Origin of the sequence: Burkholderia cepacia (assembly GCF_001039005.1) — a bacterium.
GTDB lineage: Bacteria > Pseudomonadota > Gammaproteobacteria > Burkholderiales > Burkholderiaceae > Burkholderia > Burkholderia theae.
In genome coordinates, this window is sequence record NZ_LDWR01000001.1 from 56,216 (window position 1) to 99,732 (window position 43,517).

A 43,517-nucleotide genomic window follows, 5' to 3' on the forward strand; every position below is an offset into this window, starting at 1 on the left:
GCCCGTGATCGCCGACGGCGTGCACGTGTCGATCCCGCAGGCCGGCATGCTGATCAGCGCCTATGCGATCGGCGTGATGGCCGGCGCGCCGCTGATGACGTTGCTGCTCGCGCGCTGGTCGCGCCGTTCGGCGCTGATCGCGCTGATGTCGATCTTCACGATCGGCAACCTGCTGTCGGCGGTCGCGCCGGACTACACGACGCTGCTGCTCGCGCGCCTCGTGACGAGCCTCAACCACGGCGCATTCTTCGGGCTCGGCTCGGTGGTCGCGGCCAGCCTCGTGCCGCGCGAAAAGCAGGCCAGCGCGGTCGCGACGATGTTCATGGGGCTGACGATCGCGAACGTCGGCGGCGTGCCGGCCGCGACCTGGCTCGGCCAGATCATCGGCTGGCGCATGTCGTTCGTGGCGACCGCGGGCCTCGGCCTGATCGCGATCGCCGGCCTGTTCGCCGCGCTGCCGAAGGGCGAGGCCGGCAAGATGCCCGACCTGCGCGCCGAACTGTCGGTGTTGACGCGGCCTGTCGTGCTCGGCGCGCTCGGAACGACGGTGCTCGGCGCCGGGGCGATGTTCACGCTCTACACGTATGTCGCGCCGACGCTCGAACACCTGACCGGCGCGACGCCCGGTTTCGTGACCGCGATGCTCGTGCTGATCGGCGTCGGCTTCTCGATCGGCAACATCGCGGGCGGCCGCCTCGCCGACCGCTCGCTCGACGGCACGCTGATCGGCTTCCTGTTGCTGCTGATCGCGACGATGGCCGCGTTCCCGCTGCTCGCCAGCACGCATGCCGGCGCCGCCGTCACATTGCTCGTCTGGGGTGTCGCGACGTTCGCGGTCGTGCCGCCGCTGCAGATGCGCGTGATGCGCGCGGCCCACGAAGCGCCGGGGCTCGCATCGGCGGTCAACATCGGCGCGTTCAACCTCGGCAACGCGGTCGGCGCGGCAGCCGGCGGCGCGGCGATCTCGGCCGGCTTCGGCTACGCGGCGGTGCCGCTCGTCGGCGGGCTGATCGCCGCGGCCGGACTCGCGCTCGTCATGCTGCAGATTGCGCAGCGCCGCCGCGCGCCGGCCACCGCGAATTCGTAATCGCGATACGTCGGACCGGCGTCCATTAGCGTCCCCATCCCTACGGCCGCGCAATGCGGCCGTTTTCGTTTTCAGCTGTCAATCCGGAATCCCCGATTCTTCAATCAAAAAAATCCGGAATATCGCTGCACTCCATCACCGCGAAAATCGAATCCATTCGCCGGACTACTGGAATCGGTTCAATCCACTCGAATGATTCGCCGCCAACCCATTCCATCGGGCGCATTGGTTTCCGATTTTTTATTAAATGATTCAATAATCGATGTCATTCATGAAAATAGTGCCACACCCTACATGAGTCACGAACCCATTGCCGTTTCGCAGGAAAAACTTTCGCCCGAATCGCGCAAGACAAAATCGAAAAACGCAATACTTCAAGCCTTTATTCAAATAAAGAAAAAATCGACCGTGACAAAATGAGACAACTCGAACTTTGAGATTGAAAGACTCGCCGATTCGTATCAGGATTAATGAAGTCGTGGCAAACAACGCGCGGCACAAATCCAATGAAAAACAAATCGACGGGGGACCATTGTGAAAGTCGCCATCGCTTCCACGGTATTGTCGCTCGCGCTGTCAATCGGCCTTGCGACGCCCGCCGCCGACGCGGCCACCTATTCGAACGGCACTGCAACCTCCACCTTCAACGTCACGCTGACGCTGCAGCCGAACTGCGCGATCACCGCGAATCCGCTGGCGTTCGGCACCAACGGCGTGCTGTCCGCCGCGATCAACCAGCAGACGACCTTGAGCGTCACCTGCACCAACACGACACCGTACAACGTCGGTCTCGACGCGGGCCAGGTCACGGGGTCGACCGTCTCGAGCCGCCTGATGGCCGGCACGGCGACCGGCAACACGTCGACGACCGTCGGCTTCCAGCTCTACCAGGATGCCGGACACACGACGATCTGGGGCAACACGCAGGGCACCGACACGGTGGCCGGCACCGGCACGGGCACCGCGCAGTCACTCACCGTCTACGGTCAGGTGCCCACGCAGACGACGCCGAAGCCCGACACCTATCAGACGACCGTCACCGCAACCGTTTACTTCTGACCGGCGCCGCCTCGCATGACCGCAATACGTCGAACGCTCGCCGCGCTGCTGTGCGCGGCCGGCGCCGCGCACGCCGCGTCGCTGCAGATTTCCCCCGTCACGATCGAATTCGGCACCGACGACACGGCCACCGGCATCACGCTGCGCAATTCTGGCGAGCGGCCCGTGTACGGGCAGGTGCGCGTGTTCCGCTGGGACCAGGCGGACGGCCAGGACATGCTGACGCCCACGCAGGATCTCGTCGCGAGCCCGCCGCTGATCGAGGTCGGCACGCAGTCCGAGCAGCTGATCCGTGTCGTGCGCGCGTCGCGCACGCCGTCCGGTGTCGAGCAAAGCTACCGGCTGCTGATCGACGAGCTGCCGCAGCCCGGCGAGGCATCGACCAACGGTGTGTCGATCCGGCTGCGCTACTCGATTCCGGTATTCGTCGAGCCCGCGAGCAACGGCGCGCCGCAGCTCGACTGGACGCTGCTGCGCAGCAACGGCGGCTGGGTGCTGCGCGTGCGCAACGGCGGCGCGCGCCGCGCGCAGCTGGCGTCGGTCGAGCTCGTGACCGGCGACGGTCACGCGTACCCGCTCACGCAAGGGCTGCTCGGCTACGCGCTCGCGGGCCGCACCAGCCAGTGGAGCGTGCCGCTGCCGGCCGGCGTCGCGCTCGGCGGCAAGGTCACGGTGCGCGCGGCCGTCAATTCGCAGCCGGCCAGCGCGGTCGTCGCAGTGGAGCCGCCGGGCTAGACCGCCGGTGCGCCGCCCGGCCCCTTCCCCTTCGCCACGCGCCGGCCCGTTCCCGGCCACCGGACGCGGAACGCCGCGACGCGCGGCGCGCGCCGCGCTCGCGACCGTCGTGGCCAGCGGCCTGCTCGCCTTCGGCTACGCGCGGGCGGACGAACCCGCGGCGCTCGTGATGACCGACAGCGCGCACGACGTGATCCTCGAAGTCAGCGTCAACGGCGAAAACACGGCGCTGCTCGCGCACTTCCGCGAACGCGACGGCCACCTGTCGGCGAGCGGCGCCGACCTGCGCACGATCGGTTTCGCGACCGACCGGCTCGGCATCGCCGACGCGGCGACGGTCGACCTCGACGCGATTCCCGGCCTGCGCTACCGCTACGACGTGGCGCGCCAGAGCGTCGACCTGCAGATGCCCGACACGCTGCGCCGCCCGTACGCGGTCGACAGCCGCGCGTTGCCGGCCACGCAGGCGGCCACCGCGTCGCGCGGGATCGCGATCAACTACGAGGCATACGCGCAGACGATCGGCGACTGGCAGTTCTCGCTCTACACCGACGTGCGCTACTTCGATCCGAACGGCGTGTTCAATAGCACCGGCACCGCGACCTTCTACGACGGCCAGCGGCGTTACACGCGCTTCGAGACATCATGGAGCCACTCGGACCCGGCACGACCGAGCACGACCCAGATCGGCGACACGATCTCGGGATCGCTCGCGTGGACGCGCTCGGTGCGCCTCGGCGGCTTCCAGTGGCGCAGCAACTTCGCGCTGCGGCCCGATCTCGTGACGTTCCCGATCCCGTCGCTCGCCGGCTCCGCCGCCGTGCCGTCGGCGGTCGACCTGTACATCAACAACGTGCGCCAGTACACCGGCAACGTCCCGAGCGGCCCGTTCATCATCCACGACGTGCCGGGCATCACGGGCGCCGGCCAGGCGACCGTCATCACGCGCGACGCGCTCGGGCGCACCGTCGCGACCTCGGTGCCGCTCTACGTCGATACGCGCATGCTGTCCCCCGGGCTGTCGAGCTATTCGTTCGAAGCCGGCTTCCTGCGCCGCAACTATGGGCTGCAGTCGTTCGACTACGACGCGCGGCCAGCCGTCAGCGGCTCGATGCGGCGTGGCGTCAGCGACGCGCTGACCGTCGAGGGGCATGCGGAAGCGGCCGGCGGCGTGCTCAACACCGGCGTCGGCGCGCTGATGCGTCTCGGTTATGCGGGCGTCGTGAGCGGCGCGGTCGCGGGCAGTGTCGGCCGTTTTCCGGGCACGCAGGTGAGCGTCGGCTACCAGCTGATCGCACCGCGCTTCTCGATCAACGCGCAGACCATCCGCGCCTTCGGCCGCTACGGCGATCTCGCGTCGCGCGACGGCGCGCTGGTGCCGTCGGCGACCGACCAGGCGACGCTCGCGCTGCCGTTCATGCATCGCCAGACGCTGTCGCTCAGCTATATCGGCTTCCGGCTGCCGCAAGGCCCGAGCGCTCGGATCGGCACGGTGTCGTACACGCTGAGTCTCGGCGATCTCGCGTCGCTGAGCGTGAGCGCCTACCGCGATTTCGCGCAGCAGGGCGCGAACGGCGCGTTCATGTCGCTGAACATCGGGCTCGGCCGCAACACGTCGATCAACGCGACCGTCGGCCGCCAGCGCGGCCAGTCGAACTACACCGTCGACGCGAGCCGCCCGCCCGACTACGACGGCGGCTGGGGCTGGGGCGTGCAGACCGGCGGCACCGGCGCGGTGCCGTACCGGCAGGCGCAGTTGCGCTATCTCGGCCATGCGGGCGAGGTCATCGCGGCCGCGCAGACCATCGACCGCCAGACCGGCGCGTCGCTCGACGTCAGCGGCGCGCTGGTGTTCATGGATAGCAGCCTGCAGTTGTCGCGCCGAATCGACGACGGCTTCGCGCTCGTGTCGACCGACGGCGTCGCGGGCATCCCGGTGCTGCACGAGAACCGCGTGATCGGCACGACCGATCGCGCCGGACACCTGCTCGTGCCCGACCTGAACGCGTACCAGAACAACCAGGTCGCGATCGATTCGATGAAGCTGCCCGCCGATGCGCGGATCGCCCGCACGTCGATGACGGTCGTGCCGCAGGCGCAATCGGGCGTTGTCGCGCATTTCGGCGTGTCGCGCTATCGCGCGGCGTCGGTGATCCTGCGCGACGCGGCCGGCCGCCCGCTGCCGGCCGGCGCGCGCGTGCATCACGCCGAAAGCGGCGCGGACACGATCGTCGGCTACGACGGGCTCACGTTCATCGACGGACTGAAGGAGGACAACCATCTCGTGATCGACTACGGCACGCAACGCTGCGTCGCGGAATTCGCGTTCACGACGCCCGGCAACGGCACGCTGCCGACCGTCGGCCCGCTCACCTGCCGGGCCGCGCCATGAGGCTCGTCCTGCTGCTCGTCATCGCGTTCGCCGCGTGGTGCGGCGTGCCGCGCCACGCGCAGGCCGAATCGTGCACGGCCACCGCGTCGACGGTGAGCTTCGGCTCGGTCAGCCCGATCGCGCTCGCGTCGGTCACCGCGACCGGCACCGTCAGCGTCACCTGCACGTGGTCCGCCGTCACGCTGACGCCGAACGTGCTCGTGTGCCTGAATCTCGGTGGCACGAGCCCGCGCAGTCTCGTCAACGGCAGCAACGCGATGCAGTACGACCTCTATCTCGATGGCGCGCATTCGATCGCGTGGGGTTCCGTGTATTCCGGCACGACGCCCGCGTCGGTGACGCTCACCAAACCCGCGCTCGCGACGAGCGCAAGCGCGACGGTCACGGTGTATGGGCAGATCGCCGCGAACCAGCCGACCGTGCCGACCACCGGCGACAGCACCACGACCTACTCGCAGCTGTTCGGCGGCACCACGACGTCGATCAACACGGGGTTCTACCTGCTCGGCGCGCCGACCTGCGCATCGCTGACGACGTCGAGCGGCACCTTCCCGTTCACGGCGACCGCGAACGTCATCAACAACTGCATCATCAGCGCGACCAACGTCAGCTTCGGCACCGCGAGCCTGCTGTCGGGCGCACTCGCGGCGACCGGCTCGATCACCGCGCAATGCACGAACGGCGACTCATGGAAGATCGCGCTGGACGGCGGCGGCACCGGCAACGTGACGGCGCGCCAGATGCAGCGCAGCGGCGGCGGCGGCACGATCGGTTACGGGCTTTACACGGACGCCGCACGCTCGATCGCGTGGGGCGACGGCACGGGCGGCAGCTCGACGGTCACGGGCGTCGGCACGGGCACGTCGCAGGTCGTGACCGTATACGGCGCGGTACCGGCGCAGACCACGCCCGCGCCCGGCAACTACAGCGACAAGATCACCGCGACGATCAGCTTCTAGCGGGAAGGCGGGCCGTTCAGAACGTGACGGTCCACGCGGGCGGCGCGCCCGCACCGACGCTGCGCGGTGCCGTTCGCACGTCGGGCAGCGGTGCGCGGCTCAGCACGAACGGCGTGCCGTGCACGCAGCTGACGCTCGGCATGTCCGCATCGGCGGCCTGGCGCGCGCCAGCGCCGATCGTGCAGATTTCCGGAATGGTGAGACTGACCCGCAGCGGAATCGACGGCTCGGTACCGCCGGCGAGCGACCATGCGCCCAGCGCCGCGAGCGCGAGCGTGCCGTGTTTGATTCGGCCGGTTGCGTTCATCGTTCGGCCCTCCTTCGTGCATCCGTCCAGAATATGCGCGAATTATCCGCGTGCGCGCGGAAAACGTGAAGCCGCGCGCACCCGATCCGGCCCCGCTGAATCGATCAGCGCGCGACGGCGAACCCGCCGAAGAACGCACGCGCGTTCGCATCGAGGCTTTCGAGGTGATATCCGCCCTCCTGCACGATCACCGTCGGCAGGCCAAGCGCGCCGATCGCGCCGCCGAGCCGCCCGAACCCGTCGGTCGTGACGGCGACCTGCGATTGCGGGTCGTCCTTGTAGATGTCGAAGCCGAGCGCGAGCACGAGCGCGTCGGGCTGGAACCGCGCGAGCGCGCGCAGCGCGTCGTCGAGCCTCGCGAAGAACGCCGATTCCGGCGCGCCGTGCGGCATCGGCAGGTTGAGGTTGAAGCCGTCGCCCGCGCCCGCGCCCGTCTCTTCCTCGTAGCCCGCGACGACCGGGTAGAAGTTGGTCGGGTCGCCGTGGATCGATACGTACAGCACATCGTCGCGGCCGTAGAAGATCTCCTGCACGCCCTGCCCGTGATGCATGTCGGTGTCGAGGATCGCGACCCGGCGATGGCGCCCGAGCAGCGACTGCGCGGCGATCGCCGCATTGTTCAGGTAGCAGAAGCCGCCAGCCGCGTCGCGGCGTGCGTGATGGCCGGGCGGGCGGCACAACGCGTAGGCTTCGCGCGCGCCGTCGTTGACGTCGGCCGCGGCCGCAAGCGCACCCTGCGCGGACCAGTACGCGGCGCGCCACGTGTTCGCGCCGATCGGGCAACTGCCGTCCGCGAGGTAACGCGCGGCTTTCGCGAGCACGCCGCGCAGTGGGTTCGGATCGCGCACGAACACGTTCGACATCACTTCGTCGCCCCAGTCGTCGGGCATCTGCTTCCAGTCGCGGTGCGCGTCCTCGAGAAAGCGCAGGTAGTTCATGTCGTGCACGGCCGCGATCGGCGCGGTGCCACGGTCGGCCGGCTCGCACACGTCGAAATCGAGCGACCGGACGGCCGCGACGAGCCGCGCCGCGCGCTCGGGCACTTCCTGCGGTTCGCGCATCTGGCCGCGCGACAGGTAGCTGCGCGGATGGTGCAGCAGTTGTTCGGGATGGAAGTAGGTTTTCATCGTTCGTCCTCGTCGGTTCACCGCGTCATGCACCCGGCGCGGTGGCTGCCGCTTCGACGCGCGCCGCGACGCCTGCGCGCGCCAGTACCGCGTGGAGCAGCACGTTCGTGCCGCGTGTCACGTCGTCGGGCAACGCATCCTCGGCCTCGTTGTGCGACAGGCCGTCGACGCACGGGATGAACACCATCGCGGTCGGGAAGCGGCGTGCGAGCAGGATCGCGTCGTGACCGGCGCCGCTGACGATCCGTTCGTTCGTGTAGCCGAACGCGGCCGCCGCCTGCGCGACCTGTTCCACGCAGTCGCGATCGAACGGCGTCGCCGGGCTGCGCCAGCAGGTGTCGATCGCGACCTGCACGCCACGCGCTGCAGCGACGCGCGTGCACGCATCGCGCAGGTCGCGCTCCATCGCATCAACTTCGGCATCGTCGTGATGACGCAGGTCGACCGTGAACGTCACGTCGCCGGCAATGGTGTTGCGCGACGCGTTGCGGATACCGACCTGCCCGATCGTCGCAAGGCCGCGCGGCGCATAACCGGCGACGATCCGTTCCAGTTCGAGCGCCATCTGCGCGCTCGCGAAATACGCATCCTTGCGATACGGCATCGGCGTCGTGCCCGCATGCGCGGCCACGCCCGTCACCGTCACGTCGAGCCAGCGGATCGCCTGCCCGCCCGTGACGATGCCGATCGTCGTGCCGTTCGCCTCGAGCACGGGCCCCTGTTCGATATGCGCCTCGAAATACGCATCGACCGCGCCGCCCGTCGCGCGGGTGCCGCGATAGCCGCATGCGTCGAGTGCCGCGCCGAGCGTGACGCCGTCGGCGTCCTGCTTCGCAAGCGCGTCGGCGAGCGGCAACGCGCCCGTGAACACGGCCGAACCGAGCATCGCCGGCGCGAAGCGCGCGCCTTCCTCGTTGGTCCAGGACACGATCTCCAGCGGCTTACCGGTCACGATGCCTGCATCGTCCAGCGTGCGCACGAGCTCCAGCGCGGCGAGCACGCCGTAGACACCGTCGAAGCGGCCGCCTTCGGGCTGCGTGTCGAGATGGCTGCCGATCAGCACCGGCGCGGCGTGCGCATCGGCGCCGTCGCGCCGCGCAAACAGGTTGCCGACTGCGTCGACGCTCACCGTCATCCCCGCGTCGCGGCACCACTGCGCGAACAGGTCGCGCCCGCGCCGGTCGTCGTCGGTGAGCGCGAGGCGCCGCACGCCGCCGCGCGGCGTCGCGCCGACGCGCGCCATGTCCGCCAGGCTCTGCCACAAACGGGCGCCGTCGATTTCCAACAGGTGTTCCATACGTACTCCGGATGAATGCTTTCGTTGATATTCAATGCGAGCCGAGCGCTTCGGCGGCGGCCGGCTGCGCCGCCCGGCGCGCGTCGAGCGCGACGATGCAAAGCAGCGAGATGCCGGCGAGGCACGTGTAGAACACCGCGAGCGGCCACCATTGGCCCGTGAAGCGATGCGCGAGCCACGTGCCGACGAGCGGCGTCAGGCCACCCGCGAGCGCGCCGCAGATCTGGTACGCGAGCGAGATCGCCGAATAACGCACATGTGCGGGAAATACCTCGCTCACGAAACCCGCGATCACCGAATAGAAACCGGCCATGCATACGACCGCGAGCGCGATGCCCGCGACGAGCGACGCGGACGTACCGCCCTGCACGAGCATGAACATCGGATACGGCGACAGCATCGCGAGCAGCGCCGCGAGCTTCAGGAAGCGTGCGCCGCCGATGCGCTCCGCGGTCCATGCGGCGATCGGCTGCGCGACAAACTGGATGATCGCGACCGCGAACAGGCTGTCGAGGATCAGCGAACGCGATACGCCGACGTACTGCGTCGTATACGCGATCATGAACGTGTTCGTGAAATAGACGCCCGCGATCCCGATCGTGTTCGCGCCGATGCAGAGGAACACGAGCCCCGACGCGGAACGGAACACTTCGGCGACCGGCAGTTTCACCGTGCGGTTTGCCTCCTTCACGCGCGCGAATTCCGGCGACTCGTTCACGCCGAGCCGGATCAGGATGCCGACCACGAGCAGCACCGAGCTCGCGAGAAACGGCAGGCGCCAGCCCCACGCGAGGAAGTCGGCCTTGTCCATCGACGTGACCGCGCGGAACGCGATCAGCGACAGGATCAGCCCGGCCGGGCTGCCGAGCTGCGCGAACGATGCGAAGAACGTGCGGCGCCCCTGCGGCGCGTGCTCGCCCGCCATCAGCACCGCGCCGCCCCATTCGCCGCCGACCGCGATCCCCTGCACGACGCGCAACGCGACGAGCAGCACCGGCGCGAGCACGCCCACCTTCGAATAATCGGGCAGCAGCCCGACGCAGACGGTCGCGACGCCCATCATCATCAGTGTCGTCATCAGCGCCTTCTTGCGGCCGATGCGATCGCCGAGATGGCCGAAGATGACGCCGCCGAGCGGGCGCGCGAAGAAGCCGACCGCGAACGTCGCGAACGACGCCATCGTGCTGACGAACGGGTCGTGCGACGGGAAATAGAGTTCGCCGAACACAAGCGCGGCAGCGGTCGCGTAGATGTAGAAGTCGTACCACTCGATCATCGTGCCGATGAACGCGGCCGTCGCGGCGCGTCCCGGCTGGCGGGTGGAAGAAAGGGACTGGGTCATGCGGGCTCCTGACGCGCGCCGCTGCGGCGCGACGCGCAATATCGTGATGGCAGCCGTCTGGCGCGGCCTCGCGCCGCACGCTGCGGCACCCCTCCTTTATCGGCGACCGCAAATCATTAGTCAAATTTCAAGTTATTATTCGCCGTATAAATTTAACTAATATTCGCTTCAACGCCTCACCCGGAGACCCGATGCGCCCCGACCTCGCCCCGTTCCTGAACGACCGCCTCGACTGGAACCTGCTGCGCACCTACCTGGTGATCATGCAGGAGCGCAGCGTGAGCCGCGCGGCCGCGCGCCTGCACGTCACGCAGCCGGCCGTGAGCCAGGCGTTGCGGCGGCTCGAGGACGCGCTCGAGCGCCGGCTGATCGAGCGGCGCGGCGCGCACTTCGCGCCGACGCCGGCCGGCGAAGCCGTGTACCGGATCGCGAGCGACATTTACGGCGGCATCTCGCGCCTCGAAACGGAAATCGACGACAGCACGGCCGACCTGACCGGGTCGATCCGGCTGCTGACGGTGAGCCGCATCGAGTCGCCCGTCTACGACGAGTTCCTCGCGGACTTCCATCGCGCATACCCGCGCATCGACCTGCAGATCGAAGTGATGCGCTCGTCGGACATCCTGTCGTCGCTGTTGCAGAAGACGGCCACGGCCGGGCTCGGCCTGTGCCGCACGCCGCACGACAAGCTGGAGATGCGCTGCTTCCTGCGCCAGCGTTACGCGATCTACTGCGGCCGCCATCACCGGCTGTTCGGGCAGACGCAACTGCGGATGGACGATCTGCTCGCGGAGAATTTCGTGTCGTTCACGAGCGACCAGATCGGCGACAGCCTGTCGCCGCTCACCGTCTTCCGCGACCAGAAGGGCTTCACGGGGCGCATCGTCGCGTCGTCGCCGAGCCTCGAGGAAGTGCGGCGGCTGATCTTCGCGGGCTACGGAGTTGGCTGCCTGCCCGAGCACATCGTGCGCGACGACATCGCGCAACAGCGGCTGTGGCGGTTGCCGCCGGACGACGGGCTCGTCGATGTCGACGTGTTCCTGCTGTGGCATCGCGACCGCAAGATGAATGCGGCCGAGCACGCGTTTCTCGACGCGATGGAGCGCTGCATGCAGCGCTATTCACTCGCGGAGCGGCTGGGGAAGTAAGAGCGCGAACGCGCCCGAGGAAGGCGCCGGGCGCACACGGCCCGGCGCGTCGCCGTCGTCAGAAGCGATGCACGATGCCGAGCTGCACGCCGCGCGCATTCGCGCCCGGATACGCGAGCGGCAGGCCCGGGTTCGCCGCGCCGGCGAGCGTGTAGCCGGCCTGGTTGCGGTTGCGCAGGTAGGACAGCGCGCCGTAGAAGCTCGTGCGCTTCGACAGGTCGTACTCGTACATCAGCCCGAGCTGGTCCGCATTGTTGCCCTGCGACGACTGGTCGTGCAGATATGCGTAACCGAGCGCGACATAGTTGGCCGGGTTGAACTGGTATTTGACCGACAGCCCGTACACGCGCGAATCGATCCCGAGGTCGGCCCACTTCACCGCGGAGAAACCGCCGTACACGGTCGCCTTGCCGATCGCGTACGACGCGCCGGCCATGATCGTGCGATCGGTCGTGGTCGCCGTTGCGTTCTTCAGCCACTGGCCCGCGACGAACGCCGCGAACGGCCCGTGCTCGTAGGTCAGGTCGAACTGCTGGCTGGAGCCGGCCGAGCGCACGCCGCCCGCATCGCCGAACCCGAAATACAGCCCGCCCTGGAAACCGGCGATCTCCGGGCTCTGGTACGACAGCGTGTTGCTGGTGCGGAACGCGAACACGGTCAGGTTGTCCATGCCGGACGCCTGCGTGACGCCGCCGAACGCATCCTGCCCGCCCTGGTCGTTGAACAGCGGCGAATTCTGGCGACCCGCGCGCACCTTGCCCCACTGCCCGGCGACGCCGACCCACGCCTGCCGGTTGAACATGCTGCCCGAACTCGCCAGCGAACCGTCGTTCGGGTTGAAGCCGTTCTCCAGCGCGAACTCGATCTTCTGCCCGCCGCCGATATCCTCGCCGCCCTTCAGCCCGAACCGGCTGCCCCACTGACCGCCCGAGCCGATCGCCGCCGTATAGCCGTTGCCGGTATTCACGTACTGCGCGAATTCGTCGATCACGCCGTACAGCGTGACGCCGTCCTGCGCGAGCGCGGCGCCCGATCCGGCGAGGCACGCGGCCGCCACCGTCATGCGAAGACCGGCGTGCACCGGCCACGCCCGGGAATCGCTGCCGCGGGCTTTCATTTGTTTAGTCATACTATTCAATAGAAAGAGAATGAAACGACGCCGGGCGCGGCAGTTGCGCCGCACCGGCATCGCGGGATGGTGAATGTGGGTGAGAGCCTGGTGCAGGCGGCGCCAGGCTCGGCGCGACGCTCAGGCCGGCAGCGGGCCGGCCCGATGCGCGATGCGCGTGGTCAGTGGTGAACTTCGCTGCGCTCGATCGGCAGGATCAGGCGTTCGGGGATGCTGCGTCGGGACGCACGCGCGGCGACGTAATACAGCACGGCCGGTACGATCAGGCCGAGGATCCACGAGATGTCGGTGCCGCCGAGCGCGTCGACGAGCGGCCCCGTATAGATGTGCGTCGACATGAACGGCAGTTGCACCAGGATGCCGACCACGTAGATCGTGATCGCCATCACGTTCCAGCGGCCGTAGCGGCCATCCGGATCGGACAGCGCCGGCACGTCGTAGCGCGAGCGCGTGAAGCAGTAGTAGTCGACCAGGTTGATCGCGCTCCACGGCGTGAAGAACGCGAGCAGGAACAGGATGAACGCGGTGAATTCCTTCAGGAACGAATGACGGCCCGCGAGGGCGATCAGCGTCGACACGCAGATCATCCCGAAGATGTAGACGAGACGGCTCTTCGACGACACGGCACCCTTGCCGCGGAAACCGCTGACGATGGTCGCCATCGACATGAAGCTGCCGTACGCGTTGAGCGCCGTCACCGTCACCTTGCCGAACGCGATGCTGAAGTACAGCAGCGCGGCCACGGCGCCCGTCGAACCGAGGCCGACGATATACGACACTTCGTGGTGCGCGAACTGGCCGCCGGCCAGCGCGGCCGCGAACACGCCGAACACCATCGCCGCCTGCGCGCCGATCACGGAACCCAGGCCGACCGCGAGGAACGTCGCGACCGACGACGTCGAGCGCGGCAGGTAGCGCGAATAGTCGGCCACGTACGGGCCGAACGCGATCTGCCACGACGCGGACAGCGACATCGCCAGCAGGAAACTCGCGAGCGAGAAGTGCTTGTTCGCAAGCAGCGCGCCGATATCGTGGTTCGCGAACAGCTGCGAGAACATGTAGACGAACGCGACGATGCCGACCACGCTCGCGATCCGGCCGACGAAGTGGATCGCGCGATAGCCGAACACGGTCAGCACGACGATCACGGCCGCGAACAGCAGGATGCCGGCCGCGTCGTCGACGTGCAGCAGCTGCGCGACGGCCTGCCCGGCCAGCACCGAGCCGCTTGCGGAAAAGCCGATGTACATCAGGCACACGAGCACGATCGGGATCATCGCGCCGTACACGCCGAACTGCACGCGGCTCGAGATCATCTGCGGCAGCCCGAGCTGCGGGCCTTGCGCGCCGTGCAGCGCCATCACCGCGCCGCCGACGAGCTGGCCGAGCAGCAGCGCGACCAGCGACCAGAACACGTCGCCGCCGAGCACGACCGCGAGCGCGCCCGTGACGATGGCCGTGATCTGCATGTTGGCCGACAGCCACAGCGTGAACTGGCTCAGCAAGCCGCCGTGGCGCTCGGCGTCGGGAATGAAGTCGATCGAGCGTACCTCGATCAGGCCGCCGGCTTTTCCACTGGGATTCGTTGACACGGGGAAATCTCCAAAATACTCAGGATCGCGAATGGTTTGAACAAGACAGGAATCTGCGAGCCGCCCTTTCGGCTCTTCGGGTGCGGGGCGCCGTGGATCGCCGGCATGCGCCACGCACGCACGGTCTGCACGCTGGCGCGCAAGCGACACGACGTGTGCCGACATTGCCAGCGGATGATCTTGTATATACAACTTGCGAGATATCGGTGATTACCCGGTATCGATCCATTTTGGAAATTGTCCGAACAATCGCGATGCGTCCGGCTGATTTTGCCGCCGATCGGACGTTGGAAAAATGAAAGGTCAGGCGCCGGTGGAAGGCGCCTGATCGGGCGCGGCCGTCATGTCGGCGGCGGGGAGCAGGTTCAGCATGCGCCGCGCGACTTCGATGTCGCGCGCGTGCAGCCATTCGTCGTAGTCGTCGCGGCGCAGGATCACGACGCCCCGCTTCTCGTCGCCGGGCCGATGCATCCGCGAGAACAGCGGATGGTCGTCGGCGTTCACCGTGAGCATCGCCATGCCGACGCATGCGCGGCCGTCGCCGCCTTCGTAGCGTCGCCAGATGCCGGCGACGCAGCACGGTTGCCAGCCGTCGACGCCGATCCGGTGCCACACGTTGCGGCCACTCTCGTAGCACGGCTCGCAGATCCAGCGCACCGGGATCAGGCAGCGCTGGCCGTTGCGCCAGGCGTTGCCGTACAGCCGCGACGAGCCGACCGTTTCAGCCCGCGCGTTCACCGTGTCGAGCTTCCTGCTTTTCCGGCCGTTCTCGTCGATCCGTTCGGGCTGCATGAATTTCGGCCAGAAGCCGAACACGGCTGCAACGACCGCGAGGCCGTCGCCGTTGGCGCGCGCAAGCGGCGCCGCGTAGTCGGGATAGACATCGGGTGCCCACGGGTCGCGACGGTACAGATCGCCGATGCCGATCTTCAGTTCACTGATGCCCGGGTCTTCGCCGGGGGCGCGGTAGTGGGTGCACACGGTTCGGCGAACGATGGAAGCAATGTTTCCATCGTAGGTCAGCGCCGGGGTCGCGATCTCGCTATTGCTTTGTATGACGAAACAGTTTTACGAATCGACGATGTCCGTGATCCGGTCAACGCCCGCCGTCACCGCGCGCCGCGACGGCGCGACGGCGCGACGGCGCGACGGCGCGACGCATATAGACAGATCAGTTCCAGCGCGATCGTCGCGCCGGCCAGCGACGTGATTTCCGCATGATCATATGGCGGCGACACCTCGACCACATCCATGCCGATCAGGTTGATACCTTCCAGGTGCCGCAGGATTTCGAACGCCTGATGGCTCGACAGCCCGCCCGCGACCGGCGTACCGGTGCCCGGCGCGAACGCCGGATCGAGACAGTCGATATCGAACGTCAGGTACACGGGATGATCGCCGACGCGCTCGCGAATGCGCGCGGCGACCGCGGCGGGCGTCGACGCATGCACGCGGCGCGCATCCTGGATGTCGAACCCCATCGGTTCGTCGTTGGTGGTCCGGATACCGACCTGGGCCGACCGCTCGGGCACGACCCACCCTTCGCGTGCCGCGTGATAAAACATCGTCCCGTGATCGATGCGCTTCACGTCGCGGTCGGGCCACGTGTCGGTATGCGCATCGAAATGCACGAGCGACAGCGGTCCGTGCACCTTCGCATGCGCCTTCATCAGCGGATACGTGATGAAGTGATCGCCGCCGAGCGTCAGCATCGCGCAGCCGCGCGCGAGGATCGCATCGGCATGCCGCTCGATCGCGCCCGGCACCGATTCGGGCTGCCCGAGATCGAATGCGCAATCGCCGTAGTCGACCGCGGCCAGCACGTCGAACGGATCGAACGACCACGGCCACGGGCGCTCCCACGCGATGCCGGTCGACGCGATCCGCAACCCGCGCGGGCCGAAGCGCGTGCCGGGCCGGTGCGACGCGGCGGAATCGAACGGCACGCCGGTGATCGCGAGGTCGACACCGTCGAGATCGCGGCTGAAACGTCGGCGCATGAAGCTCGTCGCGCCCGCGAAGGTCGGCTCGGCTTGCGTGCCGTAAAGGCTGTCGCGCGTGAACGCGAGATCGTTCTGGCTCATCGTCGGATTCCTGTCTGAAGGGGGACACGGTCGCGCTGCCAGCGACCGCGTGCCCGATTCTGCCGCTGGCGCATCCGACGAAAAATATGAACTAACATAAGCTGACTTCACGAAACGCGATGTATCACCATGCTGACCCGACTGAGAGACATGGATTTGCAGTTGCTGCGGCTGTTCCTGACGATCGTCGAAAGTGGCGGCTTCAGCGCCGCGCAGGGCACGCTCGGGATGGCGCCGTCGACGATCAGCACGCAGATGGCCAAGCTCGAGACCCGTCTCGGGTTCCGGCTATGCGACCGCGGCAAAAGCGGGTTCCGGCTGACGCCGAAGGGCGAACGCGTGCTGCAGTCGACGCGGCGGCTCCTGCAGGCGATGGACGTGTTCACGCGCGATACGCAGCACGTGTCGGGAACCTTGCTCGGCGAGTTGCGCATCGGCCTGTCCGAGCGACTCGCGCCGGACATCGTCGAATCGATCGCGGCGGCCGTCGGCCGCTTTCGCGAGCTGGCGCCGGACGTGCTGATCGAGATGATCGCGGTGCCGCCCGACGAGCTGGAGCGCAGGTTGCTGAAGAGCGAGCTGCAGCTCGCGATCGGCTACTTTTCGGGCCACCAGGCCGGGCTGCACTATGCACCACTGTTCGTCGAACACCAGTCGCTGCATTGCGGCGCCCGGCATCCGCTGTTTGCGAAAAAGACCGTGTCGGTCAACGACATCGCACGCACGAGCAACGTCGCGCGGCTCTACAAGACGAACACATCGGGTGCGGCGCTGCGTAACGCGCAGCCGACCGCGTTCTCCGAGAACGTCGATGCCGACGTGATCTTCATCCTGTCCGGCGCGCATGTCGGCTTCCTGCCCGACCACGTCGCGGCGCCGTGGGTGGCCGCCGGGAAGATGCGCAGGCTGCTCGCGAGCAAGCTGAGCCATACGGTCGAATTCCAGCTCGCGACACCGAGGAACTGCGACGGCAGCGAAGCGCTGGATGCATTCACCGCAGCGCTCGCCGAACAGTTCGGCGGGCTCGACGGCTTCGCGAGCCAATAGCCGGCGCGCGTCGCCCCCTTCCGCTTCAGACCAGCCGGTCCGATGCGACGACCTGCACGCCCGGCCGCGCGTCGAGTGCCGCGTCAAGCAGCGCGCGGGCGATCTTCCGCGCGGGATTCACGCGCCACTTCGCCGGCAACACGGGTTGCGCGACGTTCAGCGCGGACACCAGCATCCGCTCGCCGAACCTGAATTCGTCACGGCTGCCGCCAATCAGGCCCGGCCGCACATACGTGAGCGACGCGAACCCGACGCCGGCGAGCGCCTGCTCGACCTCGCCCTTGACGCGGTTGTAGAAGATGCGCGACGCCGGATCCGCGCCGAGGGCTGAATTCAGGACGTAAGTCGGCGTGCCGTACCGGTGCGCGAGCCGCGCGACCGCCAGCGGATAGTCGTGATCGACGCGCCGGAACGCCGCCTGCGAGCCGGCGACCCGCATCGTGGTGCCGAGCGTGCAGATCACGGCATCGGCCTGCCACCAGTCGGCCTCGCCGGGCAGATGATCGAAATCGACTTCCAGCGCGCGCATCTTCGGATGCGGCGACAACGGCCGACGCGCGAGGACGATCACGTGATCGACCCGCGCATCGGCGAGCGCGACTTCGAGGACGTGGCGCCCGACGAGTCCGGTCGCGCCGACGAGCAGCAGTTTCATGTCCGGTTCTTCCGTGTGAAGCCTGCGTTGGCGGGCCAGGAGCGGCCCGGTTTCCGGCTTTCCACATGATGGTCGGCCGCCCCGGCGCAGACAACTTTCCCACATCTCGAAAAATTACAAGCCGCACTCGTTGCATATCTCGAAACGGTCTCGTCGTGCTGCCGGCTTCGGACCACTCCACGCGTCAGTTGGTCGCCCATGTGCGCGTCGAATCGCCATGTCGATCGTACCCCATACCGTTGAATGGTTATTGATGTCCGGCCGGCGGTCGAGCCGGAGGACTTCACCGCGTGCCCGATCCTGCGCACGCAACCGGCCGCGGACCGCTGGACGCCGCGGCATCTGAGCGAGCCGTTCCTCGCGCGCATTCGCCCTGTGCCCGTCAAGGTCGCGATGCTGGAGAACGCGGGCCACTATCCGCTTGAACAACCGGGGTTATCTCAGATGGTCGATGCGATCGATGCGTTTTATCGTGATGTGACGGCGCAACACGTTGAACCCCGCGCGCTTCCCTGACAAAAGGCACACGCGCGGGCAGCCGTTTTAGATCCGCTTCCACACCGGCATAGGTGCGGCAACCGGAAGACCGCCGATGCGCGCGTTGCGCATCGGCGTCTCCATGTCAGGTGCCCGCGTCAAACATGCAACGCGTGCCCGAGCGCACGCAGCGCAGCCTCCTGCAACGCTTCGCCGAGCGTCGGGTGCGCGTGGATCGTGCCGCCGATGTCCTCCAGCCGCGCGCCCATCTCCAGCGATTGCGAGAACGCCGCGGCCAACTCCGACACACCGCGCCCGACGGCCTGCCAGCCGACGATCAGGTGGTTGTCGCGCCGTGCGACCACACGCACGAACCCGTCGGTCGCCTGCAGCGTCATCGCGCGCCCGTTCGCCGCGAACGGGAACGACGCGCTCACGCAATCGACGCCGGCCGCATGCGCGTCGTCCGGCGACCAGCCGGCCGTCACGATCTCGGGGTCGGTAAAGCACACGGCCGGAATCGACGCAGGCATGAACTTGCGGCGCCGGCCGGCGATCAGCTCGGCCACCATCTCGCCCTGCGCCATCGCGCGATGCGCGAGCATCGGTTCGCCGGCGACATCGCCGATCGCCCAGACGTTGCGCATCGACGTCCGGCATTCGTCGTCGATCCGCAGCGCGCGGCCGTTGCGATCGAGCAGCAGCGACTCGAGCCCGAAGCCGTCGACGCGCGGCCGGCGGCCGACCGCGACCAGCACGCGATCGGCCGGCAACGTCTGTTCGGCCCCGTCGGCCGCCTGCACGCGCACCGCGCCGTTTTCCGCGAGCCCGAGCACCTTGTGGCCAAGCCACAGCCGGACACCGAGCCGCGCGAGCGAATCGGCAACCGGCCGCGCGAGTTCGGCATCGTAAGCAGGCAACACGCGCTCCGCCGCTTCGACGACGCTGACTTCGACGCCGAGCTTGCGGTAGACGATCCCGAGTTCGAGCCCGATATACCCGGCTCCGACGACGACCAGCCGCTTCGGCAACGTCGCGGGCGACAGTGCTTCGGTGGACGACACGACAGGTCCGCCGAACGGCATCGACGGCAGTTCGACCGGTTCGGAGCCGGTCGCGAGCAACAGGTGCTCGCAACCGATCTGCGTCGTGTGGCCGCCCGAGACGACTTCGACGGTCTTGCCGTCGATCACGCGCGCGTCGCCGTGCAGCACGCGCACGCCGTTCTTTTTCAGCAGCGCGCCGACGCCGCGCGTCAGCCGGTCGACGATGCCGTCCTTCCACGCGACGCTTTGCGCGATGTCGATCTCGGGCGTGCGCACGCGAATCCCGAGCGCCCCTTCGCCGGCCTGGCCGCACGCCTGTTCGAACGCGTCGGCCACGTGGATCAGCGCCTTCGACGGAATGCAGCCGATATTCAGGCACGTGCCGCCGAGCCGGTCGCGCTCGACGAGCACGGTCGGAATGCCGAGCTGGCCGGCACGGATCGCGGCGACGTAGCCGCCCGGGCCGCCGCCGATCACGAGCAGCGTGGTGTGTTCGTTTTTCATCGCGCTCACTCCACGAACAGCAGTGCCGGGCGTTCGAGCACCCCGCGCACGGCCTGGATGAATTCGGCCGCATCCGCGCCATCGACGACACGATGGTCGAACGACGACGACAGATTCATCATCTTGCGTGCGACAACCGCGCCGTCGCGAATCATCGGCCGCTCGACGATCCGGTTCACGCCGACGATGCCGACCTCGGGATGATTGATGACCGGCGTCGACACGATGCCGCCGAGCGCGCCGAGGCTCGAAATCGTGATCGTCGAGCCGCTGAGTTCGTCGCGCTGTGCACGGTTCGCGCGCACCGCATCGGCGAGCCGCGCGATTTCGGCCGAGATCGACCACACGTCGCGCGCTTCGGCATGACGCAACACGGGCACCGTGAGGCCGCCATCCGTCTGCGTCGCGACGCCCATGTGCACCGCACCGTAACGCGTGACGACACCCGCTTCATCGTCGAAGCGCGCATTGATCTGCGGGAAGTCGCGCAACGCGATCACCATCGCGCGAATCAGCAGCGGCAGCGGCGTGAGGCGGCCGCGCGTGTCGCCGTAGCGGCGGTTCAGGTCGGTACGCAACGATTCGAGCTCGGTGACGTCGATTTCCTCGACGTAGCTGAAGTGCGGAATGCGGCGCTTCGCTTCCTGCATCTTGCGCGCGATCGCGCGCCGCAGGCCGATCACCGGCACTTCGGTTTCGTCGTGGCGTTCGTCGTAGCCGTGCGTTTGCGATGCTCGCGCCGCACCGCTGCCCGTGCGCGCATACGCATCGAGATCCGTATGCAGGATCCGCCCTGCGTCGCCCGTGCCGCGCACATAGCGCAGCTCGACACCCATGTCCCACGCGCGCTGACGCACGGCCGGCGACGCGAGCGGTCGTTCGCCCGGCGCGAGCGCCGCGCGCGGCTGCGCCGCAGGTTCCGCCCGACGCGGTTCCGCGGGAGCACGTTTCGCATCATGACGCGGCGCCGCGGGCTTTTCAGCCGGCACGTCGGCGACCGGCTTCGACGCTGCCGCCGCAGCCGGTGAGGTTTCCACCTTTGTTTCCCGCACCGGTGCGCCGGCCTTCAGGTTGCCGTCGCCTTCGACCTCAAGGCGAATCAGCTCGCTGCCGACCGCCATCATCTCGCCGATGCGGCCGCCGAGTTCGAGCACCTTCCCCGTCACCGGCGACGGAATCTCGACCGCCGCCTTGTCGGTCATCACGTCGGCGAGCGGCTGATCTTCCTTGATCGTCTGTCCGACTTCCACATGCCAGGCCACCAGCTCGACCTCGGCAATCCCTTCGCCGATATCCGGCATCTTGATGACATGAATCCCCATCTCACGCCTCCATCACGCGTCGCAACGCTTCGCCAACCCGGGCCGGCCCCGGAAAGTACGCCCATTCCTGCGCATGCGGATACGGCGTATCCCAACCCGTCGTGCGCTCGATCGGCGCTTCGAGGTGATAGAAGCAATGTTCCTGAACCAGCGACACCAGTTCCGCGCCATAACCGCAGGTGCGGGTCGCCTCGTGCACCACGACGCAGCGCCCGGTCTTGCGCACCGACGCGACGATCGTGTCGAGATCGAGCGGCCACAGCGTGCGCAGGTCGATCACTTCCGCGTCGATGCCCGTCTCTTCGGCCGCGGCGAGCGATACGTGCACCGTCGTGCCGTACGTCAGCACCGTCACGTCGTTGCCGGGCCGCACCACGGCGGCCGTATCGAGCGGCACCGTGTAGTAGCCCTCGGGCACCGCGCTCGCCGGATGCTTGAGCCATGACGTGACGGGCCGCTCGTGATGGCCGTCGAACGGCCCGTTGTACAGCCGTTTCGGCTCGAGGAAGATCACCGGATCGTCGTTCTCGATCGACGCGATCAGCAGCCCTTTCGCGTCGTACGGATTCGACGGCATCACCGTGCGCAGACCGCACACCTGCGTGAACATCGCCTCCGGGCTCTGGCTGTGCGTCTGGCCGCCATAGATGCCGCCGCCGCACGGCATCCGGATCGTCATCGGCGCGATGAACTGGCCGGCCGAGCGATAACGCAGCCGCGCGCCTTCCGACACGATCTGGTCGGATGCCGGGTAGAAATAGTCGGCGAACTGGATCTCGCACACCGGGCGCAGCCCGTACGCGCCCATCCCCACCGCCACACCGACGATCCCGCCTTCGGAGATCGGCGCATCGAACACGCGCGACTTGCCGTATTTGTTCTGCAGTCCTTCGGTACAGCGGAACACGCCGCCGAAATACCCGACGTCCTGCCCGAACACGACCACGTCGCTGTCGCGCCCGAGCATCACGTCCATCGCGGAGCGCAGCGCCTGGATCATCGTCATCGGCTGCGCCGCCGTGCCTGTCTCGAGTTGAGCCATGGTCATGCTCCCAGTTCCTGGCGCTGACGGCGCAGGTGCGCGGGCAGCTCCTTGTACACGTCGTCGAACATCGAGGCCGGCGACGGAATCCTGTCGTCGGCCAGCGTCCCGTATTTCTCCGCTTCCTTCTGCGCGGCGATCACCTCGGCCTCGAGCTCGGCCGTCAGCGCTTCATGCGCGCTGTCCGACCAGATGCCCTTGACGATCAGGTGGCGCTTGAAACGGTCGATCGGATCGCCGAGCGGGAAATGGGACCAGTCGTCGCTCGGCCGGTATTTGGTCGGGTCGTCCGACGTCGAATGCGCGCCCGCGCGGTAGGTCACCCACTCGATCAGCGTCGGGCCAAGATTGCGGCGCGCGCGTTCGGCCGCCCAGCTCGATGCCGCGTAGATTGCGAGGAAGTCGTTGCCGTCGACGCGCAACGACGCGATCCCGCAGCCGACGCCGCGCCCCGCGAACGTCGTGCCTTCGCCGCCCGCGATCGCCTGGAACGTCGAGATCGCCCACTGGTTGTTGACGACGTTCAGCACGACCGGCGCACGGTACACGTGCGCGAACGTGAGCGCGGTGTGGAAGTCGGCTTCGGCCGTCGCGCCGTCGCCGATCCACGCGGACGCGATCTTCGTGTCGCCCTTGATCGCCGACGCCATCGCCCAGCCGACCGCCTGGATGAACTGCGTCGCGAGGTTGCCGGAAATGGAGAAAAAGCCCGCGTCGCGATCCGAGTACATCACGGGGAGCTGGCGGCCTTTCAGCGGGTCGCCTTCGTTCGACATCAGCTGGCAGATCATCCGGTCGAGCGGCACGTCGCGCGCGATCAGGATGCTCTGCTGCCGGTAGGTCGGGAAGCACATGTCGCCGTCGCGCAGCGCCATCGCGTGCGCGGTGCCGATCGCCTCTTCGCCGAGGCTCAGCATGTAGAACGAGATTTTCTTCTGGCGCTGCGCGATCATCATGCGCGCGTCGAAGATGCGGGTCTTGAGCATCGCGCGCAGCCCGGCGAGCAGCCGCGCATCGTCGAGGGCCGGCGCCCACGGGCCGACGGCTTCGCCATGGTCGTCGATCACGCGCACCAGGCTGCGGGCGAGATGGGCGGTGTCCACCGCGGCAACGTCGATCGGCGGGCGGCGAACCGCGCCGGCCGGCGATAGATGCAGATAGGAAAAGTCCGTCTTGCAGCCCGGGCGCCCGGTGGGCTCCGGCACATGCAGACGCAATGGCTCTGACAGGCTCATCGTGTCGTCTCCACGCTCGATTGTGTCTCACGCTGATAGGAAACGCGCGGCCGGTTGCCGGCCTGCGCGCGGGCTGGCGTGCGGATAAGCACGCCAACCTTGGGAATCTATGCAATGCCGCGCCGGCCGTCGATGACCAACCCGCTCGATCGCGGTGAGCATATTTGCCATGATAGGCGCGGGATGGCGGGCCGGCGCGCCCGGGGTGGCCGATTGGCGCCGGCTGCCGGTCACGCCTTGCCGTGCCCCTGCGATCCGGGGCCGGACGAGAATTCGCGCACGCCGTCGCGGTTGATGCCGAAGCCGAGACCCGGCGCGTCGGGCAGCGCCAGCGTGCCGTCGCGCTCGACCGGCAGGCCGGTAAACAGGTTCCGGCAGATCTCCACCGCGACGACGTGCCACTCGACGGAGCCGCCGTTCGCGAGCCCGCCATGCAGGTGCATGTTGTGGAACGGGAACGTGCCGCCGTTGTCGATCGGCACGCCGAACGCCTGCGCGAGTGCGGCCGCGCGCGCCGCAACCGAAAAACCGCCGCACACGCACACGTTGGGCTGAAGAATGTCGACGGACTCGTTCACGAGGAAATCCCTGAACCGGAACAGCTGCCCCTCGCTCTGCCCGGTCGCGACCGGAATGCCGCCGCGCTTTCTCAGGTCGGCGAGCTTGGCCGGATCGTTGTCGGCAATCGGTTCCTCGAAGAAGCCGATATCGCAGTCGGCCACGCGTTCGGCAAGCCGCAGCGCGTGATAGTGATCGAGCCCGCAATTTGCGTCGATATAGATCTCGGCCGCGTCGCCTACCGCGTCGCGAACGGCGCGCACGCGCGCCACATCGTCGGCGACCACCTGGTCGAGCGGTCTCCCTTCGTTGCGGCGCGCAAGCGCGTGATAGCCGACGATCATCTTGATGCGGCGGTGCCCGGCGCCGACCAGCGCACGCGCGGCATGCACCAGCTCCGCGCGCTCGACCGACGCGAAGCCGAAGGTCGTGTAGAGCGGCACCACCGGACGTGCGCCGCCGAGCATTTTCCATACCGGCATGCCGACGATCTTGCCGATCGCATCCCACACCGCGATGTCGATCGCGGAGATCACGTGCCCCGCATAGCCGGTCTGCCCGCGCGGGCACAGCAGCCAATAGAGCTTGTCGAGGATCCGCTCGCGCTCGACGACGTTCATCCCGACCAGGTTCGGCGCGGCCACGTGATCGATCGCGGCGGCCACGACGGCTTCGTCGGTGATCGCCGTAAAGCCGTGACCGACGATGCCCTGCGATGTCTCGATCTCGACGATCACGCCCGACAGCTTGCCCGACAGCCGGACGCCGGCGATCTCCGCGTCGCCGCGCGCGAACACCGGCGTCGCAGTTATTTTCTCGATGGTGTGCTGCATGTCTTCTCCGTTTTGTTGTGATGGGTACGACAGGATTTCGTCAGGCCGCGCCCGCGCGCGGCGTCAGCGGCTCTGCGTGCGACGCAGCACGAACGTGACGCCGATGCCGGTCAGCAGCCCCCAGAATGCGCCGCCGATGCCGAGGAACGCGTGGCCGGCGATCGTCACGAGGAAGGTCAGGATCGCCGCTTCGCGGGCATCCTTGTCGGTGAGCGCGTTGAGCAGCGCGCCGCCGAGCGCGTTCATCAGCGCGAGGCCCGCGACGGCTTCGATGATGATCGGCGGCGCGACCGCGATGAACAGCGTCGCGGCGCTCGCCGCGAGCCCGTACACGATGTAGGCGGCACCGCAGACGATGCCCGCCCAGTAGCGGCGCGATTCGTCGGGACCGGCCTCCTCGCCCGCGCACAGCGCGGCGGTGATCGCGGCCAGCCCGATCGGCGGTGCGCCGAACGGTGCCGCCAGCAGGCTGCACAGGCCCGTGGCGGCGAACAGCCGCGACGCTTCCGGCCGGTAGCCGTTCACGTTGAGCACCGCGACGCCCGGGATGTTCTGCGACGCCATCGTCACGATGAACAGCGGCACGGCGACGCTCATCATCGTCGACACCGAAAACACCGGCGCGACGAGCGCGAGATGCGGCAGCATGCCGGCCGCGCCGGCGCCGCCCGTCTTCGCGACGAACGCGATCGCGACCAGCGTCGCGACCGCCGCGCACGGCACGGCGAGGATCTTGCGAATCCGCATCATGACGACCCAGACGAGCAGGATCGGCGCGACGATCAGCGGATACTGCGCGAGCGCATGCACCGGCGCGACGCAGAGGTTCAGGATGATCCCCGCGAGCATCGCGTTCGCGATCGGCAGCGGAATCCTCGAGATCGCGCGACCGAGCGGCTTCCACAGTCCGGCCAGCGTGAGCAGCACGCCCGTCAGCACGAGCGCGCCGACCGCGGCCGGATACCCGCCCTTCACCGCGCCCAGGCCGAGCAGCAGCGCGGCGCCGGGCGTCGACCACGCGACGCTGACCGGCATCTTCGTCCGGTAGCTGAGGACGATGCCCGCCAGTCCCATCACGATCGACACGGCCATCAGGCCCGATGCGGCCTGCGCGCGCGTCGCGCCGACATTCGTCAGCGCATTCACGATCAGCGTGAATGTCGACGCGAAGCCGACGAACGACGCCAGCGCACCCGCGCCGGCCGCGCGCGCCGAGAAGCCGCGTTCGGTTTTCATTTCCGCGATACTGCTCATCAGTCCTCCGGACGATTTCGATAGGGATGCGGCCGCGTCATGACGCGCCGTGCGTCGGTTCACCGCATTCCTGGTTCAGCGTTCCCGCGTGATACGCGGCAAGGAACGCGTCGAAGTTGCCGATCTGCGTGCGCTCCAGATCGGCCTGGCGGTTCAGCGATTCGACCGCCGTTGCATCGAACCGCGCCTGCACGCCGGCCGGCAGCGGCCGCGCGCGGAAGTCCGCGGTGTGCGCAAGCGTCTGCCGCATCCCGAACGCGAAGCACGCGCCGCGCGGGTCGTCGCGAAGCGTGTGCAGCACGTCAAGCACGCGCGCCGACGGCGTCTCCCGCGGATCGTCGAGCTTCACGTACTGCGCGTCGAGCGCCGCGGTGGTGCGCGTGTCGCCGCGCTGCAGATCCAGCACGCCGGCCGCCTCGTTGATGCGCGCGAGCAATTCGTGCCCCCACGTGCGCAGCGCGATGCGTTCATCGCCGCGCTGCAGTTCGAGCCCCGGGCGCCGCCCTTCCCGCGCGACCGCCGCGAAGTTGCGCCGGCAGGTGTCCTGTTCGGCGCCCGCGAAACACGGGCTGTCGTCGAGCGCGCAGAACAGCAGGAACGCGTCGACGAAGCGCAGCGTCGTCTCGGACACGCCTTGCGGCGCGAACGGATCGATATCGAGGCAGCGCACCTCGACGTACTCGACACCGCGGCTGCGCAACGCATCGAGCGGCCGCTCGCCGCTGCGCACCGTGCGCTTCGGGCGAATCGCCGAATAGAACTCGTTCTCCATCTGCAGCAGGTGCGTGCTGAGCTGCAGCCACTCGCCGTCGCGCTTCGCGCCGATCGCCTGGTACTCGGGGCACGGCTGCGCGACCGCGCGCGCGAGCCCTTCCAGATAGGCCGGCAAGGTATCGAGGCACGGCGCGAACGCACCCTGCACACGATTCTGGTAGCCGAGGTCGCTCATGCGCAGGCTCGTCGCGTCCGGCAGGTACAGCGTCTGCGCATCGAATGCGTCGAGCCCGTGCCGGTCGCCCGCGACGAAACCCGCACACAGCGCCGGCGACGCGCCGAACAGGTACAGCAGCAGCCAGCCGTAGCGATGGAAGTTGCGGATCAGCGCGAGATAACCGGCCGAGCGCGCATCGCGGCCGGCCGGCTCGTGCGCATCGCGCAGCAGCGGCCAGACCGCATCGGCAAGCGAATAGTTGTAGTGGATCCCGGCGATGCACTGCATCGCCTTGCCGTAACGGAACGCCAGCCCGCGCCGGTACACATGCTTCAGGATGCCGAGGTTCGACGTGCCGTACCACGCGATCGGAATGCGGCGATCGTCGTCGAGCGGGCACGGCATCGACTGGCTCCACAGCAGCTCGTCGCCGATTGCCTGGCACGCGAAGCGGTGGAGCTCGTCGAGCCGCGCGATCACGTCGGCCGCATCGTGCTGCGGCGGGGTCACGAACTCGAGCAGCGGCTCCGCATAGTCGGTCGTGATCGACGGATGCGTGAGCGCCGCGCCGAGCGCGCGCGGATGCTGCGTCAGCGCGAGCCGGCCCGCGGCATCGACGCGCAGCGTCTCGCGCTCGACGCCGCACAGCCCGTGACCGAGCAGCGGCAGGTGCGCCGCGTCGCTCAGCACGCCGAGCCGGCGGCGATAAGGCGTCGTCATCCAGGTATGCCTGGGTAGCAGGGATTGAGGGTCGTGGGTCATCGCGGTCTCCCGGAGTCGAATCGGACGAGGCGCCGGTCAGTCGAGCGGGCTCTTCGGCCGCGGCAGGCCGATGTTTTCCCGCAGCGTCGCGCCTTCGTAGCGCGTGCGAAACAGCCCGCGTCGCTGCAGCTCCGGCACCACCATCGTCACGAAGTCGTCGTAGCCGTCGGGCACCGTGTAGAACACGACGATGAAACCGTCGCATGCCTCCGTCATCAGCCACTCTTCCATCTGGTCGGCAATCTCGGACGCGGTGCCGACCATTTCGCCGGTGCCGGATTCGGCCGCGCGCTTCGCGAGCTCGCGCACCGTCAGCCCCTCGCGACGCGCGAGCGCCGCCCATTCGCGCTGGTTGCCCTGCCCCTGCTCGGTATGCGGCAGCTCCGGCAGCGGCTTGTCGGGATCGAACTTCGAGCAATCGACGCCGAGCCGGATCGACAGGTTGGGAATGTTGCTGTCGATGTGCACGAGATCGTCCATGTAGCGCTTCTTCGCCAGCGCTTCGGCGCGCGTGCGCCCGACGTACACCTGATTGGCGGGCAGGATCTTCACGTGGTCGGGATTGCGTCCGGCCGCGACCGCACGCGACTTCACGTCGCGATAGAACGCGCGGCCCGTCTCGATGCTGCGTGCGTTGCCGAACACGAGGTCGGCCGATCGTGCGGCCATGTCGCGCGCCTCCTCGGACGCGCCGGCGAGCGCGATCACCGGCCAGCCCTGAACCGGGCGCGCGATGTTGAGCGGCCCCTTCACCGAGAAGAACTTGCCCTTGTGATTCAGCGGCCGGATCTTGTCGAGGTCGGAGAACACGCCGGTTTCCTTGTCCATCACGAGCGCGTGATCGGACCAGCCGTCCCACAAGCCCGTCACGACATCGAAGAACTCCTCCGCGCGCTCGTAGCGCTCCGCGTGCCGCAACGCGGTCTCCAGACCGAAATTGAGCGCGGCCTCCGGGTTGACGGTCGTGACGATGTTCCAGCCCGCGCGTCCGCCGCTCAGATGGTCGAGCGACGCGAAGCGGCGCGCGAGCAGGTACGGATCCTCGTAGCTCGTCGTGCCGGTCGCGATCAGGCCGATGCGGTCGGTGCACGCGGCGATCGCCGACAGCATCACGAGCGGGTCGTACGACGTAATCGTGCCGCTGCGCTTGAGCGCGTTCGGCGGCATCGGCATCACCGCGAGGTGATCGGCGGTGAAGACCGCGTCGAAACAGGCGTGCTCGAGCTTCTGCGCGAGCGACCGGATGACCGGCCAGTTGAAGTTCGCCAGCGTCGGCGCGCTCGGATGCCGCCACCACGCCGTGTGCAGGCAGATCGGTCGCATGAATCCACCCAGGCAGAGTTGCTTCGTCATACGGGGTTCCTCGTCATTGGAATAGGCGCAATGCGTGCTGGCCGCGTGTGTCGGTCCCGTCAGCGCGCATCGTTGAAGCGGGCGAAGCCGGCCTCGAGATCGCCGATCAGGTCGTCGGCGTTCTCGAGGCCGATGTGAAAGCGCACGCACGGGCCGCCCGGATCCCAGTGCGATGCGGTACGGTAGGCAGTGCAGTCGAACGGCATCGCCAGGCTTTCGTAGCCGCCCCACGAATAACCGAGCCCGAAATACGCGAGCCCCTCGAGCAGCGCCGCGACGGCCTGCGCGGGCGCCGGCCGCAGCACCACGGAGAACAGCCCCGTCGCGCCGCCGAAGTCGCGCGCCCACAGCGCATGCCCGGGATCGTCCTCGAGCGCCGGATAACAGACACGCCGCACCTCCGGGCGCGCGGCGAGCCAGCGCGCGACGTGCAGCGCGTTCGCCTGGTGCTGGCGAATCCGCACGCCGAGCGTGCGCAGTCCGCGCAGCGCGAGAAACGCATCGTCCGAACCGATGCACTGCCCCGTGTCGCGCTGGTACTGCTCGAGCGCCGGCAGCATGTGCGCCGACGCCGACACCATGCCGATCATCACGTCGGCATGACCGGCGAGATACTTGGTGCCGGCCTGGATCACGAGATCGGCGCCGTGCGCGAACGCGTCGAAAAACAGCGGCGTCGCCCACGTGTTGTCGATCAGCACGACGAGCCCCCGGTCGTGCGCGAGCGCGGCGAGCGCCGGCACGTCGCACATCTCCATGCTCTGCGACGCGGGTGCCTCCAGATACAGCGCGCGCGTGTTCGGCCGGATCAGCGCGGCGAGCGCGTCGACCGACGCGCACGGATCGAAGTACGTCGTCTCGATGCCCGCGCGCCGCAATACGCCGTCGCACAACTGCCGGGCGGGCCGGTAGACCGCGTCCGTCATCAGCAGGTGATCGCCCGCCGCCAGGCACGACGACAACGCGGTCGTGATGGCCGCGAGCCCCGACGGGCACAGCACGACGCCGGCGCCGTGATCGAGCGCACGCATCGCGTCCTGCAGCGCAGCCGTCGTCGGCGTGCCGCGCCGGCCGTAGACGTACGGCTGTGTATAGCCGAGCAGATCGGCGACGCTCGGCGCCAGCACCGTCGAGCCGCGATACACGGGCGGATTGACGAAGCCGTGATGCGCGGCCGGCGTGCGGCCGCTCGTGACGAGCATGGTGTCGGCCTGCGCGCCGGCGGCCGGACGGTTCGGGGCGGGCCGCACGATCAGCCCTTCACGACGCGCACGGCACCGCGTGCGGCGCTGGTGGTCATCGCCGCGTACGCACGCAGTGCACCCGACACGCGGCGCTGCCGTTTCTCGGGTTGCCACGCGCGCGCACCACGCTCTTCCATTGCGGCGCGACGGCGTTGCAGCTCTTCGTCGTCGACCACGACACGGATCGAGCGGTTCGGGATATCGATCTCGATCACGTCGCCGTTTTCGATCAGGCCGATTTCGCCGCCTTCGGCCGCCTCCGGCGACACGTGCCCGATCGACAGCCCCGACGAGCCGCCCGAGAAACGGCCGTCGGTGATCAGCGCGCACTGCTTCGCGAGCCCCTTCGATTTCAGGTAGCTGGTCGGATAGAGCATCTCCTGCATCCCCGGCCCGCCGCGCGGCCCCTCGTAGCGGACGATCACGACGTCGCCCGGCCCGACCGCGCCGCCGAGAATGCCCTCGACCGCCTCTTCCTGACCCTCGAACACGCGCGCGGTGCCGGAAAACCGCAGCATCCCGCCATCGACGCCGGCGGTCTTCACAATGCAGCCGTCGCGCGCGATGTTGCCGAACAGCACCGCGAGCCCGCCATCGCGCGAGAACGCGTGCTCGGCATCGCGAATGCAGCCGGTCTTGCGGTCGAGATCGAGTTCGTCGTAGCGGTTGTCCTGGCTGAACGCGACGTGCGAACGCACGCCGCCCGGCGCCGCGCGATAGAAGCGCGTGACCGAATCGACGCGGTTGCGCATCACGTCCCAGCGTGCGAGCGCATGCGCGACACTCGGCGCATGCACCGTCGGCAGCGTCGTATTCAGCAGCCCCGCACGATCGAGTTCGCCCATGATCCCGATCACGCCGCCGGCGCGATGCACGTCTTCCATGTGCACGTCCTGCACGGAGGGCGCCACCTTGCACAGCACCGGCACGCGGCGCGACAGCCGGTCGATGTCGGCCATGGTGAACGACACTTCGCCTTCATGCGCGGCGGCCAGCAGGTGCAGCACCGTGTTCGTCGAGCCGCCCATCGCGATGTCGAGCGTCATCGCGTTCTCGAACGCGTCGCGCGTCGCGATCGAGCGCGGCAGCACGCTCGCGTCGTCCTGCTCGTAATAGCGGCGCGCAAGATCGACGATCACCCGCCCTGCCTCGACGAACAGCCGCTTGCGGTCGGCATGCGTCGCGAGCACCGAACCGTTGCCCGGCAATGCGAGCCCGAGCGCTTCGGCCAGGCAGTTCATCGAGTTCGCGGTGAACATGCCCGAGCACGAGCCGCAGGTCGGGCACGCGACGTTCTCGACCGCGCGCACCTCGTCGTCCGACACCTGCGCATCGGCGGCCACCACCATCGCGTCGATCAGGTCGAACGACCGCCGCTTGCCGCGAAACGTCAGCTTGCCGGACTCCATCGGGCCGCCCGACACGAAGATCACCGGAATGTTCAGGCGCATCGCGGCCATCAGCATCCCCGGCGTGATCTTGTCGCAGTTCGAGATGCACACCATCGCGTCCGCGCAGTGCGCGTTCACCATGTATTCAACGCTGTCGGCGATCAGCTCGCGCGACGGCAGGCTGTACAACATGCCGTCGTGGCCCATCGCGATGCCGTCGTCGATCGCGATCGTGTTGAATTCCTTCGCGACCGCGCCGGCCGCTTCGATCTCGCGCGCGACCAGCTGGCCGAGATCCTTCAGGTGCACGTGCCCGGGCACGAACTGGGTGAACGAGTTGACGACCGCGATGATCGGTTTGTCGAAATCGGCATCGGTCATCCCGGTGGCGCGCCACAGGCTGCGCGCGCCCGCCATGTTGCGGCCGTGGGTGGAAGTGCGTGAACGATAGGTAGGCATCCTGATCCTCGATGGAATCTGTTCGAAAAGGTCGGTGGCCGCCAAGCGGCCCGCCGTCAGTGCGGCCGGCCGGCCGCACCCCAGTTGTTGTCGTTCTTTGCCAGCGTCGGCAGCACGAACGACAGGATTTTTCTCCGGTCGAGATCGGACGACACGCTGAGCTTGTATTCGAGCGCGGTCAGCTTGATCACGATGGACCTGAGCGCCTGGGTCAGGCGTTCGTAGCCCCCTTCGAAATAGAGCGTTTCGCCACGCTGCGCGATCACGCCGTGACGAGACAGGTAATGGAACAGCGCGACCGACGATCGCGCGTCGTAGTTGTCGAGCGGCGGCGCCTGCAGCGGATAGCGGATCAGGCGCTCGGCCAGGATGTACTGGATCGACGCGCGCAGCACGCGGTCGTCCGAGCGCAGCCGGAACAGTGCAAGGATCGACAGGATGTCGACGCGCAGTTCCTCCGCACCGGCACCGTTGCGCGTACTCTTCGCATCCAGATGTTCGGGGATCGGCAGGAAGCCGGTGCGGTGGTGGTATTCGTGCAGATGGACCCAGATCGCGCTGGCCTGCGTCAGCAGTTCGTCGTCGGCCGCGAGCAGGTCCGGAAACGCGGTGGGCGACCAGCTCGCCTCGATCGCCGGTCGCGTGTAGCGCTTGAACCGCTCGACGAACTTGTCGATGAAGTAGTACGCCTTGTGATACGCGCGCAGGTCGGCGTCGATGAAGTTCTCGCCGAACACCGCGACCGCGAGCGGGTTGCGGAAGCCGTCCGTGCACATGCGGATCTGCACCGGCAGCGCATTGCCGTCCGGCGCGATCGCGAGCACGCTCGGCGGAATCGGCACGGGCGCGATCGTGGCCGCTTCGAGGAACGCATCGGCGTTGTACGGCACGTCGAAGAACCCGAGGATGAAGCTCTGGTCCACCGAGTATGTGAGGTCCAGCAGGCGCCCCGATGCGAGGCAGCGGTTTTCCAGCGTCACGAGCAACGCGCGCACGTGCGGGTTGTCGGCATAGTCGCCGAGATGCGCACGCGCGCATTGCGCGATCCGTGCGACATCGGTTCGAAAGCCGCCGGCGAGGATCTCGCTGCGGCAGCGGTTGGTGGCTTGTACGATTTCGCGTTTCATGTGGGTCGTCCTGTCGGCGCGCGTCGTTACACGGCGCGAAATTCACGCTGCAGATAAACGAGCGCGTCGTCGTCGGGCGCCGCGCAGTGCAGCGCCACCACTTCGCCGACGAGCAGCTCATGCGTCGCCGCGCTCATCGACGCGACGAGCCGGCAGTCGAGCGCGATGCGCGCGCTCGCCAGCACCGGCGCGCGCGTCGCGAGCTCGCCCCACTCGCCCACCGTGAAGCGTGCGGTGCGATCGTGTGCCGTGCGGCCCGCAAATACGTCGGCAAGAAACCGGTCGGCCGCGCCCAGCGTGTTCACGCAGAACACTTCGTTCGCGATCAGCCGCCGCGCCGACACGCTGTCGCGATTGACCGACACGAGCACCGTCGGCGGCGCGTCGGACACCGACAGCACGGCGGTCGCCGTCATGCCGCAGCGCCCTGCCGGCCCGTCGCTCGTGAGCACGTGAACGGCCGACGCCACGCGGCACATCGCGTCGCGAAACTGTTGCGGCGATGCGCCAATCGACTGGTCGGGGAACAGCGCGGGTTCGTTGTGGATCATGTCCTGTCTCCGGGATGCATTGAGGGGAATGCCGGGCATCGCGCTACCGGTTCACCAGCGCCTTCGGCAACGACAGCGCGAGCAGCCCGCCCAGTGCCATGCAGCCGGCCATCATGTAGAGGCCCGCATCGTTCGACGCGGTGACCTGCTTGAACAGCCCCATCAGGTAAGGACCGAGGAACCCCGCGAGATTGCCGATCGAATTGATCATCGCGATCCCGGCGGCCGCCGCGGTTCCGCCGAGGAAGGCCGTCGGCAGGCTCCAGAACAGCGGAATCGCGGTGAGGATGCCCATCGTCGCGAGCGTCAGCGCCGCGATCGCGAGCCCGGTCTGATGTGCCCAGCCGACCGCGAGCACGAGCCCGACCGTGCCCATCGCGGCCGGCACCGCGAGGTGCCAGCGGCGCTCGCGGGTCCGGTCCGAGCTGCGCGCGATCGCGATCATCGCGAGCACCGCCAGCGCGTACGGGACCGTCGACAGCAGCCCGATCGTCAGCGGGTCGGCCACGCCCGTCGCACGGATCAGCGTCGGCAGCCAGAACCCGACGCCATACAGGCCGATCACGAACGAGAAATAGATCGCGCACATCAGCCACACGCGCGGATTGGCCAGCACCGCACCCAGCGACAGGTGCGACTTGACGGCCTCCTCCGCGTTCACGTTGCGCTCGAGCAGCGCGCGTTCGTCGTCGCTCAGCCACTTCGCGTGCGCGATCCGGTCGTCGAGCAGCGTGTACACGAGCACACCCGCGGCGATCGACGGCAGTCCTTCAAGCAGATACAGCCACTGCCAGCCGTGCCAGCCGTTGAGTCCGTCGAACGCCTTCAGGATGTAGCCGGAGATCGGCCCGCCGACGACACCCGACAGCGCGACGGCCGTCATGAACACCGTCGTCATTCGTCCGCGCCGATGGGCCGGATACCAGTAGGTCAGGTACAGGATCACGCCCGGGAAGAACCCGGCCTCCGCGGCACCGAGCAGGAAGCGCATCGCGTAGAACGCCGTCGGCGTCGTGACGAACATCGTCAGCGCGGAGACCGCGCCCCACGTCACCATGATCCGCGCGATCCAGACCCGCGCGCCGATGCGATGGAGAATCAGGTTGCTCGGCACCTCGAAGATGAAGTAACCGAAGAAGAAGATGCCCGCGCCCAGCCCGTAGGCCGCGTCGGACAGCCCGAGGTCGCCGGCCATCTGCAGCTTCGCGAAGCCGACGTTGACGCGGTCGAGATAGGACACCAGGTAACAGAACAGCAGCAGCGGCATCAGCCGCCACGCGACCTTGCGATAGGCGGCTTCCTCCGACACCCGCAATGCGGGCGAGGCGATCGATACAAGCGTCTCCATGATTTTTCCCTTCTTTCGAGCGGTTATTTTTTGTTTCGCACTGCTTCAGGATGGCTTCCTTCCGCAATGACACCCGTCATCCGGCGCGCACGGCCAGGGGCCGCCCGCCTCCGGTCGGCTCGTTCGTGTTCGCGGGATGCCGCGGACCGCACGCGTGCGTGCGACGTCCGCCCGGCAGTTCGTCGAATCCGGTTCGTGGTCCGCGGATCAGGCGCGCATCGGCTTTGCGCGGGCCGATCGCGGCGTTGCCGTGCGTACCGGGGCTCGTTGTACGTCGTTGTGCCCGGGAACCGCATCGCCGGCATGGCGGAAAGCGCGCATCGCGCGCGGGTAGTCGAAAGCGTTCTTCATGTTCAGCCTTTTGCTCACATGCCCGCTTTGGGCTTCTTTACAACGTTCGTCGACGTTCAAAGTCGCGAACGCACCGCTGGACCGAACGCTCTTGTGGAGCATTCGATACCCTGTTCTCGTCCGGCCGCGCGTGGCGCGTCGTCACTGCATTTCGGGCGGGCGATCGCGCAGCCCGCTGATGTACGCAACCGTGCGGTCCCGATACGACGTCGACACGCCCGCATCTGCCAGCCCGCGCACCAGCAGTTCGCGATAGCGCGCGCTCGGCGCCGCGTCGCAATCGAGCGTGACGGCGCCGCGATACGTCAGTGCGCGTACCCGTCGCCCGTCCTGCGCCGACACGTCGACCGCGCAGCGCACGTAGCGGCCGAGATGCACACCTTCGCGACGCTCCAGCGCGTCGAGCATGCGCATCGGCAACCGGTACAGCGCGCCCTCGACGATCGCGCCGGCGGCCGGCTCGATGTTCGCGCAGCAGACCGGCTCGTTGAGCGATGCGTAGTTGAACGCGAGGCGATGGCCGTCGAGCCGCGCCGCGCCCGTGAAATACGCGGCCGCCTCGCACCCGAGCGAGGCCGACAGGCTCGCGAGATTCATGCACGAGCCATAGGCGAAATACGTGAAGTGCTCGCCGCGCAGCAGGTCGCCTGTCGTCATCGTGTCGCGTTCCGGATCCAGTCGTTCGGGTTGGCGCGGGCACCCATCAGCACGACGCGCCCGCCGCGCGCGGCGCACCGAGTACGTAGTGGTCGTAGATCGCCGCGACCGATCCGATCGAGTCGAGCACGAAGTCGCCGATCGGAATCTCGATCCTGAGCGTCTGCTCGATGAACAGCACGAAATGCACGAGCGACAGCGAATCGAGCACGCTGGCGTCGAGCAGGTTCGTCTGCGCCGTCACGCGCGCCGATGCGCCCGGGTCGATACCGGCAAGAAACGTCTTCACGCTGTCGATCAATTCGTCGAGACTCATCATCCGCATCACGATCACGCTCCAGTAACACTCGTTCATCCCCGCCCGCGCGCGTCGTGCACGCGGGTGACTGCTTCATCGAACCGCAGGGTCCTTCATATCGCCTTGCGCTTTTGACTTTCGACCGGGCGTCGTGCACCATGCGACGCGTCGACACGACAACCCGGTCGGCTTCTCCGTCAAAATAAATAGGAGACTTAATCAATATGACAACTCATACGCTGTTCTACTGCCCCGGCCACCTGTCATTTGCACCGCACGTCATCCTGCGCGAACTCGGCGAGCCGTTCGAACTCGCACTCGTCTCGATCAAGGACGGTGCGACGCAGAGCCCCGAATTCCGGCGGCTCAACCCGAAAGGCAAGGTGCCCGTGCTGCACACCGGCGACGACGTGCTGACCGAGTCGTCCGCGATCCTGCTCTACCTCGGCATGCGCTTTCCCGAGGCACGACTGCTGCCCGACACCGCGATGGGTGTCGCGCGCGCCGTCGAATGGATGAACTGGCTCGCGTCAGTGCTGCCCGGGACGGTCGCGCTCAACTTCCATCCGTCGCGCTTCAGCGACGACACGGCCGCGCACGACGGCATCCGCGCGAAAGGACGCGCCGGCATCCTCGCCGCGTACGCGCAGATCGACGAGCGGCTCGCCGCGCGCGACTGGGCGCTCGGCGAACACTACTCGATCGTCGATCCGATGCTGCTGATCTTCTTCAAATGGGGGAACATGCTGAAGCTCGACATGCGCGGGTTCGCGCACTGGGCCGCGCACACGGAGCGCATGCTCCGCCGCCCTGCCGTCGCGACCGCGTTGTCGGTCGAACAGATTTCGGTCTGGGCGTAGCGACGAAGCCGGGTCGGGCGTGTGCCCGATCCGGAATGTCGCCCGCGTCCGTCGCGTCTCCTTCATCTTCTCAGGTCCTTTTCGCCGATTTTCTTTCTGTGTTGCCCCGGTCTTGCGCGGACACGCATGTCGCGTCCGGCGGGCCGTCAACGTCGCGCCTCCGGGAACAGGAGCCGCGACTGCAGTCGTGAATGGCGTTCTCTTATGTCGGGTCACTGCACCGTTCGGCACACTTTCCGTGATCGCGACGAATGCGTGAACAATGCAGCATCCGTTTGGGGGCGTCCAATCTATTTTTTATATTCCACTAAGTCGTAAAAAATATCAGACGACGATTGCCGCGATGAATCCGGATTGCCGACTCCGACGACACAATGGCCGGGGATGCGACGCGATTCGAGAAAGATGAAAGAGAGAAGAGGGAGAATCGCGGTCGCGACAAGGCACCATCTGACCGCAAACGGTTGCGGACGCAGCCATATCGGCCGGGCCCGCGTGCCGGCTGGATGCGCTCCCGCACCCAGCCGGCCACTCCGGTTTCAATGGCCTTGTGCGGGCGTGAATACGCCGCGAAAACGCATCTTCCCCGACGCGAGGCGGCCGTATGCTTCGGTGGCCTCGTCCAGCGAAAATGTTTCGACGATCGGCTTGACCTTGCCTTTGGCGGCGAGGTCCAGCACCTCGCTCAGATAGCGCAGACCGCCGTGCGTCGATCCGATGACCTGCTGGCGCATCATGTGGAACGGCTTGCTCTGTGACGCGATCGAGAACGGCTTGGTGAAATCGAGCCCGCAGAGGATCACCCGGCCGTCGACGCGCAAGCCGGCCATCGCTTCCTCTGCAGTACTGAACTCGTTGGTCGTGACCAGCAGCACGTCCGCGCCGCCCAGATCGCGCAGTTCCGCACCGTTTGCCACGACCTGGTCCGCGCCCAGCCGGGTCGCCAGATCGCGCTTGTCCGCGGAATGCGTGATCGCGATGGTCTCGAAACCGCACGCCCGGGACAATTGCAGCGCCACGTGCCCCAAGCCGCCGATCCCGAGTACGGCGACCTTCTCGTGCGGTTGCAGCGCCGCATCACGCAGGCCGCTCCACGTTGTATAACCGGCGCACATCATCGGCGCGGCGTCGACATAAGCCAGCCCGTCGGGCAACAGCACCGTCCCCTCGGCCGCCACCGCGATGTACTCCGCATGTCCGCCCTGCGACGCGAACCCGGTAGTCCGCGGCGCGTCGCAGTTCACGGCCGTCTGGCCGGAGAGCGGACGATGCTCGCGACAGTACGCGCAGCGACCGCACGCGGACTGCACCCAGGTCGTGCCGATCCGGTCGCCCACCCTTCGCGCATGCACGCCGGCGCCCACTTCGACCACTTCCCCGACCACCTCGTGGCCGGGTGTCTGCGGGTAAATGTCGCCGCCGTAACCCTGCGTCGCCCAGACGTCCGTGTAACACATGCCGGACGCGTGGACCTTCACCAGCACCTGCCCCGGCCCGGCTTGCGGAACCGGCACTTCCCGGACTTCCCAGGGCCGATTGGCGCCGGTCATCACGATCGCCTTCATCTTCATTGCTTGCTCCTTGTTCAACCGAACGTGGCGTTCATCGCCCAGTCCGTCGGCACCGACTACCGCGATGTCGTTGCCACGGCGGCCGGTGCTTGCGATGACGAAGACCCTAGTCTAGAAAAGGCGCATTATCATGACAATCTCGCCAATCTTTATGTCGCGATGAATTCAGCTCATCAATTGAAAAGTGGCGATCTGTTCTCGCTCAACGTGTTCCTCGCCGCGGCGACGCACCTCAGTTTTCGCGCGGCGTCGATCGAGCTCGACGTCACGCCGTCGGCAGTCAGTCATTCGATCAAGAGCCTCGAGCAGCGTCTGGGCGTGCGCCTGTTCAACCGCACGACACGCAGCGTGTCGCTGACGGATGCCGGCGAACGACTCGTCGAAAAGCTCCGCCCCGCGATCTCGTCAGTTGCCGAGGCGATGCTCGCGGTCGACGGGCTGCGCGACACGCCCAGCGGCACCGTGCGCATCAACGCCAGCGAAGGCGCGATCCGCATGGTGCTGAAACCGGTGCTCGCGGGTTTCCTGCGCGACTACCCGCAGGTCCACCTCGACATCGTGACGGACGGGAAGCTCGGCGACATCGTGGCCGGTGGATTCGATGCGGGGATCCGGCTGGCCGAGGCCGTGCCGCAAGACATGATCGCGGTGCGCGTGTCCGACCCGGTGCGCTTCGCCGTGGTTGCTTCGCCGGCCTATTTCGCGGCGCGCGGGCGCCCCGAGGTGCCGCAGGATCTGCACGGGCACGACTGCATCCGCTTTCGCTTCGACAGCGGCGCGATCTATCGCTGGGAGTTCGAGCGTCGCGGCGTCGTCGAAACGGTGAATGTCGGCGGCCCGCTCACGCTGACCGATCAGCCGCTGATGGTCGATGCCGCGATCGACGGCATCGGAGTCGCCTTCGTACCGGATCATCTCGTCCGCGATGCGCTGCGCGACGGACGTCTCGAACGCGTGTTGATCGACTGGTGTCCGGTCATGCCGGGGCTATGCCTGTATTACCCCGGTCATCGGCATGTGTCGGGCGGGCTGCGTGCGCTGATCGATACGTTGCGGGTTCAGTCGGCAGGCACCGATCCGGAAAGCCGCGCGGTCGGGCTTCCCGAGCGTTGAAACGACAGGGAACCCGCTTGTCGCGCATTCAGGTACGGCTGCGGCACGACCGAGGCCGCTCGCAGCGGCTGACCGATCGGCAGCCGTGCCGGCATCTCGCTGATCCCGCGGAACAACGTCGGACGGGATGGAAGATGGTGTCGTGGGCAACGCGGCGATCGGGCACGCGCGCCGGTCCGGCGCGCGCCCAACGTCACCTTTCACTGATTTGCAGCGCGATGTACAGCAGGAGCCGATCGTCCATGACCGACAGGTCAAGGCGGGTCGCATCGCCAACTTGTTGCAGCCGATAGTCGAGCGTATTGCGGTGGATGCCGAGCAGTGCGGCTGTCGCGCCAAGATGTCCGTCCGACGCGTACCATGCCCGCAAGGTATCGAGCAATGGACCGGAACGCCGCCCCAACGCAAGCAGCCGCTTGAGCGGCAACTGCAGCTGCTGAGCCTGCCAGCTCTGCGACATACCCGACAGCAGTACCGGCAGACTGAATTCATAGTACGAGAACGTCGTGCGCTGCGGCATGCGCTCGACGCCGACGCGGAGCGTCGTCAGCGCACATTGGTAAGAACGCTCGAAGCCGGCGATACCATCCATCGCGATGCCGAGCGCCAGCTTGAACGGCTGTGTCGCCTTCTGGCTCAAGATCGTCTCGAGCGTGTCCAGCGTCTTGCGTGCGGCATCCGCCACCGCGTCGAGTTCGACGGCACGTAAGTCGATCGGATCGAAGATCACGAGTTCGCGGAACGATGTTTTCGCGGTCAGCTGGTGTGGCCGCTCGTCGGCGAGCTGCGACTGCATCCGCTCGATCTGCGCCACCCCGGTCTCGGGATTTGCATCGACATGGGTAAGACGGCAGACGATCGCGACCCGCGGGAGCCCGCAGTCGATGCCGAGCCGCTGCGCCCACGCATCCAGCTCGGCGGCCGCGCCCCGGCGCTCGATCAGCTGCAGCACGAACGCCTCGCGGTGGCGCGCGTTCTGGCGCAGTTCGTGCGTCAATTGTTCGCGCTCGAGGAGCATTTCCGCGGTAATTCTCAGCAGCTCGCCAAACCGCCGAACCTCGGCCGGATCGCCGGTTACGCCGATCACCCCGCACAGCTGTCCACGCACGCTGAGCGGCAGATTGACGCCCGGACGCACGCCAGGCAGGCGTTGCGCCATGTCCGCATCGATTTCGACCGTTCGCGCGCCGGCCAGCGCGAGCTGCGCCCCCGCGTGCAATTCACCGACGCGCTTCGCGTCGCTGCTCGCGAGGATCGAGCCGTGCGCGTCCATGACATTGACATCGAATGGAATCACGTCGAGCGTGCGTTCCACAATCGCTGTCGCGAGGCGGGAATCGATCATCACGGCTGGCGAGTCTATCAGGAATTGACGGCCCCGACGGCAAGCCGGCGCACGGACCCGCTCAGGCCGACGAGCCGCCCTGAACGATTTCCGTCGGCCAGACGATGCGCATCAGGTTGGTCGAGCCAGGATGGCCGAACGGCACGCCGGCCGCGACGACGACGGGCCGCTCTCCCGTCGACAATCCTTCCTCGCGCGCCGCCGCGATGGCGATCTCGACGACGTTTTCAATCCCGACTGCTTCGGCGCCGACGCGCGAATGCACGCCCCAGGCAAGCGTGAGCCTTCGCGCGACCTCGACGTGTGGCGTCAGGCTCAGGATCGCGGCCCGCGGCCGAAGGCGCGACAGCCGCAGCGCCGTGGCCCCCGACGTCGTATAGGTCACCGCTGCGTCCAGTGTCAGCGTATCCGACACCGCCTCGATCGCCGCGCCAATCGCATCGGTCGCATTTGGCGCATACGCGGTCGCGTTCGCCTTCATGAGCTCGCGCCGCAGCGGATCGGCCTCGACGGTCGATACGATCTTCCGCATGAAGGTCACCGCGTCGATCGGATATTCGCCCGACGCCGATTCGGCCGACAGCATCACGGCATCGGCGCCTTCGTAAACAGCCGCGGCGACGTCGGAGGCCTCGGCGCGGGTCGGCGTCGGGGAGGACGTCATCGATTCGAGCATTTGCGTGGCGACGATCACCGGCTTGCCGGCCGCGCGAGCGAGGCGCACGAGCCGCTTCTGTACGCCCGGAACGTCCTCGATCGACATTTCCACACCCAGATCGCCGCGCGCCACCATCAACGCATCGGCCGCGTCGATGATGCCCGCGATGTTCGCGACGGCCTGCGGTTTCTCGATCTTGGCGACGATGTTCGCCTGCGAGCCGATCAGGCTGCGCGCGTCGCGCACGTCGTCTTCGGTCTGCACGAACGAGAGCGCGACCCAATCGATGCCGAGCGACAGCCCGAACGCGAGATCGTCGCGATCCTTGCGCGACATGGCCCGTATCGCGAGCGGCGCGTCCGGAACGCTCACGCCCTTGCGATCGGAGATCGCACCGTCGACGAGCGCCTCCGTTTCGATGTGTCCCGGCGTGGTGTTCCGCACCTTGAAGCGGAGCTTGCCGTCGTCGACGAGCAGTTGATGGCCCGGCTGTACCGCCGCAAAAATTTCCGGATGCGGCAAGTGCACACGGTGCGCATCGCCCGGCGCTTCGTCGGCATCGAAGACGAAGGTCTGCCCCTTGACCACGCGCTCGCGCCCCTGGGCGAATTTTCCGACCCTGAGCTTCGGCCCCTGGAGGTCGATCAGAATGCCGATCGGCCGGCCCAGGCGGGCCTCCACCGCACGGATTGCCGTATGCCGTGCCGCATGATCGTCATGCGTGCCGTGGCTGAAATTGAGGCGGAACACGTCGGCCCCGGCACGCGCCATCGCCTCGATGGCCGCTTCGCTCGAACTCGACGGCCCGAGCGTTGCGATGATCTTCGTCGAACGGCGCTGGCTGCCGTTTGCCCTGTTCTCGATGGACATTGATTAACTCCGTTGCGCGATGCGATGACCGAGCCGAATGGCTGCGGCGATGTTGCGTGCGGCGAAACGCACGTTGAGCGCGGCCTCCTGGAATGCCTCGCCAAGCGAGCACGCGCGTCTGACCGACGCAAACATCGCCTCGACGCCATGCTGGTAGATCGCCCCCGCGTTTCCGGACACGGCGCCGCCGATCGCGATGACCGGCACGCCATACTCGGCCGCGATACGCGCGACGCCGATCGGCGCCTTGCCGTGCACGGTCTGGCTGTCGAGGCATCCCTCTCCCGTCACCACGAGTTGCGCGCCGCGAATCGCTTCATGCAAGCCCACGGCTTCCGTCACGATCTGCACGCCGGGACGCAGCATCGCGTTCAGGCAGGCCAGGTCAACCGCTGAA

At 67.6% G+C, this 43,517-nt stretch carries 40 protein-coding genes (1 of these 40 cut by a window edge); 11 read left to right on the forward strand and 29 right to left on the reverse strand.

Annotated features, from left to right (window positions below):
• The 6 genes from VL15_RS00285 to VL15_RS00305 form a co-directional block, all read left to right on the forward strand.
• On the forward strand, positions 1-1,087 hold the 3' portion of the coding sequence (locus VL15_RS00285) for an MFS transporter (protein ID WP_048242466.1). 119 nt of this gene lie to the left of the window's left edge; only the last 1,087 of its 1,206 coding nucleotides appear in the window; its start codon lies off the left edge, out of view; the stop codon is at positions 1,085-1,087.
• A 192-nt stretch (positions 1,088-1,279) separates the two neighbouring features.
• Positions 1,280-1,507, forward strand: a complete 228-nt coding sequence (locus tag VL15_RS41650) for a hypothetical protein (protein ID WP_155420088.1) — start codon at positions 1,280-1,282, stop codon at positions 1,505-1,507.
• Between the two features lie 141 nt (positions 1,508-1,648).
• Positions 1,649-2,146 (forward strand): spore coat U domain-containing protein, encoded by a 498-nt coding sequence (locus tag VL15_RS00290; protein WP_155420090.1) that lies wholly within the window; start codon positions 1,649-1,651, stop codon positions 2,144-2,146.
• Positions 2,147-2,161: 15 nt separating this feature from the next.
• Complete coding sequence (locus VL15_RS00295) at positions 2,162-2,881, forward strand: molecular chaperone (RefSeq protein WP_048242467.1); 720 nt, start codon at positions 2,162-2,164, stop codon at positions 2,879-2,881.
• Positions 2,882-2,888: 7 nt separating this feature from the next.
• Positions 2,889-5,273: a fimbria/pilus outer membrane usher protein gene (locus tag VL15_RS00300; RefSeq protein ID WP_048242468.1), complete on the forward strand. Its 2,385-nt coding sequence runs from the start codon at positions 2,889-2,891 to the stop codon at positions 5,271-5,273.
• Positions 5,270-6,232: a spore coat U domain-containing protein gene (locus tag VL15_RS00305; protein ID WP_048242469.1), complete on the forward strand. Its 963-nt coding sequence runs from the start codon at positions 5,270-5,272 to the stop codon at positions 6,230-6,232. The genes VL15_RS00300 and VL15_RS00305 overlap by 4 nt, the downstream gene beginning before the upstream one ends.
• Positions 6,233-6,248: 16 nt before the next feature.
• Here the strand turns inward: VL15_RS00305 and VL15_RS00310 are convergent, their stop codons facing one another.
• The 4 genes from VL15_RS00310 to VL15_RS00325 form a co-directional block, all read right to left on the reverse strand.
• Positions 6,249-6,539, reverse strand: coding sequence for a hypothetical protein (locus VL15_RS00310; RefSeq protein WP_048242471.1), 291 nt, complete (start codon positions 6,537-6,539; stop codon positions 6,249-6,251).
• Between the two features lie 104 nt (positions 6,540-6,643).
• Complete coding sequence (locus VL15_RS00315; protein WP_048242472.1) at positions 6,644-7,666, reverse strand: histone deacetylase family protein; 1,023 nt, start codon at positions 7,664-7,666, stop codon at positions 6,644-6,646.
• A 25-nt stretch (positions 7,667-7,691) separates the two neighbouring features.
• A complete protein-coding gene (locus VL15_RS00320; RefSeq protein WP_048242473.1) occupies positions 7,692-8,963 on the reverse strand; it encodes a Zn-dependent hydrolase in 1,272 nt (423 codons plus the stop codon).
• A 31-nt stretch (positions 8,964-8,994) separates the two neighbouring features.
• Positions 8,995-10,305: an MFS transporter gene (locus tag VL15_RS00325; RefSeq protein WP_048242474.1), complete on the reverse strand. Its 1,311-nt coding sequence runs from the start codon at positions 10,303-10,305 to the stop codon at positions 8,995-8,997.
• A gap of 191 nt (positions 10,306-10,496) precedes the next feature.
• On the opposite strand from VL15_RS00325, the gene VL15_RS00330 reads away from it, so the two are divergent.
• Positions 10,497-11,453 (forward strand): LysR family transcriptional regulator, encoded by a 957-nt coding sequence (locus tag VL15_RS00330; protein ID WP_048242475.1) that lies wholly within the window; start codon positions 10,497-10,499, stop codon positions 11,451-11,453.
• A 58-nt stretch (positions 11,454-11,511) separates the two neighbouring features.
• Here VL15_RS00330 and VL15_RS00335 read toward each other — a convergent pair whose 3' ends face one another.
• From VL15_RS00335 to speB, 4 genes are all read right to left on the reverse strand, one after another.
• Positions 11,512-12,582, reverse strand: a complete 1,071-nt coding sequence (locus VL15_RS00335; RefSeq protein WP_048242476.1) for a porin — start codon at positions 12,580-12,582, stop codon at positions 11,512-11,514.
• A gap of 161 nt (positions 12,583-12,743) precedes the next feature.
• Complete coding sequence (locus VL15_RS00340) at positions 12,744-14,174, reverse strand: purine-cytosine permease family protein (protein ID WP_048242477.1); 1,431 nt, start codon at positions 14,172-14,174, stop codon at positions 12,744-12,746.
• A gap of 303 nt (positions 14,175-14,477) precedes the next feature.
• Positions 14,478-15,155, reverse strand: a complete 678-nt coding sequence (locus VL15_RS00345) for an SOS response-associated peptidase family protein (RefSeq protein WP_048242478.1) — start codon at positions 15,153-15,155, stop codon at positions 14,478-14,480.
• A gap of 128 nt (positions 15,156-15,283) precedes the next feature.
• The gene (gene speB / locus VL15_RS00350; RefSeq protein ID WP_048242479.1) at positions 15,284-16,258 is read right to left on the reverse strand and encodes an agmatinase; all 975 of its coding nucleotides are present in this window, start codon (positions 16,256-16,258) and stop codon (positions 15,284-15,286) included.
• A gap of 129 nt (positions 16,259-16,387) precedes the next feature.
• Between speB and VL15_RS00355 the strand changes: the two genes are divergently transcribed.
• Positions 16,388-17,305 (forward strand): LysR family transcriptional regulator, encoded by a 918-nt coding sequence (locus VL15_RS00355; RefSeq protein WP_048242480.1) that lies wholly within the window; start codon positions 16,388-16,390, stop codon positions 17,303-17,305.
• Positions 17,306-17,330: 25 nt separating this feature from the next.
• Here the strand turns inward: VL15_RS00355 and VL15_RS00360 are convergent, their stop codons facing one another.
• A complete protein-coding gene (locus VL15_RS00360) occupies positions 17,331-17,960 on the reverse strand; it encodes an NAD-dependent dehydratase (RefSeq protein ID WP_048242481.1) in 630 nt (209 codons plus the stop codon).
• A gap of 243 nt (positions 17,961-18,203) precedes the next feature.
• Between VL15_RS00360 and VL15_RS00365 the strand changes: the two genes are divergently transcribed.
• The gene (locus tag VL15_RS00365) at positions 18,204-18,476 is read left to right on the forward strand and encodes a hypothetical protein (protein ID WP_048242482.1); all 273 of its coding nucleotides are present in this window, start codon (positions 18,204-18,206) and stop codon (positions 18,474-18,476) included.
• 119 nt (positions 18,477-18,595) lie between these two features.
• Here the strand turns inward: VL15_RS00365 and lpdA are convergent, their stop codons facing one another.
• The 16 genes from lpdA to VL15_RS00445 form a co-directional block, all read right to left on the reverse strand.
• The gene (lpdA, locus tag VL15_RS00370; protein WP_048242504.1) at positions 18,596-19,987 is read right to left on the reverse strand and encodes a dihydrolipoyl dehydrogenase; all 1,392 of its coding nucleotides are present in this window, start codon (positions 19,985-19,987) and stop codon (positions 18,596-18,598) included.
• A gap of 5 nt (positions 19,988-19,992) precedes the next feature.
• Entirely contained in the window at positions 19,993-21,309 is a 1,317-nt protein-coding gene (locus tag VL15_RS00375) for a dihydrolipoamide acetyltransferase family protein (protein ID WP_048242483.1), read from the reverse strand.
• A 1-nt stretch (position 21,310) separates the two neighbouring features.
• Positions 21,311-22,357 carry an alpha-ketoacid dehydrogenase subunit beta gene (locus tag VL15_RS00380; protein ID WP_129514173.1) on the reverse strand — a complete coding sequence of 349 codons (1,047 nt, stop codon included), beginning with the start codon at positions 22,355-22,357 and terminating at the stop codon, positions 21,311-21,313.
• Entirely contained in the window at positions 22,354-23,586 is a 1,233-nt protein-coding gene (locus VL15_RS00385; RefSeq protein WP_048242485.1) for a 3-methyl-2-oxobutanoate dehydrogenase (2-methylpropanoyl-transferring) subunit alpha, read from the reverse strand. Before VL15_RS00385 ends, VL15_RS00380 begins: the two co-directional genes overlap by 4 nt.
• A 230-nt stretch (positions 23,587-23,816) precedes the next feature.
• Positions 23,817-24,977 carry a mandelate racemase/muconate lactonizing enzyme family protein gene (locus VL15_RS00390; protein WP_048242486.1) on the reverse strand — a complete coding sequence of 387 codons (1,161 nt, stop codon included), beginning with the start codon at positions 24,975-24,977 and terminating at the stop codon, positions 23,817-23,819.
• A 63-nt stretch (positions 24,978-25,040) separates the two neighbouring features.
• Complete coding sequence (locus VL15_RS00395) at positions 25,041-26,231, reverse strand: benzoate/H(+) symporter BenE family transporter (RefSeq protein WP_048242487.1); 1,191 nt, start codon at positions 26,229-26,231, stop codon at positions 25,041-25,043.
• 37 nt (positions 26,232-26,268) lie between these two features.
• Positions 26,269-27,882: a glutamate--cysteine ligase gene (gene gshA, locus VL15_RS00400; RefSeq protein ID WP_048242488.1), complete on the reverse strand. Its 1,614-nt coding sequence runs from the start codon at positions 27,880-27,882 to the stop codon at positions 26,269-26,271.
• A gap of 78 nt (positions 27,883-27,960) precedes the next feature.
• A complete protein-coding gene (locus VL15_RS00405) occupies positions 27,961-29,277 on the reverse strand; it encodes an LLM class flavin-dependent oxidoreductase (RefSeq protein ID WP_048242489.1) in 1,317 nt (438 codons plus the stop codon).
• A 59-nt stretch (positions 29,278-29,336) separates the two neighbouring features.
• Positions 29,337-30,527: a cystathionine beta-lyase gene (gene metC / locus VL15_RS00410; protein ID WP_048242490.1), complete on the reverse strand. Its 1,191-nt coding sequence runs from the start codon at positions 30,525-30,527 to the stop codon at positions 29,337-29,339.
• A gap of 2 nt (positions 30,528-30,529) precedes the next feature.
• Positions 30,530-32,371 (reverse strand): dihydroxy-acid dehydratase, encoded by a 1,842-nt coding sequence (ilvD, locus tag VL15_RS00415; protein WP_048242491.1) that lies wholly within the window; start codon positions 32,369-32,371, stop codon positions 30,530-30,532.
• A gap of 56 nt (positions 32,372-32,427) precedes the next feature.
• Positions 32,428-33,498: a DUF6421 family protein gene (locus tag VL15_RS00420; protein WP_048242492.1), complete on the reverse strand. Its 1,071-nt coding sequence runs from the start codon at positions 33,496-33,498 to the stop codon at positions 32,428-32,430.
• A 26-nt stretch (positions 33,499-33,524) separates the two neighbouring features.
• Complete coding sequence (locus VL15_RS00425; protein ID WP_048242493.1) at positions 33,525-34,049, reverse strand: flavin reductase; 525 nt, start codon at positions 34,047-34,049, stop codon at positions 33,525-33,527.
• Positions 34,050-34,092: 43 nt separating this feature from the next.
• A complete protein-coding gene (locus tag VL15_RS00430) occupies positions 34,093-35,397 on the reverse strand; it encodes an MFS transporter (protein ID WP_048242494.1) in 1,305 nt (434 codons plus the stop codon).
• Between the two features lie 207 nt (positions 35,398-35,604).
• Positions 35,605-35,850: a hypothetical protein gene (locus tag VL15_RS41655; RefSeq protein WP_155420089.1), complete on the reverse strand. Its 246-nt coding sequence runs from the start codon at positions 35,848-35,850 to the stop codon at positions 35,605-35,607.
• Positions 35,851-35,889: 39 nt separating this feature from the next.
• Complete coding sequence (locus VL15_RS00440; RefSeq protein WP_048242496.1) at positions 35,890-36,405, reverse strand: gamma-glutamylcyclotransferase family protein; 516 nt, start codon at positions 36,403-36,405, stop codon at positions 35,890-35,892.
• A 46-nt stretch (positions 36,406-36,451) separates the two neighbouring features.
• On the reverse strand, positions 36,452-36,760 hold the full coding sequence (locus VL15_RS00445) for an acyl carrier protein (RefSeq protein WP_053077558.1): 309 nt from the start codon (positions 36,758-36,760) through the stop codon (positions 36,452-36,454).
• Between the two features lie 167 nt (positions 36,761-36,927).
• Here VL15_RS00445 and VL15_RS00450 point away from each other — a divergent pair, with 167 nt between their 5' ends.
• Positions 36,928-37,563 carry a glutathione S-transferase family protein gene (locus tag VL15_RS00450; protein ID WP_048242497.1) on the forward strand — a complete coding sequence of 212 codons (636 nt, stop codon included), beginning with the start codon at positions 36,928-36,930 and terminating at the stop codon, positions 37,561-37,563.
• A 539-nt stretch (positions 37,564-38,102) separates the two neighbouring features.
• Here VL15_RS00450 and VL15_RS00455 read toward each other — a convergent pair.
• The gene (locus VL15_RS00455) at positions 38,103-39,134 is read right to left on the reverse strand and encodes an alcohol dehydrogenase catalytic domain-containing protein (RefSeq protein WP_080970666.1); all 1,032 of its coding nucleotides are present in this window, start codon (positions 39,132-39,134) and stop codon (positions 38,103-38,105) included.
• A 159-nt stretch (positions 39,135-39,293) separates the two neighbouring features.
• On the opposite strand from VL15_RS00455, the gene VL15_RS00460 reads away from it, so the two are divergent.
• A complete protein-coding gene (locus tag VL15_RS00460) occupies positions 39,294-40,247 on the forward strand; it encodes a LysR family transcriptional regulator (protein WP_048242507.1) in 954 nt (317 codons plus the stop codon).
• A 193-nt stretch (positions 40,248-40,440) separates the two neighbouring features.
• On the opposite strand, the gene VL15_RS00465 is transcribed toward VL15_RS00460, so the two are convergent.
• From VL15_RS00465 to VL15_RS00475, 3 genes are all read right to left on the reverse strand, one after another.
• Entirely contained in the window at positions 40,441-41,595 is a 1,155-nt protein-coding gene (locus VL15_RS00465) for a sugar diacid recognition domain-containing protein (RefSeq protein WP_048242498.1), read from the reverse strand.
• Positions 41,596-41,653: 58 nt separating this feature from the next.
• Complete coding sequence (gene pyk / locus VL15_RS00470; protein WP_048242499.1) at positions 41,654-43,120, reverse strand: pyruvate kinase; 1,467 nt, start codon at positions 43,118-43,120, stop codon at positions 41,654-41,656.
• A 3-nt stretch (positions 43,121-43,123) separates the two neighbouring features.
• Positions 43,124-43,517, reverse strand: a 394-nt coding sequence (locus tag VL15_RS00475; protein ID WP_196319530.1) for a glycerate kinase, incomplete at its 5' end; no start/stop codon positions are given.

Coding starts and splice junctions, on each gene's coding strand:
- VL15_RS00295 (WP_048242467.1), top strand. CDS start 2,162: ATGACCGCAATACGTCGAACGCTCGCCGCGCTGCTGTGCGCGGCCGGC.
- VL15_RS00380 (WP_129514173.1), bottom strand. CDS start 22,357: ATGACCATGGCTCAACTCGAGACAGGCACGGCGGCGCAGCCGATGACG.
- VL15_RS00355 (WP_048242480.1), top strand. CDS start 16,388: ATGCTGACCCGACTGAGAGACATGGATTTGCAGTTGCTGCGGCTGTTC.
- ilvD (WP_048242491.1), bottom strand. CDS start 32,371: ATGCCTACCTATCGTTCACGCACTTCCACCCACGGCCGCAACATGGCG.
- VL15_RS41650 (WP_155420088.1), top strand. CDS start 1,280: ATGATTCGCCGCCAACCCATTCCATCGGGCGCATTGGTTTCCGATTTT.
- VL15_RS00360 (WP_048242481.1), bottom strand. CDS start 17,960: ATGAAACTGCTGCTCGTCGGCGCGACCGGACTCGTCGGGCGCCACGTC.
- VL15_RS00390 (WP_048242486.1), bottom strand. CDS start 24,977: ATGCAGCACACCATCGAGAAAATAACTGCGACGCCGGTGTTCGCGCGC.
- VL15_RS00420 (WP_048242492.1), bottom strand. CDS start 33,498: ATGAAACGCGAAATCGTACAAGCCACCAACCGCTGCCGCAGCGAGATC.
- VL15_RS00335 (WP_048242476.1), bottom strand. CDS start 12,582: ATGACTAAACAAATGAAAGCCCGCGGCAGCGATTCCCGGGCGTGGCCG.
- VL15_RS00460 (WP_048242507.1), top strand. CDS start 39,294: ATGAATTCAGCTCATCAATTGAAAAGTGGCGATCTGTTCTCGCTCAAC.
- VL15_RS00450 (WP_048242497.1), top strand. CDS start 36,928: ATGACAACTCATACGCTGTTCTACTGCCCCGGCCACCTGTCATTTGCA.
- VL15_RS00445 (WP_053077558.1), bottom strand. CDS start 36,760: ATGAACGAGTGTTACTGGAGCGTGATCGTGATGCGGATGATGAGTCTC.
- VL15_RS00325 (WP_048242474.1), bottom strand. CDS start 10,305: ATGACCCAGTCCCTTTCTTCCACCCGCCAGCCGGGACGCGCCGCGACG.
- VL15_RS00440 (WP_048242496.1), bottom strand. CDS start 36,405: ATGACGACAGGCGACCTGCTGCGCGGCGAGCACTTCACGTATTTCGCC.
- VL15_RS00315 (WP_048242472.1), bottom strand. CDS start 7,666: ATGAAAACCTACTTCCATCCCGAACAACTGCTGCACCATCCGCGCAGC.
- VL15_RS00330 (WP_048242475.1), top strand. CDS start 10,497: ATGCGCCCCGACCTCGCCCCGTTCCTGAACGACCGCCTCGACTGGAAC.
- VL15_RS00310 (WP_048242471.1), bottom strand. CDS start 6,539: ATGAACGCAACCGGCCGAATCAAACACGGCACGCTCGCGCTCGCGGCG.
- gshA (WP_048242488.1), bottom strand. CDS start 27,882: ATGACGACGCCTTATCGCCGCCGGCTCGGCGTGCTGAGCGACGCGGCG.
- VL15_RS00385 (WP_048242485.1), bottom strand. CDS start 23,586: ATGAGCCTGTCAGAGCCATTGCGTCTGCATGTGCCGGAGCCCACCGGG.
- VL15_RS00305 (WP_048242469.1), top strand. CDS start 5,270: ATGAGGCTCGTCCTGCTGCTCGTCATCGCGTTCGCCGCGTGGTGCGGC.
- VL15_RS00455 (WP_080970666.1), bottom strand. CDS start 39,134: ATGAAGATGAAGGCGATCGTGATGACCGGCGCCAATCGGCCCTGGGAA.
- VL15_RS00405 (WP_048242489.1), bottom strand. CDS start 29,277: ATGACGAAGCAACTCTGCCTGGGTGGATTCATGCGACCGATCTGCCTG.
- speB (WP_048242479.1), bottom strand. CDS start 16,258: ATGAGCCAGAACGATCTCGCGTTCACGCGCGACAGCCTTTACGGCACG.
- VL15_RS00365 (WP_048242482.1), top strand. CDS start 18,204: ATGGTTATTGATGTCCGGCCGGCGGTCGAGCCGGAGGACTTCACCGCG.
- VL15_RS41655 (WP_155420089.1), bottom strand. CDS start 35,850: ATGCTCCACAAGAGCGTTCGGTCCAGCGGTGCGTTCGCGACTTTGAAC.
- lpdA (WP_048242504.1), bottom strand. CDS start 19,987: ATGAAAAACGAACACACCACGCTGCTCGTGATCGGCGGCGGCCCGGGC.
- VL15_RS00395 (WP_048242487.1), bottom strand. CDS start 26,231: ATGAGCAGTATCGCGGAAATGAAAACCGAACGCGGCTTCTCGGCGCGC.
- VL15_RS00425 (WP_048242493.1), bottom strand. CDS start 34,049: ATGATCCACAACGAACCCGCGCTGTTCCCCGACCAGTCGATTGGCGCA.
- VL15_RS00430 (WP_048242494.1), bottom strand. CDS start 35,397: ATGGAGACGCTTGTATCGATCGCCTCGCCCGCATTGCGGGTGTCGGAG.
- pyk (WP_048242499.1), bottom strand. CDS start 43,120: ATGTCCATCGAGAACAGGGCAAACGGCAGCCAGCGCCGTTCGACGAAG.
- VL15_RS00375 (WP_048242483.1), bottom strand. CDS start 21,309: ATGGGGATTCATGTCATCAAGATGCCGGATATCGGCGAAGGGATTGCC.
- VL15_RS00320 (WP_048242473.1), bottom strand. CDS start 8,963: ATGGAACACCTGTTGGAAATCGACGGCGCCCGTTTGTGGCAGAGCCTG.